54 protein-coding genes, 2 pseudogenes and 1 riboswitch (1 of these 57 cut by a window edge) are annotated in these 56844 nt (G+C 70.0%); of the genes and pseudogenes, 35 read left to right on the forward strand and 21 right to left on the reverse strand.

The window, feature by feature from the left end; all coding sequences use genetic code 11:
* A protein-coding gene (kstD, locus tag EJ357_RS27015) for a 3-oxosteroid 1-dehydrogenase (RefSeq protein WP_126394157.1) crosses the window boundary here: on the forward strand, positions 1–491 show its 3' portion. 1306 nt of this gene lie to the left of the window's left edge; 491 of the gene's 1797 nt are visible here — the last part of the coding sequence; its start codon lies beyond the left edge, outside the window; the stop codon is at positions 489–491.
* Between the two features lie 7 nt (positions 492–498).
* Here kstD and EJ357_RS27020 read toward each other — a convergent pair whose 3' ends face one another.
* Genes EJ357_RS27020 through EJ357_RS27035 form a run of 4 tightly spaced genes read right to left on the reverse strand, consistent with a single transcriptional unit; the run spans position 499 to position 2458 of the window.
* Positions 499–1146, reverse strand: a complete 648-nt coding sequence (locus EJ357_RS27020) for a class I SAM-dependent DNA methyltransferase (protein ID WP_126394158.1) — start codon at positions 1144–1146, stop codon at positions 499–501.
* 28 nt (positions 1147–1174) lie between these two features.
* Complete coding sequence (locus EJ357_RS27025; RefSeq protein ID WP_126394159.1) at positions 1175–1429, reverse strand: hypothetical protein; 255 nt, start codon at positions 1427–1429, stop codon at positions 1175–1177.
* A gap of 25 nt (positions 1430–1454) precedes the next feature.
* On the reverse strand, positions 1455–1769 hold the full coding sequence (locus tag EJ357_RS27030) for an AzlD domain-containing protein (RefSeq protein ID WP_126394160.1): 315 nt from the start codon (positions 1767–1769) through the stop codon (positions 1455–1457).
* On the reverse strand, positions 1766–2458 hold the full coding sequence (locus tag EJ357_RS27035) for an AzlC family ABC transporter permease (protein ID WP_126394161.1): 693 nt from the start codon (positions 2456–2458) through the stop codon (positions 1766–1768). The genes EJ357_RS27030 and EJ357_RS27035 overlap by 4 nt, the downstream gene beginning before the upstream one ends.
* Before the next feature lie 106 nt (positions 2459–2564).
* Between EJ357_RS27035 and EJ357_RS27040 the strand changes: the two genes are divergently transcribed.
* Positions 2565–3113 carry a helix-turn-helix domain-containing protein gene (locus EJ357_RS27040; RefSeq protein WP_126394162.1) on the forward strand — a complete coding sequence of 183 codons (549 nt, stop codon included), beginning with the start codon at positions 2565–2567 and terminating at the stop codon, positions 3111–3113.
* Between the two features lie 106 nt (positions 3114–3219).
* On the opposite strand, the gene EJ357_RS27045 is transcribed toward EJ357_RS27040, so the two are convergent.
* Positions 3220–3423, reverse strand: coding sequence for a cold-shock protein (locus EJ357_RS27045; protein WP_003992177.1), 204 nt, complete (start codon positions 3421–3423; stop codon positions 3220–3222).
* Between the two features lie 321 nt (positions 3424–3744).
* Here EJ357_RS27045 and EJ357_RS27050 point away from each other — a divergent pair, with 321 nt between their 5' ends.
* The 5 genes from EJ357_RS27050 (at position 3745) to EJ357_RS27070 (ending at position 9096) form a co-directional block, all read left to right on the forward strand.
* A complete protein-coding gene (locus EJ357_RS27050; protein ID WP_126394163.1) occupies positions 3745–4593 on the forward strand; it encodes a menaquinone biosynthetic enzyme MqnA/MqnD family protein in 849 nt (282 codons plus the stop codon).
* A 97-nt stretch (positions 4594–4690) separates the two neighbouring features.
* On the forward strand, positions 4691–6400 hold the full coding sequence (locus EJ357_RS27055; protein ID WP_126394164.1) for a serine/threonine-protein kinase: 1710 nt from the start codon (positions 4691–4693) through the stop codon (positions 6398–6400).
* Between the two features lie 45 nt (positions 6401–6445).
* Complete coding sequence (locus tag EJ357_RS27060) at positions 6446–7189, forward strand: prepilin peptidase (RefSeq protein ID WP_175647540.1); 744 nt, start codon at positions 6446–6448, stop codon at positions 7187–7189.
* Positions 7190–7283: 94 nt separating this feature from the next.
* Complete coding sequence (gene mqnC / locus EJ357_RS27065) at positions 7284–8483, forward strand: cyclic dehypoxanthinyl futalosine synthase (protein WP_126394166.1); 1200 nt, start codon at positions 7284–7286, stop codon at positions 8481–8483.
* 7 nt (positions 8484–8490) lie between these two features.
* Positions 8491–9096, forward strand: a complete 606-nt coding sequence (locus EJ357_RS27070; RefSeq protein ID WP_126394167.1) for a hypothetical protein — start codon at positions 8491–8493, stop codon at positions 9094–9096.
* Positions 9097–9184: 88 nt separating this feature from the next.
* Here the strand turns inward: EJ357_RS27070 and EJ357_RS27075 are convergent, their stop codons facing one another.
* Positions 9185–10234, reverse strand: coding sequence for a chitinase (locus EJ357_RS27075; RefSeq protein ID WP_126394168.1), 1050 nt, complete (start codon positions 10232–10234; stop codon positions 9185–9187).
* Between the two features lie 330 nt (positions 10235–10564).
* On the opposite strand from EJ357_RS27075, the gene EJ357_RS27080 reads away from it, so the two are divergent.
* From EJ357_RS27080 to EJ357_RS27090, 4 genes and pseudogenes are all read left to right on the forward strand, one after another.
* Entirely contained in the window at positions 10565–10888 is a 324-nt protein-coding gene (locus EJ357_RS27080; protein WP_407698417.1) for a hypothetical protein, read from the forward strand.
* 19 nt (positions 10889–10907) lie between these two features.
* A pseudogene (locus EJ357_RS27085) lies at positions 10908–11404 on the forward strand (polysaccharide deacetylase family protein); the annotation flags it as partial.
* Positions 11402–11632, forward strand: a pseudogene (locus tag EJ357_RS48470) (acyltransferase family protein); the annotation flags it as partial. The pseudogenes EJ357_RS27085 and EJ357_RS48470, both read left to right, overlap by 3 nt.
* Positions 11633–11742: 110 nt before the next feature.
* Positions 11743–12438 carry a demethylmenaquinone methyltransferase gene (locus EJ357_RS27090; RefSeq protein ID WP_126394170.1) on the forward strand — a complete coding sequence of 232 codons (696 nt, stop codon included), beginning with the start codon at positions 11743–11745 and terminating at the stop codon, positions 12436–12438.
* On the opposite strand, the gene EJ357_RS27095 is transcribed toward EJ357_RS27090, so the two are convergent.
* Together EJ357_RS27095 and EJ357_RS27100 are read right to left on the reverse strand one after the other, a co-directional pair.
* On the reverse strand, positions 12425–12736 hold the full coding sequence (locus EJ357_RS27095; protein WP_126394171.1) for a PASTA domain-containing protein: 312 nt from the start codon (positions 12734–12736) through the stop codon (positions 12425–12427). The genes EJ357_RS27090 and EJ357_RS27095 overlap by 14 nt on opposite strands.
* Positions 12737–12899: 163 nt before the next feature.
* Positions 12900–13406: a GNAT family N-acetyltransferase gene (locus EJ357_RS27100; protein WP_126394172.1), complete on the reverse strand. Its 507-nt coding sequence runs from the start codon at positions 13404–13406 to the stop codon at positions 12900–12902.
* Positions 13407–13504: 98 nt separating this feature from the next.
* Between EJ357_RS27100 and EJ357_RS27105 the strand changes: the two genes are divergently transcribed.
* Positions 13505–14824 (forward strand): geranylgeranyl reductase family protein, encoded by a 1320-nt coding sequence (locus tag EJ357_RS27105; protein ID WP_126394173.1) that lies wholly within the window; start codon positions 13505–13507, stop codon positions 14822–14824.
* A gap of 69 nt (positions 14825–14893) precedes the next feature.
* Here the strand turns inward: EJ357_RS27105 and EJ357_RS27110 are convergent, their stop codons facing one another.
* Together EJ357_RS27110 and def are read right to left on the reverse strand one after the other, a co-directional pair.
* On the reverse strand, positions 14894–15394 hold the full coding sequence (locus tag EJ357_RS27110) for a hypothetical protein (RefSeq protein ID WP_126394174.1): 501 nt from the start codon (positions 15392–15394) through the stop codon (positions 14894–14896).
* 201 nt (positions 15395–15595) lie between these two features.
* A complete protein-coding gene (def, locus tag EJ357_RS27115; protein WP_126394175.1) occupies positions 15596–16222 on the reverse strand; it encodes a peptide deformylase in 627 nt (208 codons plus the stop codon).
* Positions 16223–16312: 90 nt separating this feature from the next.
* Here def and EJ357_RS27120 point away from each other — a divergent pair, with 90 nt between their 5' ends.
* Positions 16313–18157: a hydroxysqualene dehydroxylase gene (locus EJ357_RS27120; protein WP_126394176.1), complete on the forward strand. Its 1845-nt coding sequence runs from the start codon at positions 16313–16315 to the stop codon at positions 18155–18157.
* A 90-nt stretch (positions 18158–18247) separates the two neighbouring features.
* Here the strand turns inward: EJ357_RS27120 and EJ357_RS27125 are convergent, their stop codons facing one another.
* The gene (locus tag EJ357_RS27125) at positions 18248–19075 is read right to left on the reverse strand and encodes a C40 family peptidase (protein ID WP_126394177.1); all 828 of its coding nucleotides are present in this window, start codon (positions 19073–19075) and stop codon (positions 18248–18250) included.
* 713 nt (positions 19076–19788) lie between these two features.
* Between EJ357_RS27125 and EJ357_RS27130 the strand changes: the two genes are divergently transcribed.
* From EJ357_RS27130 to recQ, 15 genes are all read left to right on the forward strand, one after another.
* Entirely contained in the window at positions 19789–20148 is a 360-nt protein-coding gene (locus tag EJ357_RS27130) for an NADH-quinone oxidoreductase subunit A (RefSeq protein ID WP_003992243.1), read from the forward strand.
* A gap of 15 nt (positions 20149–20163) precedes the next feature.
* Complete coding sequence (locus EJ357_RS27135; protein ID WP_003998928.1) at positions 20164–20718, forward strand: NuoB/complex I 20 kDa subunit family protein; 555 nt, start codon at positions 20164–20166, stop codon at positions 20716–20718.
* A complete protein-coding gene (locus tag EJ357_RS27140) occupies positions 20715–21476 on the forward strand; it encodes an NADH-quinone oxidoreductase subunit C (protein ID WP_126394178.1) in 762 nt (253 codons plus the stop codon). Before EJ357_RS27135 ends, EJ357_RS27140 begins: the two co-directional genes overlap by 4 nt.
* Positions 21473–22795, forward strand: coding sequence for an NADH-quinone oxidoreductase subunit D (locus tag EJ357_RS27145; RefSeq protein ID WP_126394179.1), 1323 nt, complete (start codon positions 21473–21475; stop codon positions 22793–22795). The genes EJ357_RS27140 and EJ357_RS27145 overlap by 4 nt, the downstream gene beginning before the upstream one ends.
* Entirely contained in the window at positions 22792–23664 is an 873-nt protein-coding gene (nuoE, locus tag EJ357_RS27150) for an NADH-quinone oxidoreductase subunit NuoE (protein ID WP_126394180.1), read from the forward strand. Before EJ357_RS27145 ends, nuoE begins: the two co-directional genes overlap by 4 nt.
* Complete coding sequence (gene nuoF, locus EJ357_RS27155) at positions 23664–25013, forward strand: NADH-quinone oxidoreductase subunit NuoF (protein WP_126394181.1); 1350 nt, start codon at positions 23664–23666, stop codon at positions 25011–25013. The genes nuoE and nuoF overlap by 1 nt, the downstream gene beginning before the upstream one ends.
* Positions 25010–27514, forward strand: coding sequence for an NADH-quinone oxidoreductase subunit G (locus EJ357_RS27160; RefSeq protein WP_126394182.1), 2505 nt, complete (start codon positions 25010–25012; stop codon positions 27512–27514). Before nuoF ends, EJ357_RS27160 begins: the two co-directional genes overlap by 4 nt.
* Positions 27511–28875 (forward strand): NADH-quinone oxidoreductase subunit NuoH, encoded by a 1365-nt coding sequence (nuoH, locus tag EJ357_RS27165; RefSeq protein WP_126394183.1) that lies wholly within the window; start codon positions 27511–27513, stop codon positions 28873–28875. The genes EJ357_RS27160 and nuoH overlap by 4 nt, the downstream gene beginning before the upstream one ends.
* A complete protein-coding gene (nuoI, locus tag EJ357_RS27170; protein ID WP_126394184.1) occupies positions 28868–29470 on the forward strand; it encodes an NADH-quinone oxidoreductase subunit NuoI in 603 nt (200 codons plus the stop codon). Before nuoH ends, nuoI begins: the two co-directional genes overlap by 8 nt.
* Positions 29467–30309: an NADH-quinone oxidoreductase subunit J gene (locus EJ357_RS27175; protein WP_126394185.1), complete on the forward strand. Its 843-nt coding sequence runs from the start codon at positions 29467–29469 to the stop codon at positions 30307–30309. Before nuoI ends, EJ357_RS27175 begins: the two co-directional genes overlap by 4 nt.
* On the forward strand, positions 30306–30605 hold the full coding sequence (nuoK, locus tag EJ357_RS27180) for an NADH-quinone oxidoreductase subunit NuoK (RefSeq protein ID WP_107904232.1): 300 nt from the start codon (positions 30306–30308) through the stop codon (positions 30603–30605). The genes EJ357_RS27175 and nuoK overlap by 4 nt, the downstream gene beginning before the upstream one ends.
* A gap of 15 nt (positions 30606–30620) precedes the next feature.
* Positions 30621–32534: an NADH-quinone oxidoreductase subunit L gene (gene nuoL, locus EJ357_RS27185; RefSeq protein WP_126394186.1), complete on the forward strand. Its 1914-nt coding sequence runs from the start codon at positions 30621–30623 to the stop codon at positions 32532–32534.
* 5 nt (positions 32535–32539) lie between these two features.
* Positions 32540–34111: an NADH-quinone oxidoreductase subunit M gene (locus EJ357_RS27190; RefSeq protein WP_126394187.1), complete on the forward strand. Its 1572-nt coding sequence runs from the start codon at positions 32540–32542 to the stop codon at positions 34109–34111.
* The gene (nuoN, locus tag EJ357_RS27195; protein ID WP_126394188.1) at positions 34108–35757 is read left to right on the forward strand and encodes an NADH-quinone oxidoreductase subunit NuoN; all 1650 of its coding nucleotides are present in this window, start codon (positions 34108–34110) and stop codon (positions 35755–35757) included. The genes EJ357_RS27190 and nuoN overlap by 4 nt, the downstream gene beginning before the upstream one ends.
* A gap of 162 nt (positions 35758–35919) precedes the next feature.
* Positions 35920–37962 (forward strand): DNA helicase RecQ, encoded by a 2043-nt coding sequence (gene recQ, locus EJ357_RS27200; RefSeq protein WP_126394189.1) that lies wholly within the window; start codon positions 35920–35922, stop codon positions 37960–37962.
* A 174-nt stretch (positions 37963–38136) separates the two neighbouring features.
* On the opposite strand, the gene EJ357_RS27205 is transcribed toward recQ, so the two are convergent.
* The 4 genes from EJ357_RS27205 to fahA form a co-directional block, all read right to left on the reverse strand.
* Positions 38137–39075 (reverse strand): M56 family metallopeptidase, encoded by a 939-nt coding sequence (locus EJ357_RS27205; protein ID WP_126394190.1) that lies wholly within the window; start codon positions 39073–39075, stop codon positions 38137–38139.
* A 254-nt stretch (positions 39076–39329) separates the two neighbouring features.
* On the reverse strand, positions 39330–39707 hold the full coding sequence (locus EJ357_RS27210; RefSeq protein ID WP_126394191.1) for a GntR family transcriptional regulator: 378 nt from the start codon (positions 39705–39707) through the stop codon (positions 39330–39332).
* Positions 39704–40501: a hypothetical protein gene (locus tag EJ357_RS27215; protein ID WP_126394192.1), complete on the reverse strand. Its 798-nt coding sequence runs from the start codon at positions 40499–40501 to the stop codon at positions 39704–39706. The genes EJ357_RS27210 and EJ357_RS27215 overlap by 4 nt, the downstream gene beginning before the upstream one ends.
* A 133-nt stretch (positions 40502–40634) precedes the next feature.
* Positions 40635–41858, reverse strand: coding sequence for a fumarylacetoacetase (fahA, locus tag EJ357_RS27220; protein WP_126394193.1), 1224 nt, complete (start codon positions 41856–41858; stop codon positions 40635–40637).
* A 238-nt stretch (positions 41859–42096) separates the two neighbouring features.
* On the opposite strand from fahA, the gene EJ357_RS27225 reads away from it, so the two are divergent.
* Both EJ357_RS27225 and EJ357_RS27230 read left to right on the forward strand, forming a co-directional pair.
* Positions 42097–42558: a carboxymuconolactone decarboxylase family protein gene (locus EJ357_RS27225; protein ID WP_126394194.1), complete on the forward strand. Its 462-nt coding sequence runs from the start codon at positions 42097–42099 to the stop codon at positions 42556–42558.
* Between the two features lie 168 nt (positions 42559–42726).
* Complete coding sequence (locus tag EJ357_RS27230; RefSeq protein ID WP_126394195.1) at positions 42727–43557, forward strand: HAD family hydrolase; 831 nt, start codon at positions 42727–42729, stop codon at positions 43555–43557.
* Positions 43558–43607: 50 nt separating this feature from the next.
* On the opposite strand, the gene EJ357_RS27235 is transcribed toward EJ357_RS27230, so the two are convergent.
* The 3 genes from EJ357_RS27235 to EJ357_RS27245 all read right to left on the reverse strand — a co-directional run bounded on the left by EJ357_RS27235 (position 43608) and on the right by EJ357_RS27245 (position 47976).
* Positions 43608–44348 carry a transglycosylase SLT domain-containing protein gene (locus EJ357_RS27235; protein WP_126394196.1) on the reverse strand — a complete coding sequence of 247 codons (741 nt, stop codon included), beginning with the start codon at positions 44346–44348 and terminating at the stop codon, positions 43608–43610.
* A 5-nt stretch (positions 44349–44353) separates the two neighbouring features.
* Positions 44354–44523, reverse strand: a riboswitch (cyclic di-AMP (ydaO/yuaA leader).
* Between the two features lie 284 nt (positions 44524–44807).
* Entirely contained in the window at positions 44808–46835 is a 2028-nt protein-coding gene (locus tag EJ357_RS27240) for a CocE/NonD family hydrolase (RefSeq protein WP_126394197.1), read from the reverse strand.
* Between the two features lie 19 nt (positions 46836–46854).
* Positions 46855–47976: a peptide MFS transporter gene (locus EJ357_RS27245; RefSeq protein WP_175647541.1), complete on the reverse strand. Its 1122-nt coding sequence runs from the start codon at positions 47974–47976 to the stop codon at positions 46855–46857.
* Positions 47977–48183: 207 nt separating this feature from the next.
* Between EJ357_RS27245 and EJ357_RS27250 the strand changes: the two genes are divergently transcribed.
* The 5 genes from EJ357_RS27250 (at position 48184) to EJ357_RS27270 (ending at position 53981) form a co-directional block, all read left to right on the forward strand.
* Entirely contained in the window at positions 48184–49194 is a 1011-nt protein-coding gene (locus EJ357_RS27250) for a polyprenyl synthetase family protein (RefSeq protein WP_126394198.1), read from the forward strand.
* 263 nt (positions 49195–49457) lie between these two features.
* Positions 49458–50468, forward strand: a complete 1011-nt coding sequence (locus EJ357_RS27255) for a CHRD domain-containing protein (protein WP_228472619.1) — start codon at positions 49458–49460, stop codon at positions 50466–50468.
* 283 nt (positions 50469–50751) lie between these two features.
* On the forward strand, positions 50752–52023 hold the full coding sequence (locus EJ357_RS27260; RefSeq protein WP_126394200.1) for a LolA family protein: 1272 nt from the start codon (positions 50752–50754) through the stop codon (positions 52021–52023).
* A gap of 52 nt (positions 52024–52075) precedes the next feature.
* Complete coding sequence (locus tag EJ357_RS27265) at positions 52076–53113, forward strand: ABC transporter ATP-binding protein (RefSeq protein WP_126394201.1); 1038 nt, start codon at positions 52076–52078, stop codon at positions 53111–53113.
* Positions 53100–53981, forward strand: coding sequence for an ABC transporter permease (locus EJ357_RS27270; RefSeq protein WP_126394202.1), 882 nt, complete (start codon positions 53100–53102; stop codon positions 53979–53981). Before EJ357_RS27265 ends, EJ357_RS27270 begins: the two co-directional genes overlap by 14 nt.
* A gap of 35 nt (positions 53982–54016) precedes the next feature.
* Here the strand turns inward: EJ357_RS27270 and EJ357_RS27275 are convergent, their stop codons facing one another.
* From EJ357_RS27275 to EJ357_RS27285, 3 genes are all read right to left on the reverse strand, one after another.
* On the reverse strand, positions 54017–54601 hold the full coding sequence (locus EJ357_RS27275; RefSeq protein WP_126394203.1) for a flavodoxin family protein: 585 nt from the start codon (positions 54599–54601) through the stop codon (positions 54017–54019).
* 69 nt (positions 54602–54670) lie between these two features.
* Positions 54671–56068, reverse strand: coding sequence for an amidase (locus tag EJ357_RS27280; protein ID WP_228472620.1), 1398 nt, complete (start codon positions 56066–56068; stop codon positions 54671–54673).
* Between the two features lie 79 nt (positions 56069–56147).
* A complete protein-coding gene (locus EJ357_RS27285) occupies positions 56148–56669 on the reverse strand; it encodes a DUF6668 family protein (RefSeq protein ID WP_126394204.1) in 522 nt (173 codons plus the stop codon).
* Positions 56670–56844 lie beyond the last annotated feature (175 nt).

Here is a 56844-nt window from a genome sequence, read left to right on the forward strand (position 1 = left end):
AGGACGTCCTGCCGACCCTGCCGTTCCCCGACACCTGGTACGACTCGGGTGCCGCGCACAAGGCCTGGACCCTGGACGCGCTCGCGCGCTCCATCGGCGTCCCCGCGGCGGCACTCCGTGCGACCGTGGACCGCTTCAACTCCCAGGCGCTGCGCGGCGTGGACCCCGACTTCCACCGGGGCGACAGCGCCTACGACCACTACTACACGGACCCGTCGGTCCTCCCGAACTCCTGCCTCGCGCCCCTCTGGCTCCCTCCGTATCACGCCTTCCGGATCGTCCCCGGCGACCTCGGCACCAAGGGCGGCCTGCTCACGGATGCGCGGGCGCGGGTGCTGCGGGAGGACGGCTCGGTGATCCGGGGGCTGTACGCCGCCGGGAACGCCAGCGCCGCCGTGATGGGCCACAGTTACGCGGGGGCCGGTTCGACCATCGGCCCGGCGATGACGTTCGGGTACATCGCGGCACGGGACATCGCCGGAAGCCTGTAGGCGAGGGCTACTTGGTCTTTCTGACGATGAGGAACGCCTGCTGGGACACCTCGTCGAGCGCCGGGTCCGGTTCGCGGACCGTCCGGGAGACGAGGGCGAAGCCGGCCGCCGTCAGCAGATCGGCGATGTGTTCCGGGCGGCGCCGCTGGAAGGTGAGCGAGACCGGGTGGCCGAAGGGGCGGTCGTGGTGCCGGTGTTCGTCGCCGGCCTGGAAGGCGACGAGCAGGGGTGCGCCGGGCGCCAGTACGCGAAGGAACTCGGCGAAGAGGGCCGGGAGTCGATCCACGGGGGTGTGGATGGAGGAGTAGAAGGACAGCGCGCCGGCCAGCGCCCCGTCGGGGAGGTCCAGCTCCATCATCGAGCCCTGCTCGAACCGCAGCCCCGGGTTCTCGCGGCGGGCGATCGCGAGCATCGACTCCGACAGGTCGACCCCGAACACCGGCAGCCCCAGTGCGGCCAGGCGGGCCGTCGTCCTACCCGGCCCGCAGCCCAGGTCGGCCACCGGACCGTCCCCCTCGACGAGTTCCGCGAACACGCCCAGCACCGCCCGCTCCAGGGGGCGGTGCGCCAGCTCGTCCTGGAAGAGCTCCGCGTAGTCCTCGGCGATGGCGTCGTAGAAGGTGCGGGTGGTGGCGAGGAAGTCGGCGTCGGTCATGGCCGGGGACCTTAGCGAAGCCGGGTGTCTACTCGCCTGTCTCTTCCTGCTCACCCGATCGCTTCAGGCCGACCCCCATCGCGGCGCCGACGGCCACACCCAGGGACATCCCCATGGCGAGCCCGAGGCCCAGGTTGTCGAAGACGGTCATCCCGAGCACGATGCCGATGCTCGTACCGACGGAGAGCCCGACGGACATGCCCACCGCCCGCGCCTTGTCGGCGGAAAGCCCGCCGTCGTCCCCGTGCTTGTTCTCTTCACCGTTCGTCTCACCGCTCGTCACCTGGCGATTTTCCCATGGGGGCGCCTCATGCCACCCCCACCGCCCGCAGCACCGCGGTGGCTCCCGCCGCCCCCAGCACCACCACCGGGAACGGCGCCCCGCGCCACGCCAGCACGCCGGCCACCAGCACCCCGGCCGGCCGCGCCCACCCCGCGAATCCGCCGGCCTCGGTCAGCGCGCCCGTGGCCAGCAGGGCCACCAGCAGGACGATCGCGCCCGCCGACAGCAACTCCTGGACCCGTGCCGGGAGCTCGACACGCCCGTGGAGCACCGGCCCGACCAGCCGGAAGGCATACGTCCCGACCGCGAGCGCCAGCATCATGGCCACCGTCGCGCTCATGCCGTACGCCTCCCGCCGCCGCGTCCGTACACGGTGAGCCCGGCCAGCGCCACCAGTACCGGCACCCCCGCCGGGACGGCCGGTGTCAGCGCCAGCGCCAGACCTGCGCCGAGCAGCGCGGACCGCCGTACGGCCGGACCCTCGCGCAGGGCGGGCAGGACCAGGGCGACGAGGACGGCGGGGAAGGCCGCGTCCAGGCCGTAGGTGGCGGTGTCGCCCAGCGCGCCGCCCGCCAGCGCCCCGGCCAGCACGCCGAGGTTCCACACGGCGAACAGGCCGATCCCGGAGATCCAGAAGGCGGCGCGACGCCGTGCCGGATCCGGCTGGGCGAGGGCGAAGGCCACCGTCTCGTCGGTCACCAGGTGCGCGCCGAGAAGGCGGGCGATGCGGCCCCGGCCGATGATGTCCGCGACGGCGAGGCCGAAGGCCAGCGTGCGGGTGTTGAGCAGCAGCCCGGTGGTCGCGGCCGCCACCGGACCGCCCCCGGCGAGCAGCACGCCGACCGCGCTGAACTGCGCCGAGCCCGCGTAGACGATCAGCGACATCACCACCGGGACCCACACCGGCAGCCCGCCGGCGACGGCGATCGCGCCGAAGGAGACGCCGACGACCCCGCTGGCGAGCCAGACGAGTGCGCTGTCGCGCACCAGAGGGGTAAGGGGTGCCAGAGGTCCGAGGGATGCCATCATCGGTGTTCGGAGTAGCGAACGCATGTTTGCCAGAATGAACGGGCGGACCAGTGTTCGTCAAGGCGAACGAACGTACCTGTAGAGCGAACGACGGGAAGTGAACCGGATGAGCGAGCCCCTCACGTGGATCGCCGTCGCCCTGCGCCGCGAGCGCACCCGGGCCGGGCTGTCGCTGTCGGAGCTGGCCAAGCGGGCGGGGATCGCGAAGTCCACGCTGTCCCAGCTGGAGGCGGGCAGCGGGAACCCCAGTGTGGAGACGCTGTGGGCGCTGGGGGTCGCACTCGGTGTGCCGTTCAGCGCTCTGGTGGAGCCGCCGGCGCCGGCCGTTCAGGTGATCCGGGCGGGAGAAGGGCCCACGGTCGCGTCCGAACGGGCGGACTTCGTGGCCACCCTGCTCTCGGCCAGCCCGCCCGGAGCCCGCCGGGACATCTACCACCTGCGCGCGGAGCCGGGCACGGCCCGGGAGTCGGAGCCGCACATTCCCGGGAGCGTGGAGCACCTGATCGTCAGCACGGGCCGGGTGAAGGCGGGACCCCGGGGCGACGAGGCGGATCTGGGGCCCGGTGACTACATGTCGTACCGCGGAGATGTGCCGCACTCGTACGAGGCGCTGACGCCCGGGACGACGTTCGTGCTGATCATGCAGCACATCTAGGCCCGGAGGCGGAGAAAAGGCAGGAGCCCCGCTGCCTTGCGGCACGGGGCTCCTTGGGTACTGCTCTCAGTTCCGGATCAAAGCACCAGGCTCCGAGACCGAATGATCAGACGGGGGTGACGTTCTCCGCCTGCGGGCCCTTCGGGCCCTGGGTCACGTCGAAGGAGACCTGCTGGTTCTCCTCCAGCGAACGGAAGCCGCTCGCGTTGATCGCGGAGTAGTGAACGAAGACGTCGGGGCCGCCGCCTTCCTGGGCGATGAAGCCAAAGCCCTTTTCGGCGTTGAACCACTTCACGGTTCCGGTAGCCATAAGCCCTCCTTGGGCCCAAAGGGTTGCCCTGCTCCAGAACCCTGCAAGTGTGAAAACTGAGTTGAAAACTACTGCCGCACATCTGCATACGTCTGAAAACGACTAGAGCCCGCGGTCACATGCTCCGCAGGCTCTGTACTGCAAGGGAAACCAAACTGCAACTTGCGGCGAGCCTAGCACGCGGGCAGCCGAAAGCAATAGAGGCCAAGATCACGTCACTCGGACGTTTGAAAGGCTCGTGTCGGGCTTGACGGGATGTTGTGACCGGGGTGTCACGACCCTGAAGGGTGCACGGTACCCCATAGGGTCTAGCCTCGCGATGTGGACAATTCTCGCACCCGGCCGCGCGTAGGCCACATCCAGTTCCTGAACTGCCTGCCCCTGTACTGGGGGCTCGCGAGAACGGGCACGCTCCTCGACTTCGAGCTGACCAAGGACACCCCCGAGAAGCTCAGCGAGCAGCTGGTGCGGGGCGACCTCGACATCGGGCCGATCACCCTCGTCGAGTTCCTGCGCAACGCCGACGACCTGGTCGCCTTCCCCGACATCGCGGTCGGCTGCGACGGCCCGGTGATGTCCTGCGTGATCGTCTCGCAGGTCCCGCTGGACGAGCTGGACGGCGCCCGGGTCGCTCTCGGTTCGACGTCCCGTACGTCCGTCCGCCTGGCCCAGCTGCTGCTCGCCGAGCGCTACGGCGTCAGCCCCGACTACTACACGTGCCCGCCCGACCTCAGCCTGATGATGCAGGAGGCGGAGGCGGCCGTACTCATCGGGGACGCGGCGCTGCGGGCCAACCTCCTCGACGGCCCGCGCTACGGCCTGGAGGTCCACGACCTCGGCTCGCTCTGGAAGGAGTGGACCGGCCTGCCGTTCGTCTTCGCGGTGTGGGCGGCGCGCCGGGACTATCTGGAGCGCGAGCCGGTCATCACCCGCAAGGTCCACGAGGCGTTCCTCGACTCCCGCAACCTCTCCCTGGACGAGGTCGGCAAGGTCGCCGAGCAGGCGGCCCGCTGGGAGGCGTTCGACGAGCGGATCCTGGAGCGGTACTTCACGACCCTCGACTTCCGCTTCGCCGCCCCGCAGCTCGCGGCGGTCGCCGAGTTCGCCCGCCGGGTGGGTCCGACGACCGGCTTCCCGGCGGATGTGAAGGTGGATCTGCTGCAGCCGTAAGGGGTGGGGGTGCCGGGGGTGCCGCGGGGGGCTTCGGCACTAATCTGCTGCCAGTTCTACGGACGTGATGGGCCGTACGGGGGAGGAGTGGGCGCCGATGCAGCCCCTCGGAGTGGACGAGCCGACCATCGTCGGGCCGTACCGGCTGCTGGGGCGGCTGGGTTCCGGCGGGATGGGGCGGGTGTACGCCGGACGCAGCGCGGGCGGCCGTACGGTCGCCGTCAAGATCGTGCACCCGCACTTCGCGCTGGACGAGGAGTTCCGCGCCCGCTTCCGCCGGGAGGTGGAGGCGGCGCGCCGGGTCGGCGGTGCCTGGACGGCGTCCGTGCTGGACGCGGACCCGGAGGCCGCGGTGCCGTGGGTGGCCACGGAGTACGCGGCGGGACCGTCGTTGTCGGCGGCGGTCGCCGGCTCGGGCGCGCTGCCCGCGCATTCGGTACGTGCGCTGGGGGCGGGGCTCGCCGAGGCGCTGGCGGCGGTGCACGAGCTGGGACTGGTGCACCGGGATGTGAAGCCGTCGAACGTCCTGCTGACCCTGGACGGCCCCCTCCTGATCGACTTCGGCATCGCGCGCGCCATGGACGGCACCGCCTCCCTGACCTCGACCGGTGTCTCGATCGGCTCGCCCGGCTACATGTCGCCCGAGCAGATCATCGGCAAGGGGGTCACGGGGGCGGCGGACGTCTTCTCGCTGGGCGCGGTGCTGGCGTACGCGGCGACCGGGGGGCCGCCGTTCACCGGGGACTCGTCGGCGGCGCTGCTGTACAAGGTCGTCCACGAGGAGCCCGAACTCGGCCCGCTGGACGGTGAGTTGCGGGACCTGGTGGCGGACTGTCTGGCCAAGGAGCCGGGGGCGCGGCCCACGCCGGCGGAGGTGGCCCGGCGTCTGGCACCGGACGGGGCGGCTCGGGCGGTGGCGGGCGGATGGCTGCCGGGGGCGCTGGTGGAGCAGGTCAGCCGCAGTGCCGTGCGGCTGCTGAACCTGGAGGCGGGGGCGACGGGGGAGGACGTCGCCTCGGGGCCGGTGGGGTTCAGCCGGCAGGCGACGGTCGGGGAGTTCGGGCCGCCGCCGGTGATGCCGGGGGGTGCGGCCGTGCCCGTGCCCCATTCCACGCCCACGCCCCCACCTGGTACCGCTTCCGCGTCCGTGGCTCCCGTCGCCGTGCCCGAACCGCGTGACGCCGTACCTCCTCAGGACACCGCCCCGGCATCCGAGCACCGTCCCGGCAAGCTCTCCGTCTCCGTCGCGGCGGCCTCGACGCCGGTGGAGGACGGTCGTGGGCGGCGGCTGAGCTGCACGGTGGCGCTCGCGGTGGCGGGGGCGTTGGCCGCGGTGACCGTGGGGTCGGTGTTCATGTTCGAGCTGCTGCCGGGAGGGGACCAGGACACCAACGCCGATTCATCGGCGGCCTCTTCGCAGGCGCCGGGCAAGGACGCCCCCACCCCGGCCGCGAGCGGCGTCCCCGCCCGCTACGTCGGTACCTGGGAGGGCGAGGCCAGTGCCCTGGACGGCGCGTTGCCGGCCGGCACCTTCCGGCTCACCGTGCACAAGGCCGACATCGGCGAGGAGTTGGGCACCCTTAGGCAGACGGACCTGCTGGGCGGCGTCTGCAACGACGTACTGACCCTGAAGAAGGCGACGGCGAAGGAACTCGTCGTGACGTCCGTGGGGAAGAAGGGCAACCACGGCGGCTGCAATCCGACCCCGCACACCGTCCGGATCACCCCGGCGGGCGACGACCTGGTGTACCGCTCGGAGAGCGACGCGGAGGGGAATCCCGAGGCGCGGCTGTCGAAGGTCGGGTAGCGGGGCCGGGTATCCGGTGGGGTGCGAAGACATGGGGTGGGGGCTGTGGTGACCGTCGTGCTGGTGGCCGTCGCCGCGCTGTGGGGTGCGGTGGCGGGCTCGCTCCTGCCGCGGGCCGCCTACCGGTTCTCCGTGCCGGAGGACGAGGGATGGCGGGAGCGGTGTCCGGGCGGGCATCCGATCGCGGGGTTCGGCGGGGGGTGGATCGGGCGGGCCCGGTGCGGGCCGTGCGGGACCGGTACGCCGTACGGCCCCGGCGCCCCGAGACTCGCCACCGCCGGCGCCCTGGTCTGCGCCGCCCTCGCCGCCGCCACCGGCACCCGGCCCGAGCTGGGCGTCTGGCTGCTGCTGGCGCCGGTCGGGGTGCTGCTCGCGGTCGTCGATCTGCGAGTGCGGCGGCTGCCCGACCCGCTGACCCTCCGGCTCGCCGCCGCCGCGCTGGTGCTGCTCGGCCTGGTCGCCCTCGTCCCCGAGCACGCCGGTGAGTGGCCGACCGCCCTGTGGGGCGCCCTCGCGCTCGGCGCCTTCTACTACGTGCTGTACCTCGTCAACCCCGGCGGCATGGGCTTCGGCGACGTGAAGCTGGCGCTCGCGGCGGGGGCGGTGCTGGGCTGGTACGGCTGGCCGACGGTCATGCTCGGCACGTTCGCCGGGTTCCTTTCGGGGGCGCTGTACGGCTGGGGGCGGGTCGCCCTGCGGCGGGCCGGGCGCAAGTCGGCGATCCCGTTCGGGCCGTTCCTGCTCGGCGGGGCGTTCGTGGGGCTGCTGATCGGGGCTTACGCGGCCTGACGGCGGCGCGGGCTCGGCCTGAGGTCCGCCTTGTAAAAGGCCTGGCGTAGGCTGGTTCGGTCCGTCCACAACCCTTGACGAAAGGGACGCTCCGGTGACCGAGAAGGCCGACCTGCAGTCTGTGCTCGACCGTGCCGCGGCGGGCGGACGCATCACCCCGGAGGAAGCGCTCGACCTCTACCGGGACGCCCCGCTGCACGCGCTGGGCGCCGCCGCCGACGCCGTACGCCGCCGCCGGTACGCGGGCACCGAGCACATCGCGACGTACATCATCGAGCGCAACATCAACTACACGAACGTGTGCGTCACGGCGTGCAAGTTCTGCGCCTTCTACGCGGCCCCCAAGGACAAGGCCAAGGGCTGGACCCGCGACCTGGACGACATCCTGCGGCGCTGCGCCGAGACCGTCGAACTCGGCGGCACCCAGATCATGTTCCAGGGCGGTCACCACCCGGACTACGGCGTCGAGTACTACGAGAAGCACTTCGCCGCCATCAAGAAGGACTTCCCGCAGCTCGTCATCCACAGCCTGGGGGCGAGCGAGGTCGAGCACATGGCCCGGATCTCCGGTGTGTCGGTCGAGGAGGCCATCACCCGGATCCACGAGGCCGGCCTCGACTCCTTCGCGGGCGCCGGCGCCGAGTTGCTGCCCGAGCGGCCGCGCAAGGCCATCGCCCCGCTGAAGGAGAGCGGTGAGCGTTGGCTGGAGATCATGGAGATCGCGCACGGGCTGGGCGTGGAGTCGACGTCGACCATGCTGATGGGCACCGGCGAGACCAACGCCGAGCGCATCGAGCACCTGCGGATGATCCGTGACGTCCAGGACCGCACGGGCGGCTTCCGGGCCTTCATCCCGTACACCTACCAGCCCGAGAACAACCACCTGAAGGGCCGTACGCAGGCCACGATCTTCGAGTACCTGCGGATGATCGCCATCGCGCGGCTGTTCATGGACAACATCCAGCACATCCAGGGGTCCTGGCTGACCACCGGCAAGGAGATCGGCCAGCTCTCGCTCCACTACGGCGCCGACGACCTCGGCTCGATCATGCTGGAGGAGAACGTCGTCTCCAGCGCGGGTGCCAAGCACCGCTCCAACCGGATGGAGATCATCGACCTCATCCGCAAGGCGGGGCGGGTGCCGGCGCAGCGGGCGACGACCTACGAGCACCTCGTCGTCCACGACGACCCGGCGAACGACCCCGTCGACGAGCGGGTCGCGTCCCACATCTCCTCGACGGCGATCGAGGGCGGGACGGCTCATCCCGAGCTGAAGATCCTGGCCTCCAACTGACCTGACCGTGCTGACGATCCACGCGGACTCCCGCGGCCACGCGCTCGTCGTCAAGGGCGCGTGGATCGCCGACGCGGGGGCGCGGGAGGAACTCGTCGCCGCGCATCCGCAGGCGCGGGTGCGGGAGTGGCCCGGCATTCTGACGCCGGGGCTGATCAATCTCCATGGCAATGAGCTGCTGGAGGAGGCGTACCACCCCGATCCGCGCGAGGCCGAGGAACTGGGCACTGAACCGCTGACCGGCGACGCGCTGGCAGCGCTCGCCATGGACGACGCCCGCTGGGGCGCGAGCGCGCGGCGGGCCGTACAGCGGATGCTGGCACACGGAACGGTCCGGGCGGCCTGCGAGGAACTGCGCAACCGCGCGGTGCGGGACGCCGTGCATCGCTCCGGGCTGGCGGTCATGGGCCGAATCGGCCGCCCCGGAGGGACCCCGACGCTCGATCCGTACGACGCCGGGTGTCCGGTGGAGTTCGCGGAACCGAGGGAGCGTCACTCCGCCGCGCGCTTCGCGGTGTTCGACGTACGGGACGAGACGGAACTGGCCGAGCGGGGTGCGGGGACGTGCGTGGCGACGGTGGTGGACGGGCGGATCGTCTACCGGCGACGGTAGGGAAACGCCCCAGTCTTTTAGGGGCGCGGGGAACTGCGCGAGCAACCCCCGACAACCCGCAGCTCGCGTACGGCATTCGCACCCGAGCTCATCCCGAAAACGCCTCCGCGAACGCCCCGTCCTCCTGATCCACCCCACTGCAATTGGTCAACGCGTCATCCGATGACGAATCGTCACCACACCGCTGATCCCGAAACGTCGCCCACATGGAAACCCAACCGATCCCCTTCTCCTCGGCGAACTCCCGTACCTGCGCCGCGTCATCGAGCGAGAACGTCTCGTTGTCGACGTCGTTGACGCCCGGCATCGACGTGAGCGCCATCGCGTTCCACGCCGTCGTATCCGACGTACCGAAGATCTCCCTCAACTGAGCGTGCGTGGCCTTCGCCGAGGTGAGCGCGTAGTCACCCATGTCGCCGGTGTACGACTCGCCGTAGTTCATCGTCATGATGTTGACGCTGGAGACCTGCACGTCGTGCTCGTTGGCGGACTCCAGCAGCGCCACGCCGTCGTCGTCGAGCCCGGACGGCATCACCGGCAGCGTGAAGGCGACCTCGAGGTCACCGCGCTTCTTCTGCAGCAGGGCGATCGCCTCCGAACGCAGGTCCACCGAGTCGGAGTCGGTCAGCTCGTCGCCCTCGATGTCGAAGTCGGCCAGCGAGGCACCCGCCGCGTCCAGCGCCTTCCCGTACGCGTCGGCCAGCTCGGACGCGCTCTCGCACGTCGCCGCCAACTCCTTGCCGGAGGCGCCGCCGAAGGAGACCCGGACGGAGGCGCCGTCCTGGGTGAGCCCCGCGATACGGGACTTCACGGCCGAGTCGGACAGGGCGGTGGTGCCGTTCCACTTGGGCGTGCAGTCGCTGCCGTCCGAGATCACGAAGGCCAGGTTGTACGTCGCCGGAGAGCCGGCGGAGTCGAGGTCGGAGGCCTCGGTGGCGCTGACGTAAGGGGCGTAGGACGTGCTCGACGCGCCTGACGAGGCCGATGCGGAGGGCGAGGCGGAGGATGCCGAGCCGGGCTGCTGCGGGGGCGACGGCGCCGCGTCCGCCGTACCGTCGTCCGAGCTCGCGGAGCACCCCGTGATGGCCAGTGCAAATATGCAGGTGAGCCCGGTCGCCGTGGTTCGGAAACTCCGCATTGCGCATGTACCCGCTTTCGTGATTTCTGTCTCAGGCCGAAGAAACCAATACGTAGGCCGGTCGGCAATGTCTCACACGCGACCCAGGTCCGGTCCTTCAACTCCTTTCATATGGCTGTGAGGTTTGCAGGCGTTCGCGGAAACTCTCAGGGAACGGACAGGTCGAGACGTTTCTCATGGGCGTCTCACATGAAGTACAGAGTCGTTGGCACATAAAGGCTCCCTAATGTCCGGGGAATGCAATCCGAGCCTGCCATCGAAAACCGCGCCGCCCAGTCCGCTGCGCGCGGTCGCCGCCGCAAACGCGGCAACGGGTCCGTAGAGGGGCCCGTGTTCGTTGACAACTCCGGGCGCCGCTCCAAGCTGCTGCGGCGTATCGGGCTCCTGGTCGGCGTCGCCTGTATGGGGTACGCGGTCGTGCTGGGCATGGCCTTCATGGGCGTCGGCACCTCGCTCACCCCCTCCGAACTGCTGCCCTTCGGGGCCGGCGGCCCTGCGGGTGGCCCGAACTCGGGCCCCGGCGGCGCCCAGCCGCAGGGCGGTGTCGCCACCCCGCCCACGAAGCCGACCGGCACTCCGCCCTCGGGCACCGCGACCGGCGAGCCGCCCAGCGCCGCCCCGACCGTGTTCGCCTCCCCGGCCACCGCCAACTGACCGGAACGCACCCACACTCATGACTACGACCACTCCCTCACGCGGCCGCCGCCGCGCCCCGACCCGTATCCAGCGGGCGGCGGGCAGGGCCGCGGCCCTGCAGAAACCGCGCGTCATCCTCGCCGGACTCCTCCTGCTCGCGCTGACCAGCGTCATGCTGCTCGACGGCTATCTGCGCGCCGAAGTCGGCGGAGACCAGCGGGTGCGCACCGGAGCCAGCTCCAGCAAGGTGCCCGACAAGGTCCTCGACGGCGGCCCGATCCTCACCTTCCGGGGCGGCCGGGCGACCACGGTCTCCGTGCCGGACAAGACCATCGCGCTCACCTTCGACGACGGCCCGAACCCCACCTGGACGCCGCAAGTCCTGGCGATCCTGCGGAAGTACGACATCCCCGCCACGTTCTTCGTGGTCGGCTCGATGGTCTCGCGCTACCCGGGGATCGTCGCGGACATGGTCGAGCAGGGGAACGAGGTGGGCATCCACACCTTCACCACGTCGACCTCTCGTACCAGACGATCTTCAACGCCCGGGCCGTGACGATCTACCTCTGGCACGAGATCGCCCTGATCCTCGCCGTCCCGCTGGTCGACCAGTTCTGGAACGTGCCCGCGTTCGAGAAGTACCTGCCCCTGGAGAGCCAGTGGTTCATGTTCGGCATCGGCTGGATCCTGATCGCGGTGTTCGTGCTGCTGTGCGGCTGGGTGGAGGACGTGGCCGGGAAGAAGAAGCCGACGCTTCTTCCGGGAGGCCGTGCGGCGACCCAGGACGCCCGTGCCACGGCCCGGGACGCCCGTGCGGCGACCCAGGGAGGCCATGCTGCGGCCCCGTGAGGGCGTACTGCCACAATGGGCCCGTGACCCGCGCATCCCTGGACAAGCAGCCGCACGAAGTCGCCTCGATGTTCGACAACGTGGCGGAACGGTACGACCTGACCAACGACGTGCTGTCGCTCGGCCAGGACCGCAGATGGCGCAAGGAGGTCGCGAAGGCCGTCGACGCCCGCCCCGCGCAGAAGGTCCTCGACCTCGCCGCGGGGACGGCCACCTCCTCGCTGCCCTTCGCGCGGACCGGCGCGTACGTCGTCCCCTGCGACTTCTCCCTCGGGATGCTCCAGGTCGGCAAGCGCAAGCACACCTGGCTGCCGTTCACGGCGGGCGACGCGACGAGGCTGCCGTTCAAGGACGACACCTTCGACGCCGTGACGATCTCCTTCGGGCTGCGCAACGTCCAGGACTACGACGCCGCCCTGCGCGAGATGTACCGGGTCACGCGGCCCGGCGGCCGGGTCGTGATCTGCGAGTTCTCGCACCCGACCTGGGCGCCCTTCCGCACCGTCTACACCGAGTACCTGATGCGCGCGCTGCCCCCGGTGGCGCGCGCGGTGTCCTCGAACCCCGACGCGTACGTCTACCTCGCCGAGTCCATCCGAGCCTGGCCCGACCAGCCGGCCCTCGCCGAGCACCTGCGCAAGGCCGGCTGGACGAAGGTGGCCTGGCGGAACCTGACGGGCGGGGTCGTGTCCCTGCACCGCGGCTTCAAGCAGAGCTGACCACGGGATACGGGTCTCCGGGCTCGTCGAGTTCGCGCTGCATCCCGCCCGAGGGCGGCCGTGGGATGCGTGGCTCGCGTACGCCTCCGCCGCCCTCACCCTCGCCGAAGTCGAACCAGATGTAGACCATCGAGTCCTGCGGCACCTCGGCACCGGGCTGGGGATATTGGCGTACGACGTAGTCGACGACGGTGAGGTGGAAGTCCGGCCGATCCGGTGCGTTGAGGACCAGGCCGTGCGACTTTGCTGCCTCGCGCGCGTCCATGGCCATCAGTCCGACGAGCCTCGGTACGCGCACCTCAGGCGTTTTGGGTGTTATACGCACAGATGTCACCCCCAGCGGTACTGGAAGGGTAACCGCCCGGGGGTACCGTCCGGAAGCGTCAAGTACCTTTCTGTAACAGTTGGTTACTCAGAGTGGCTGATCTGCGAGGGGAGGATCCGCTTGTCCTGTCCGCCGGTCACAGGTCGAGCCGGTAGCAGTGCCCCTTCTGCTGCCCGTCCGGGGTGGTGAACACCTCGGCGAGCTCCATGCCCAGCCGCCGCGTCACCGCGATCGACCGCATGTTGCGGGCGTCGACCATCGCCACCACGCCCGGCACCCCGGCCGCCCGCACCCGCTCCAGCGTCATCTGCGCGGCCGCCGTGACGTACCCCTGGCCCCAGCACTCCCGCCCGAGCCGCCAGCCGATCTCGATCTCCCCCGTGGGACCCCAGTCCCGCTCCCAGGGCTGGGCGCCGGTGAAGCCGATGACCCGCTCGTTCTCGTCGATCATGGTCCACAGGCAGTACCCCCGTTCGGCGTCGTGCCGGCGCTGGCGGGCGGTGAGCTCCTCGTAGACGGACAGCTCCGCGGCCCTGCCGCCGTGGAACTCCATGACATCCGGGTGGGCGAATATCCGGTGCCAGGCGAAAGCGTCCTCGTCGGTGGGGACACGGAGCCGTACGACAGGGAGAGCTCGGTTCACGGAGGCAGCCCTTCAGCCGGGTGATCAATGCTGCTGAATAGACTGCCCATGTCCAGTGCCGGTCGGCACACAGATTTCGAACTTGGGGAGATCCCGCCGTGACCGACGTGACCGAGCCGCTCTCCTCACCTCTCTCTTCGCCCCTCTCCGAGAACACCGCCGACGTGATCGTCGTGGGCGCGGGGCCGGCCGGCTCCACGACGGCGTACCACCTGGCCAAGTCCGGCCTCGACGTACTCCTGCTGGAGAAGACCGAGTTCCCGAGGGAGAAGGTCTGCGGTGACGGCCTGACCCCGCGCGCGGTGAAACAACTCGTGGCGATGGGCATCGACATCTCCGAGGAAGCCGGCTGGCTCCGCAACAAGGGCCTGAGGATCATCGGCGGCGGCGTCCGCCTCCAGCTGGACTGGCCGGATCTGGCCTCCTTCCCCGACTACGGCCTCGTCCGCAAGCGCGACGACTTCGACGAGCAACTCGCCCGCCAGGCCCAGAAGGCCGGCGCCCGGCTCTACGAGCGCTGCAACGTCGGCGCCCCGATCATCGACGACCGCACCGGCCGCATCACCGGCGTGCACGCCAAGCTCGGCGAGGAGAAGCGCGAGGTCACCTTCCACGCGCCCCTGGTCGTCGCCGCCGACGGCAACTCCACGCGCCTCTCCCTCGCGATGGGCCTGCACCGCCGCGAGGACCGCCCGATGGGCGTGGCCGTACGGACGTACTTCGAAAGCCCCCGCCACGAGGACGACTATCTCGAGTCCTGGCTGGAACTGTGGGACCGCCGCGGCCCCGGCGAGGACCGTCTCCTGCCCGGCTACGGCTGGATCTTCGGCATGGGCGACGGCACGTCGAACGTCGGCCTGGGCGTGCTCAACACCTCGGACTCCTTCAAGGAGCTCGACTGGCGGGAGGTCCTGAAGGCCTGGTGCGCCTCCATGCCGGAGGACTGGGGCTACACCCCGGACAACATGACCGGCCCGATCCGCGGCGCGGCCCTCCCCATGGCCTTCAACCGCCAACCGCACTACACCAAGGGCCTGCTGCTGGTCGGCGACGCCGGCGGCCTGGTGAACCCCTTCAACGGCGAGGGCATCGCCTACGCCATGGAGTCCGGCCAGATCGCCGCCGACGTCATCGTCCAGGCCCACGCCCGCTCGACCCCCGCGGGGCGCGAACTCGCCCTCCAGCGCTACCCGCGCGTCCTGAAGGACACCTACGGCGGCTACTACACGCTGGGCCGCGCCTTCGTGAAGCTCATCGGCAACCCGAAGGTCATGAAGATCGCGGCCCAGCGCGGCCTGACCCACCCGCTCCTGATGAAGTTCACCCTGAAGCTCCTGGCCAACCTCACCGACCCGACGGGCGGCGACGCGATGGACCGGATCATCAACGGGCTGAGCAAGGTGGCGCCGAAGGCGTGACGCCGGGCGTGGGGGGTTGGCCGGTCAGCGGTCGCCGGCCGGTCAGCGGTCGGACGGCGGACTGCCCGGTCAGCCGTCCGACGGCGGATCAGCCGGTCGGCCGTCGGGTGGGGGTTGCCGGTTGTCACGGGACTGCCTGAACGCGGCCCAAGCCGTGAGACAGCCGGCAACCGACGTGATGAATCCGGACACTGCGGTGATCAGCGCGGCGGCCCCTTCGACCCCACCACTCGCAAGTGAACCCGGGTTCGCGATCTCGTTGGCCACCTTGTTCGCGCCGTCCGCGGCGTATGCGGCGAGCACCTTGGCGAAGACGAGCAGGAGAAGCACAAGGGCCAGTGCCGCAAGCACCTGCTCAAGTCGACTCCCCGTGAATCCGCCCCAGAGCAGAACGGCGAAGGGTACGGCGGCGCCGATGAAGAAGAGCCCGGCCCAACCCGCCGTCGAGGCTTCCGTCGCGATGGTGGCCGCGAGAGCGCCCACGCTGACGTACGGGCCGACGATCACCGCCAGCAGGCCGAGGACTCCCGCGGTCTCCCGTAGTGGTAACTCCCTTTGTTTCGCGGTCATTTGGACTGGTTCGCGAACCGCTTGAGCGACAGGGAGAGCGGTGGCGCAGGTCTGTTCGGGTCTCACGCGCACAGCGTATGAGTGGCGCGACGGCGAGGCGGGCGCAAAGCCCGAGGAGCGCTCGACCTCACACTCCGACAGGCCCCGGCTCTCCCGGACGGCTCGAACGGCAACCCGCCGAGGAGCCGGGGCCCCGCACACCTACCCGTTCAGCTCCGCCGTCCTGGCGGCCCGGCGCGCGAACACGCCCTCCCGCCGGTCCGCCACCTGCCGCAGCGCGTCCTTCCGCTCCCGCTTGGAGAGCCGGTCCAGATAGACCTGCCCGTTGCAGTGATCGGTCTCGTGCGCGAGGCAACGGGCGAAATACCCGGTGCCCTCGATCACGAGCGGCTCGCCGTCCCTGTCGAACCCGCGCACCACGGCCCGGTCCGGGCGCGGTACGTCCATCACCGCGCCGGGCACCGACAGGCACCCCTCGCTGTCTTCGAGGAGCCTGCGGTGCGCGGCGTCGAGCGGCTCCAGTACCGGATTGACGATGTGCCCGACGTGCCGCACCCCGTCGTCGTCCGGGCAGTCGTACACGAACAGCCGCAGATCGACGTCGACCTGGTTGGCCGCGAGTCCCGCCCCGTCCGCGATGTACATCGTCAGGAACATGTCGTCGATAAGCGCGGCGAGATCGGGACCGAACTCGGTCACGTCCCGGCACGGCTTGTGCAGGACCTCCTCGCCCGCCTCGGTGATCCTGCGCACCGACCCGCGCCGGGCCTCGGGCGCGAGCGGCGGATACGACTCGACGGGCCTGCCCTGGACGAACACACTCGGCATGACTGTTTCTCCCTGTGGTTGTGAGGATGCTGTAGGTGACCGGGAATCGGGCTTCCGACCTTCGGAGCCCCTCCCTACCCTCCGGGAATCATGACAACAGAACACACCCAGGAGCCCCAGGAGAAGACAGGCCACGCGCCGTCCGGCCACACCCGCAGACGCTTCCTCACGGCCACCGGGGGAGCGGCCCTCGCCGCGGGCGCCTTAGGCACGGCCGGCGCGGCGTCCGCCGCGGCCCTGTCCAACGGCTCCGGCAAACGCGTCGCCGTCCTCGGCGGCGGCGTCTCCGGCCTGAGCGCCGCCCACGAACTCGCCGAACGCGGCTACGCCGTCACCGTCTACGAGTACTACGACGCCCTCGGCGGCAAGGCCCGCTCGATGCCCGTCCCGGGCTCCGCCGCCGGTGACCGAGCCGATCTCCCCGCCGAGCACGGCTTCCGCTTCTTCCCCGGCTTCTACCGGAACCTCCCGGACACCATGCGCCGCATCCCCGTCCCCGGCAACGCGAACGGCGTCCACGACAATCTCGTCAGCGGCACCGAGGCCCTGTTCGCCCGCTCCGGCGGCCGCCCCGACCTGCACTTCCCGCTCCGCCGTGCCACCACCCCGCCCCGCCCCGGCGACCTCACCCTCGGCTGGATCCGCGACCAGATCCTCTCGGTGCTGGACCTCGGCACCCACCTCCCCGCCCACGAGGCCGCCTACTTCGCCGACCGCCTCCTCGTCCACCTCACCAGTTGCGACGCCCGACGCGAGGAGCAGTGGGAGAAGGTCGCGTGGTGGGACTTCATCCGCGCCGAGGAGATGAGCGAGGAGTACCGGACGGTCCTCGGCGTCGGTCAGACCCGCAACCTCGTCGCCACGCGCGCGGAGGTCGCGTCCACCCGAACCGTCGGCCGCGTCATCATCGAGGCCCTGCTCCTGTGGGGCCTGCTCGGTCGCGGCATGGACGGTGACGCCGACATCGACCGCATCCTCGACGCCCCCACCAGCGAGGCCTGGATCGACCCCTGGGAGACACACCTGCGCTCCCTGGGAGTGGAGTTCGTCCTCGGCACCCAGATCCGCCAGGTCCTCTACGACGGCGGTCGCGTGACCGGCGTCCGTGTCTCGGCCCGCGACGGCGGCGACGACCGTACCGTGACCGCCGACCACTACGTCTCCGCGCTGCCGGTCGAGCACGCGCGCGTGACGTGGGGCCCCGCCCTGCGCGCGGCGGACCCGCAGCTCGCGCGCTGCGACGCACTGAGGACCGACTGGATGACCGGCGTGATGTTCTATCTGCGCACGCCCACCCCGGTGGTCCACGGCCACATCAACTGCCTCGACTCACCCTGGTCGGTGACCGGCATCGGCCAGGCCCAGTTCTGGGACGGCCGGGACTTCTCCCGCGACTACGGCGACGGCCGCGCCCACGACTGCCTCTCCGCCATCATCTCGGAGTGGGACAAGCCGGGCATCCTGTACGGCAAGACGGCGAAGGAGTGCACCAAGGAGGAGGTCGTCGCCGAACTCTGGGCCCAGCTGAAGGACGGCCTCAACGACGCCGGCAAGACCACGCTCCGGGACGAGGACCGCCTCGGCTGGTTCATGGACCCGGCGGTGACGGGCCTGGGCGGCCCCGATCCGCGCAACCGCGAGCAGCTCCTCATCCACCCCACGGGCACGCTCTACAACCGCCCCACGGCCCGCACAAAGGTCCCGAACTTCTTCCTCGCGGGCGACTACGTCCGCACCGACGTGGACCTGGCGACGATGGAGGGCGCCAACGAGTCGGCCCGCCTCGCGGTCAACGCGCTCCTGGACGCGGACAATTCGGGCGCCGATCGCTGTGAGATCTGGGAGCTGTACCGGCCCCCGGAGATGGAGCCCCTCAAGCGGGTCGACGAGGTGCGCTACAGGCTGGGCCTGCCCAACACCTTCGACCTCGGGTAGGGCGGAGGGCCTCCTGGGACAGAACGGAAGGGGCCGCTGCCCCCGAGCGGCTGCGGCCCCTTCCGTACGCCTGTGCTGTACGGCCGTACGTCAGAGGACGCGCACCGCACCCGACGCCGGATAGCCGGAAAGGTCCTGGATGACGACGCCCTTGGACGGGTTGGCCGCGTCCAGGTACTGGCCGTTACCGATGTAGACGCCCACGTGGTACGCGGAGCCCTTGCCGCCCCAGTAGAGGATGTCGCCGACCTGGATCTGCGACAGCGGGATGTCGGTGCCGGACATCGACTGGTCCTGCGAGACCCGCGGCAGGTCGACGCCGACCTGCTTGAACGCGGCCTGGACCAGGCTGGAGCAGTCCCACGCGTTGGGGCCGGTGGCACCCAGGACGTACGCGTCGCCCACCTGTGCCTGGAGGAAGGAGATGACGGTCGCGACGCTGCCGCTGGCGGGAGCGGCCACGCTCGTGCTCGCGGAAGCGGACAGGGTGGTCCGCTCGGTGCTGCGCGAAGCGGCGGCCTCGGCGGCGGCCCTGCGGGCCTCCTCCGCCTTCTTCTTCGCCTCGGCCTTCTTCTTGGCCTCGGCGAGGTCCTTCTTGGCCTCCTTGGCGGCCGCGGCGGCGGCCGCGTCACGCTCGGCGTCGAGCTCGTAGTTCGCCGCCGCCAGCTGAGTGGCGTCCGCGGACTGGGCGAGCTGGTCCGCCAGGTCACCCGTGAGGGTGGGCAGTTCGATGGTCTGCGTCACCGGCTCGGCGGCGTTCGCCGTGGCCGACGCACCAGCCGCTGCCATGCTGAGGACGCCACCGGCAACTCCGGCACGCATCGCGATGGACGACGACGCGCTGCGGCGGGGCTTCCGGTGGCTACGTATGTGAGCGGTGTGGGACATGAGAACAACGGGTATCAGGGGCTCCTCCATACCTTCAAGAAACGTGGGCTGCGCCACAGTTGTTCAATCGCCGCCCCAAATCCCCGGCGCGACACCCCTTATTGACGCCGTAACGGACATTGCGGACGCGGCCCATTCGGCCCGTGATCACGTCCTTTCATCATTAAGTCCGGATTGCCCATCGCTTACCACTTGTTGAGACCGGTGGCCAAGCCCGGTTCTCGGGGTCTCGTGTTGGTGTGGCAGAGGTCACGCAACGATTACGGCGGCGTGCGCGTCCTGTGCCCGGATCGCGTCCGGCGTCGCTCGTGAATGCGCGCACGCGTCCACATCCCGCTTCGTCGCTCCCCCTGATGTGTGAACGCGCCCTCTATCAAGGCGGCCCGTCCAGCACCAATTTGCATGCAAGGGAAGTCTCTTGATATTGAGACGCCCCTTCCGAGCTGCGTCGACGAGCGGAAATGTCACCTCTGGTGATCACTCGAACGCTTCTCGTGTGAAGATCACCGCTCATCCGGCTTCATGATCCTTCGTCAGGTGGTGGAGATCACAAAGCTTGTGCAATACCCCGTGTCGCAGATCACAGAGCGGCGGGCATAAGATGCGAGGCAGTTGGGCTTGTGACCTGCTTCACATGTTCTCGATCTTCGCCCGGGACGAGCGGGGCTCGTGGGATCGGTGGGGCGGCTGTGAGCCCAGTGCAACCGCCAGCAGTCAGTGCCGACTGAGAGGAGCGAGGAGCGGTGAACGCTTATGCGCCCATCCTCGTACTGGGAGCCCTCGGGGCAGGCTTTGCGATCTTCTCCGTGGTCATGGCCACGCTGATCGGTCCGAAGCGATACAACCGGGCCAAGCTCGAAGCCTACGAGTGCGGTATCGAGCCGACCCCCACGCCGGCCGGCGGCGGGCGCTTCCCCATCAAGTACTACCTGACGGCGATGCTCTTCATCGTCTTCGACATCGAGATCGTCTTCCTCTATCCCTGGGCCGTCACTTTCGACGCCCTGGGGATTTTCGGGCTCGTGGAGATGCTGCTCTTCGTGCTCACCGTCTTCGTCGCGTACGCGTACGTATGGCGGCGCGGCGGCCTGGAATGGGACTGAGGGGCTTTTAACGACATGGGACTCGAAGAAAAGCTGCCGAGCGGATTCCTGCTGACCACCGTCGAGCAGGCCGCGGGGTGGGTGCGCAAGGCGTCCGTCTTCCCGGCCACTTTCGGCCTCGCCTGCTGCGCCATCGAGATGATGACCACCGGCGCCGGCCGCTACGACCTGGCGCGCTTCGGCATGGAGGTCTTCCGCGGATCCCCGCGCCAGGCCGACCTGATGATCGTCGCCGGCCGGGTCAGCCAGAAGATGGCGCCGGTGCTCCGGCAGGTCTACGACCAGATGCCGAACCCCAAGTGGGTGATCTCCATGGGGGTCTGCGCCTCCTCGGGCGGCATGTTCAACAACTACGCGATCGTGCAGGGCGTCGACCACATCGTCCCGGTCGACATCTATCTCCCGGGCTGCCCGCCACGGCCCGAGATGCTGATGGACGCCATCCTCAAGCTTCACCAGAAGATCCAGACCTCCAAGCTCGGCGTGAACGCCGAGGAGGCCGCCCGCGAGGCTGAGGAAGCGGCGCTCAAGGCCCTGCCCACGATCGAGATGAAGGGGCTGCTGCGGTGAGCGACGCGAACGGCACCAACGGGGCAAACGGGTCGAACGGGGTCAACCCCGAGAAGGACCTCTCCGCCTCCAACCTCCCCGGTCAGCGCGGCCAGGGCGGCGAGGAGATCCGCGTCCAGCGCGGCATGTTCGGCGCCAACAACGGAGGCGACACCTCCGGCTACGGCGGCCTGGTCCGCTCGGTCCGGCTCCCGGGACCGGCGAGCAGGCCGTACGGCGGCTGGTTCGACGAGGTCGCCGACGAACTCGAGGGCGCGCTGGAGGAACAGGGACTCCTGCCCGACAACGCCATCGAGAAGACGGTCGTCGACCGCGGCGAACTCACCTTCCACATCGAGCGTGAACACCTCGTCCGGGTCGCCCGCACCCTGCGGGACGACCCGGCCCTGCGCTTCGAACTGTGCACCGGCGTCAGCGGCGTCCACTACCCGACCGACAAGGGCCGCGAGCTGCACGCCGTCTACCACCTGCGCTCGATCACCCACAACCGGCTGATCCGTCTCGAAGTCAGCGCCCCCGACAGCGACCCGCACATCCCGTCGCTCGTCGCCGTGTACCCGACGAACGACTGGCACGAGCGCGAGACGTACGACTTCTTCGGCATCGTCTTCGACGGTCACCCCGCCCTGACGCGGATCATGATGCCGGACGACTGGCAGGGCCACCCGCAGCGCAAGGACTACCCCCTCGGCGGCATCCCCGTCGAGTACAAGGGCGCCCAGATCCCGGCTCCGGACCAGCGGAGGTCGTACTCGTGAGCACGCAGTCAGCAGCCGCCCGTGAGACCACCGAGGGCACCGTATATACGGTCACCGGTGGCGACTGGGACGAGGTCGTCCAGGCCGCGGCCCGCGCCGACGACGAGCGCATCGTCCTCAACATGGGTCCCCAGCACCCCTCCACCCACGGGGTGCTCCGCCTGATCCTGGAGATCGACGGCGAGACCGTCACCGAGGCCCGCTGCGGCATCGGCTATCTCCACACCGGCATCGAGAAGAACCTCGAGTACCGGACCTGGACGCAGGGCACCACGTTCGTGACGCGCATGGACTACCTGACGTCCTTCTTCAACGAGACCGCCTACTGTCTCGCCGTCGAGAAGCTCCTCGGCATCGAGGACCAGATCAGCGAGCGCGCCAAGATCATCCGGGTGCTCCTGATGGAGCTGAACCGGCTCTCCTCCCACCTGGTGTGCATCGCCACCGGCGGCATGGAGCTCGGCGCCACCACGATCATGATCTACGGATTCCGTGATCGTGAAATGATTCTCGACATCTACGAGCTGGTCACGGGCCTGCGCATGAACCACGCGTACATCCGGCCCGGCGGACTCGCCCAGGACCTGCCGCCCGGCGCGGTGGACCAGATCCGCGAGTTCGTGAAGAAGATGAAGAAGAACCTCCCGGAGTACGACAAGCTCGCCACCGGGAACCCCATCTTCAAGGCCCGCATGCAGGACATCGGCTATCTCGACCTGGCCGGCTGCATGGCCCTCGGCGCCACCGGCCCGATCCTGCGCTCCACCGGCCTCCCGCACGACCTGCGCAAGTCGCAGCCGTACTGCGACTACGAGACCTACGACTTCGAGATCCCGACCGCCGACACCTGCGACTCCTACGGGCGCTTCCTGATCCGCCTGGAAGAGATGCGTCAGTCGCTCGGAATCGTCGAGCAGTGCCTGGACCGGCTCCAGCCCGGCCCGGTCATGGTCGCCGACAAGAAGATCGCCTGGCCCGCCCAGCTCGCCCTGGGCCCCGACGGGCTCGGCAACTCCCTCGACCACATCAAGAAGATCATGGGCACCTCCATGGAGGCCCTGATCCACCACTTCAAGCTGGTCACCGAGGGCTTCCGCGTCCCGCCGGGACAGGCGTACGCGGCCGTCGAGTCACCCAAGGGCGAACTCGGCGTGCATGCCGTCTCCGACGGCGGCACCCGCCCCTTCCGGGTCCACTTCCGTGACCCGTCCTTCACCAACCTGCAGGCCATGGCGGCGATGTGCGAGGGCGGCCAGGTCGCCGACGTCATCGTCGCCGTCGCGTCCATCGACCCCGTGATGGGAGGCGTCGACCGGTGACCACCAGTTCTTCCGAGCGGGGCGTCAGCCTGGGCATGCCCGAACTGCCCGCGCCCGGCTATCCGGACGACGTTCGAGAGCGGCTCGAGAGGGACGCGCGCGACGTCATCGCCCGATACCCGGACTCCCGGTCCGCCCTTCTGCCGTTGCTGCACCTCGTGCAGTCGGAGGAGGGCCATGTCACGCGCACCGGGATGCGGTTCTGCGCGGACATGCTGCACCTGACCACGGCCGAGGTCACCGCGGTCGCCACCTTCTACACCATGTACCGGCGGAAGCCCTCCGGTGACTACCAGGTGGGCGTCTGCACCAACACCCTGTGTGCGGTGATGGGCGGTGACGCGATCTTCGAGGAGCTCCAGGAGCACCTGGGCGTCGGCAACGGCGAGACCACCGACGACGGCAAGGTCACCCTGGAGCACATCGAGTGCAACGCGGCCTGCGACTTCGCGCCGGTCGTGATGGTCAACTGGGAGTTCTTCGACAACCAGACCCCGACGAGCGCCAAGCGCCTCGTCGACGACCTGCGCGAGGGCAGGCCCGTCGAGCCGACGCGCGGGGCCCGGCTGTGCACCTTCAAGGAGACCGCGCGGATTCTGGCCGGATTCCCCGACGAGCGGCCCGGGGCCGTCGAGGAGAGCGGCAGTGCGGGACCGGCGTCGCTGGTGGGCCTCCGCCTGGCCAGGGGAGAGACCGCACCCGCGCGCGTGGTCCATCCGCGGGAGGGCGGCCCGCACGAGGAGCCGCAGGACAGCACGGTGCACGAGCCGTCGCCGGCCGAACACCTCAGTTCTCATGACGCGCCGCAGGACACATCGGCATCCGACCCAGCCCACCCGGCAGGGCCTGCCGCCGAGGAGGGGGAGTGATGACCTTGGCACCCGAGCTGAAAGACACCAGCCCCGAGAAGCTGCTCGCACCCGTGCTGTCGGCCTTCTGGGACGAGGACAGGTCCTGGACGCTGGACGTCTACCGAAGGCACGAAGGATACGAGGGACTTCGCAAGGCGCTCGCCATGTCGCCGGACGACCTGATCGCGTACGTCAAGGACTCAGGTCTGCGCGGGCGCGGCGGCGCGGGATTCCCGACGGGAATGAAATGGCAGTTCATTCCCCAGGGTGATGGAAAACCGCACTATCTAGTTGTCAACGCCGACGAATCGGAGCCCGGAACCTGCAAGGACATTCCGCTCCTCTTCGCGAACCCGCACAGCCTCATCGAGGGCATCGTCATCGCGTGTTATGCCATCAGGTCTTCGCATGCCTTCATCTATCTGCGTGGTGAAGTCGTCCCTGTTCTGCGGCGGTTGCACGAGGCCGTGCGCGAGGCCTACGCGGCCGGCTTCCTCGGCGAGAACATCCTGGGCAGTGGCCTGAACCTGGAACTCACCGTGCACGCGGGCGCGGGCGCGTACATCTGCGGTGAGGAGACCGCACTGCTCGACTCGCTCGAAGGCCGCCGTGGTCAACCGCGGCTTCGTCCCCCCTTCCCTGCGGTGGCAGGTCTCTACGCCTGCCCGACTGTTGTGAACAACGTCGAGTCGATCGCGTCGGTTCCCGCGATTCTGCATCGGGGCAAGGAATGGTTCCGGTCGATGGGCAGCGAGAAGTCCCCCGGCTTCACGCTCTACTCGCTCAGCGGCCATGTCGCCAGCCCCGGCCAGTACGAGGCACCGCTCGGCATCACACTCCGCCAGCTCCTCGAGATGAGCGGCGGCATGCGCCCCGGCCATCGCCTGAAGTTCTGGACGCCCGGCGGCTCCTCGACGCCGATGTTCACCGACGAGCACCTCGACGTCCCCCTCGACTACGAAGGAGTGGGCGCCGCCGGTTCCATGCTCGGCACGAAGGCGCTCCAGTGCTTCGACGAGACGACCTGCGTCGTACGCGCCGTCACCCGCTGGACCGAGTTCTACGCCCACGAGTCCTGCGGCAAGTGCACCCCCTGCCGCGAAGGCACGTACTGGCTCGTGCAGTTGCTGCGCGACATCGAGGCCGGCAAGGGCGTGATGAGCGACCTCGACAAGCTGAACGACATCGCCGACAACATCAACGGCAAGTCCTTCTGCGCCCTCGGCGACGGCGCCGCCTCGCCGATCTTCTCCTCGCTGAAGTACTTCCGCGAGGAGTACGAGCAGCACATCACGGGCCGCGGCTGCCCCTTCGACCCGGCCAAGTCGACGGCCTGGGCCGACCACCGCACGGAGGTACACGCATGACTGTGACCACCAGCGCCCCCTTGGGAGGGGGAGAGGCGGCGGTCCCGCCGGAAGATCTCGTGACGCTGACGATCGACGGCATCGAGATCAGCGTGCCCAAGGGCACCCTGGTCATCCGGGCCGCCGAGCAGCTCGGCATCGAGATCCCGCGCTTTTGCGACCACCCCCTTCTCGACCCGGCCGGTGCCTGCCGCCAGTGCATCGTCGAGGTCGAGGGCCAGCGCAAGCCGATGGCGTCCTGCACGATCACCTGCACCGACGGCATGGTCGTGAAGACCCACCTCACCTCGCCGGTCGCCGAGAAGGCCCAGCAGGGTGTGATGGAGCTCCTGCTCATCAACCACCCGCTGGACTGCCCGGTCTGCGACAAGGGCGGCGAGTGCCCGCTGCAGAACCAGGCCATGTCGCACGGGCACGCCGAGTCCCGCTTCGAGGGCCGCAAGCGGACGTACGAGAAGCCCGTCCCGATCTCCACGCAGGTACTGCTCGACCGCGAGCGGTGTGTGCTGTGCGCCCGCTGCACCCGGTTCTCCAACCAGGTCGCGGGCGACCCGATGATCGAGCTGGTCGAGCGTGGCGCGCTGCAGCAGGTCGGCACCGGTGAGGGCGACCCGTTCGAGTCGTACTTCTCCGGCAACACCATCCAGATCTGCCCGGTCGGCGCGCTCACCTCGGCGGCGTACCGGTTCCGCTCCCGCCCCTTCGACCTCGTCTCCTCGCCGTCGGTGTGCGAGCACTGCTCCGGCGGCTGCGCGACCCGTACGGATCACCGGCGCGGCAAGGTCATGCGGCGGCTCGCGGCCAACGACCCCGAGGTCAACGAGGAGTGGATCTGCGACAAGGGGCGGTTCGCGTTCCGGTACGCCCAGCAGCGCGACCGGCTTCAGACACCGCTCGTGCGCAACGCCGAGGGCGACCTCGAACCGGCCTCGTGGCCGGAGGCGCTGCAGATCGCGGCCCAGGGGCTGCTCGCCTCGCGCGGCCGGACCGGCGTTCTGACCGGCGGCCGGCTCACCGTCGAGGACTCCTACGCGTACAGCAAGTTCGCGCGCGTGGCGCTCGACACCAACGACATCGACTTCCGCGCGCGCGTGCACAGCGGTGAGGAAGCCGATTTCCTGGCGGCCCGGATCGCCGGTCGCGGCCGTGACCTCGACGGTACGGGCGTGTCGTACACCTCTCTGGAGAAGGCGCCGGCCGTCCTGCTGGCCGGATTCGAGGCCGAGGAGGAGGCGCCCGGCATCTTCCTGCGGCTGCGCAAGGCCTGGCGGGGGCACGGGCAGAAGGTCTTCTCGCTCGCCACGCACACGACGCGCGGCCTGGAGAAGGCCGGCGGCACGCTGCTGCCCGCCGCTCCCGGGACCGAGACCGAGTGGCTGGACGCGCTGGCGAGCGGGGTCGGCCTGGAGGACGACGGGGCGAAGGCCGCCGAGGCGCTGCGCACCGAGGGCGCGGTGATCGTCGTCGGTGAGCGGCTGGCCGCTGTGGCGGGCGGGCTCACCGCCGCAGTGCGGGCGGCGTCCGCGACCGGCGCCGAGCTGGTGTGGATCCCGCGCAGGGCGGGGGAGCGCGGTGCCGTCGAGGCCGGTGCGCTGCCGTCGCTGCTGCCGGGCGGACGTCCCGCGACCGACCCGCGCGCGCGTGAGGAGGTCGCCGCCGTATGGGGCCTGTCCGAACTCCCGCTCCGCTACGGCCGGGACACCGGCCAGATCGTCGAGGCCGCCGCGACCGGCGAACTCCAGGCCCTGCTGGTCGCGGGCGTCGAGGTCGCCGACCTGCCCGATCCGGCACGCGCGCGTGAGGCGCTCGCCGAGGTCGGCTTCGTGGTGTCGCTCGAGTTGCGGCCCGGTGAGGTGACCGAACTCGCCGACGTCGTGCTTCCCGTCGCAGCGGTCGCGGAGAAGGCCGGCACCTTCCTCAACTGGGAGGGCCGGGCGCGCTTCTTCGAGGCCGCGCTCAAGCCCGACCAGATGACCCGCCACCTGGCCCCGACCGACGCGCGCGTGCTGCAGATGCTGGCCGACGCCATGGACGTACACCTGGGTCTGCCGGATCTGCGCACCACGCGCGCGGAGATCGACCGGCTCGGCCCCTGGGACGGACCTCGGGCCACCGGACCCCTGGAGAGCGGGGCCCAGTTGCCGCGACCGGCCGCTGGTGAGGCAGTCCTCGCCGGGCACCGGCTGCTGCTCGACCAGGGCCTCCTCCAGCAGGGCGACGAGGCGCTCGCCGGGACGCGACACGCGGCCCACGCGCGCGTGTCGGCCGCCACGGCCGCCGAGGCCGGCATCAAGAACGGCGACGTACTGGCCGTGACCGGCCCTGCCGGAGTCGTCGAACTCCCACTTCAGATCACCGAGATGCCCGACCGCGTGGTCTGGCTCCCGCTGAACTCCACCGGTGGCGGCGTCGCCTCCGACACCGGGGCGCTGCCCGGCGCACTCGTCCGCATCGGCCCGGCGACCCTCGCGACCGAGGCCCCCGAGGAGGTGGAGGCATGAGCCCGTACCTCGCCGCTGAAGACCTGTCGATGTTCGGCACCGACCCCTGGTGGCTGGTCGTCATCAAGGCGGTGTTCTGCTTCGCCTTCCTGATGGTGACCGTGCTGTTCTCCATCGTCTGGGAGCGCAAGGTCGTCGCCTGGATGCAGCTGCGCATCGGCCCCAACCGGCACGGCCCCTGGGGCATGCTCCAGTCGCTCGCCGACGGCATCAAGCTGATGCTGAAGGAAGACGTCATCGTCAAACGCGCGGACAAGGTGGTCTACGTCCTCGCGCCGATCGTCGCGGCCATCCCGGCCTTCATGGCGATCGCGGTGATCCCCTTCGGCCCGGCCGGCAACGAGATCTCGATCTTCGGCCAGCGCACCACGATGCAGCTCACCGACCTGCCGATCGCGATGCTCTACATCCTCGCGGTCGCCTCGGTGGGCATCTACGGCATCGTGCTGGCGGGTTGGAGTTCCGGATCCACCTACCCGCTGCTCGGCGGCCTTCGCTCCTGCGCGCAGATGATCTCGTACGAGATCGCCATGGGCGCCGCCTTCGCCTCGGTGTTCCTCTACTCCGGGTCGATGTCGACGTCGGCGATCGTCGAGGCGCAGCAGGACCGGTGGTACATCGTCCTGCTGCCGGTCTCCTTCGTGATCTACATCATCACGATGGTCGGCGAGACCAACCGCGCCCCCTTCGACATGCCGGAGTCCGAGGGCGACCTCGTCGGCGGCTTCAACACCGAGTACTCGTCGATCAAGTTCGCGATGTTCATGCTCGCCGAGTACGTGAACATGGTGACGGTCTCCGCGGTGTCGGTGACGCTCTTCCTGGGCGGCTGGCGGGCCCCGTATCCGGTCAGCGCCTTCTGGGAGGGCGCGAACCACGGCTGGTGGCCGCTGCTCTGGTTCGTGATCAAGGTTCAGCTGCTGCTCTTCTTCTTCATCTGGCTGCGCGGCACGCTGCCTCGCGTCCGCTACGACCAGCTGATGAAGCTCGGCTGGAAGGTCCTCATCCCGGTCTCCGTCGTCTGGCTGATGCTCGTCGCGACCGTGCGGACTCTTCGCAACGAGAACTACGAATTCGCCGATATCGCCCTCTACGTCGGCGGCGGCATCCTCGCGCTGCTGCTCCTCTCCTTCGTCGTGGACATGTTCCGCGAGCGGACGAAGGCGGCCGGGGAGCCCGCCGAGGAACCCGCCGGCTTCGACGCGATGGCGGGCGGATTCCCCGTACCGCCACTGCCCGGACAGGAGCTTCCGCCGGTGCCGCGACGCCGTTCGCGCCGGGAGCGCGAGCTGATTGTCAGTGGTGGGCCCGATACTCAGAGTGATGGATCTCTGGATGGAAAGGAGGCGTCCGATGGCTGAGGAGCCCAAGGAGACCAAGCCCGGTTTCCAGAACCCCGTGGCCGGCTTCGGCGTGACCTTCAAGGCCATGTTCAAGAAGCGGCTGACCGAGCAGTACCCGGAGCAGCAGAAGACCACCGCTCCGCGCTTCCACGGACGGCACCAGCTCAACCGCCATCCGGACGGCCTGGAGAAGTGCGTCGGCTGTGAGCTGTGCGCCTGGGCCTGCCCCGCCGACGCCATCTATGTGGAGGGTGCCGACAACACCGACGAGGAGCGCTACTCGCCGGGCGAGCGGTACGGCCGCGTCTACCAGATCAACTACGCCCGCTGCATCCTGTGCGGGCTGTGCATCGAGGCGTGCCCCACGCGCGCGCTCACGATGACCAACGAGTTCGAGCTCGCCGACTCCAGCCGCGCCAACCTCATCTACACCAAGGAGCAGCTGCTCGCCGGTCTTGAGGACGGCATGGTCGACACGCCCCACGCCATCTACCCGGGGACCGACGAGCAGGACTACTACCGGGGTCTGGTGACGGAGGCCGCGCCCGGCACCGAGCGCCAGGTCGCCACGTCCAAGGGAGAGAAGCCCGAGGATCAGGAGGTGGAAGCATGAGCGCGCAGCTCGCCGCCTACTCCACCTCCACCGGCGAGGCGTTCCAGTTCTGGATCCTCGGCACCGTCGCCGTGATCGGCGCCCTGTGCACCGTCTTCATGAAGAAGGCCGTGCACAGCGCGCTCTGTCTCGCCGGGACCATGATCATTCTGGCTGTCTTCTACCTCGCCAACGGCGCCTACTTCCTGGGCGTCGTGCAGATCATCGTCTACACCGGCGCGATCATGATGCTGTTCCTGTTCGTGGTGATGCTGGTCGGCGTCACGGCCGCGGACTCCCTGAGGGAAACCATCAAGGGCCAGCGGTGGCTGGCCCTCCTCTGTGGGCTCGGCTTCGGCATCCTGCTCGTCGCGGGCATCGGGAACGCCTCGTTGAAGGAGTTCAACGGCCTCGGCCAGGCGAACGCGAACGGCAATGTGGAGGGCCTCGCGACCCTCATCTTCACCAAGTACGTCTTCGCCTTCGAGATCACCGGCGCCCTGCTCATCACGGCCACCGTCGGCGCGATGCTGCTCACCCACCGCGAGCGCACCGAGCGCGCCAAGACCCAGCGCGAGCTGTCCGAACAGCGCGTCCGCGAAGGCAAGCACGTCCCGCCGCTGCCGGCGCCCGGCGTGTACGCCCGGCACAACGCGGTCGACATCGCCGGCCTGCTGCCCGACGGCACCCCGTCCGACCTCACGGTCAGCAAGACCCTGCGCGAGCGCGGCCAGATCCGGGACGTGTCCGCCGAGGCGCTCAACGATCTCAGGGCCCTGGAACAGCGCGCGGAGGAACGGCTGGAGCGGACCGCCATCGAGCCGTCGACCTTCAAGCGGCCGGAGGAGGCGTCGAAGTGAACCCGGTCAACTACATCTATCTCGCGGCCCTGTTGTTCACGATCGGCGCCACCGGCGTGCTGATCAGGCGCAACGCGATCGTCGTCTTCATGTGCATCGAGCTCATGCTCAACGCCTGCAACCTGACGCTCGTCGCCTTCTCCCGGATGCACGGCAATCTCGACGGCCAGATCATCGCCTTCTTCACGATGGTCGTCGCCGCCGCCGAGGTCGTCGTCGGGCTGGCGATCATCGTGTCGCTGTTCCGTTCCCGCCACTCGGCCTCGGTCGACGACGCCAGCCTGATGAAGCTCTAAGGGGTCGGAAGAATCGTGGAGAACCTGATTGCGCTGCTGATCGCGGCGCCCCTGCTCGGAGCGGCCCTACTGCTGTGCGGCGGCCGGCGCCTCGACGCCGTGGGCCAGTGGGTCGGCACGCTTCTGTCGTTCGTCTCCTTCGTGTTCGGTGTGATCCTCTTCGCCGACCTGCTGGGCAAGGACGCCGAACACCGCACGCTCACCCAGCACCTGTACAGCTGGATCCCGGTCGAGGGCTTCCAGGCGGACGTCGCCTTCCGCCTCGACCAGCTGTCGGTGACGTTCGTGCTGCTGATCACCGGCGTCGGCTCGCTGATCCACCTGTACTCGGTCGGGTACATGGAGCACGACGAGCGGCGCCGCCGCTTCTTCGGCTATCTGAACCTGTTCCTCGCGGCGATGCTGCTGCTCGTCCTCGCCGACAACTACCTGCTGCTGTACGTCGGCTGGGAAGGCGTCGGCCTCGCTTCCTACCTGCTCATCGGCTTCTGGCAGCACAAGCCCAGCGCCGCCACCGCCGCGAAGAAGGCCTTCCTGGTCAACCGCGTCGGCGACATGGGCCTGTCGATCGCGATCATGCTGATGTTCCTGTGGTTCGGCACCTTCGCCTTCGGTCCGGTGCTCGGCACCGGCGAGGAGGCCGGGCTCGTCGCCGACACGAGCGAGGGCAGGCTCACCGCCATCGGCCTGATGCTGTTGCTCGCCGCGTGCGGCAAGTCGGCCCAGGTGCCGCTGCAGTCCTGGCTCGGGGACGCGATGGAGGGCCCGACCCCGGTCTCGGCCCTCATCCACGCGGCGACGATGGTGACCGCGGGCGTCTACTTGATCGTCCGCTCCGGAGCGATCTTCAACGCGGCGCCCGACGCCCAGTTGGTCGTCACGATCGTCGGTGCCGTCACGCTCCTCTTCGGTGCGATCGTCGGTTGTGCGAAGGACGACATCAAGAAGGCGCTGGCGGGCTCGACCATGTCGCAGATCGGCTACATGATCCTCGCCGCGGGCCTCGGCCCCATCGGCTACGCCTTCGCGATCATGCACCTGGTGACGCACGGCTTCTTCAAGGCCGGGCTGTTCCTCGGCGCCGGATCGGTCATGCACGGCATGAACGACGAGGTCGACATGCGCAAGTACGGCAGCCTGCGCAAGTACATGCCGGTCACCTTCGTCACCTTCGGCCTCGGCTATCTCGCGATCATCGGCTTCCCGGGTCTGTCCGGCTTCTTCTCCAAGGACAAGATCATCGAGGCGGCGTTCGCCAAGGGCGGCACCGAGGGCTGGATCCTGGGTGGTTGCGCGCTGCTGGGCGCGGCCATCACCGCGTACTACATGACGCGCGTGATGCTGATGACGTTCTTCGGTGAGAAGCGCTGGCAGCCCGACGAGAAGGGCAACGAGCCGCATCCGCACGAGTCGCCCAAGGTCATGACGATCCCGATGATCGTGCTGGCCGTCGGGTCGGTGGCCGCCGGTGGGTTCTTCAGCATCGGTGAACGCTTCGTGCACTGGCTGGAGCCCATCACCGGGTTCGAGCACGGCCACCCGCCGATCAGCGCGGGCGTGGTCACCGGCGCGACCGTCGCGTGCATGGTCATCGGCGTCGCCGTCGCCTACGGCCAGTACGGCCGCCGCCCGGTCCCGGTCGTCGCCCCGCGCGGGTCGCTGCTCACCCGGGCCGCCCGGCGTGACCTGCTCCAGGACGACTTCAACCACGTCGTCCTCGTACGCGGCGGCGAGCACCTCACGCGCTCCCTGGTGTACGTCGACCACACCCTGGTCGACGGCGTCGTCAACGGCACGGCGGCCTCGATGGGCGGCCTGTCCGGACGGATGCGCAAGCTGCAGAACGGCTTCGCGCGGTCGTACGCGGTCTCGATGTTCGGCGGTGCGGCGATCCTCATCGCCGCGACCCTGCTGATGAGGGCGGTCTGATACCGATGTCCTTTCCTCTGCTGACAGCGACGGCGGCGCTCCCGGCGATCGGGGCGATCGCCACGGCCGCCGTACCGGCCGCACAGCGCACCGCCGCCAAGTGGCTCGCGCTGCTCTTCTCGCTCGCCACGCTCGCCCTCGCGATCACCGTCCTGGTCCGCTTCGACCCGGACGGCGACCGCTACCAGCTCACCGAATCCCACGCCTGGATCGCGGACTTCGGGGTCCGGTACGAACTCGGCGTGGACGGCATCGCGGTCGCCCTGATCGCGCTGACGGCGCTGCTGATCCCGTTCATCGTCCTCGCGGGCTGGCACGACGCCGACCCGCTGGAGACCGGCAGCAGCCGCTGGCGGCCGACGCAGGGCTTCTTCGCCCTGATCCTGGCCGTCGAGGCGATGGTGATCCTCTCCTTCGAGGCCACCGACGTCTTCCTCTTCTACATCCTCTTCGAAGCCATGCTCATCCCGATGTACTTCCTCATCGGCGGCTTCGGGGACCGTGCCCACGAGCACGGCGAGAAGGTGGCGGCGACGCAACGGTCCTACGCGGCCGTGAAGTTCCTGCTCTACAACCTGGTCGGCGGACTGATCATGCTGGCCGCGGTGATCGGCCTCTACGTGGTCGCCGGGAACTTCTCGCTCACGGAGATCGCCGAGGCCCGCGCCAGCGGTCAGCTGGACATGGCGACCAACACCGAACGCTGGCTGTTCCTGGGCTTCTTCTTCGCCTTCGCGGTGAAGGCGCCGCTGTGGCCGCTGCACACCTGGCTGCCCAACGCGATGGGGGAGGCCACCGCTCCGGTCGCCGTCCTCATCACCGCGGTCGTCGACAAGGTGGGCACCTTCGCGATGCTCCGCTTCTGCCTCCAGCTCTTCCCGGAGGCCAGCAAGTGGGCGACGCCCGCGATCCTCGTCCTGGCGCTGATCAGCATCATCTACGGCGCACTGCTCGCTGTCGGGCAACGCGACATCAAGCGGCTGGTGGCGTACGCGTCGATCTCGCACTTCGGCTTCATCATCATGGGCATCTTCGCGATGACCAGCCAGGGCCAGTCCGGCGCGACGCTGTACATGGTCAACCACGGGATCTCGACGGCCGCGCTGATGCTGGTGGCCGGCTTCCTGATCTCGCGGCGCGGCTCGCGGCTCATCGCCGACTACGGCGGTGTGCAGAAGGTCGCGCCCGTGCTCGCCGGCACCTTCCTGGTCGGCGGCCTGGCGACCCTGTCGCTGCCGGGACTGGCACCCTTCGTGAGTGAGTTCCTGGTGCTGGTCGGCACGTTCACCCGCTACCCGGCGGTCGGCATCATCGCCACCTTCGGCATCGTGCTCGCCGCGCTCTACACCCTCGTCCTCTACCAGAGGACGATGACGGGCCCGGTGAAGCCGGAGGTCTCGGCGATGCCCGACCTCAGGGTGCGTGAACTCGTGGTCGTCGCCCCGCTGGTCGTACTGCTGATCTTCCTGGGCGTCTACCCGAAGCCCCTCACGGACATCGTCAACCCGGCGGTCGAGCAGACCATGTCCGACGTACAGAAGAAGGACCCCCAGCCCGAGGTGGAGGCGGCCAAGTGAGCGCATCAGCCGTCCACAGCCTGTGGACAACCGCGGCCGACCCGATCTCGAAGATCGACGCGCCGAAGATCGAGTACGGACAGTTGTCGCCCACCCTGATCGTCGTCGGCGCGGCGATCGTCGGGGTGCTGATCGAGGCGGTCCTGCCGCGCAGGTCCCGCTACTACGCGCAGGTGTTCGTCTCCGTCGTGGCGCTCGTCGCGGCCTTCGCGGCGGTCGTCGCGCTGGCGGCCGGCGGGTACGCGACGACCAAGTCGGGCATCGCCGCGATGGGTGCGATCGCCGTCGACGGACCCGCCCTCTTCCTGCAGGGCACGATCCTGCTGGCGGGCCTGGTCGGCCTGTTCACCTTCGCCGAGCGGCGACTCGACCCGGCGGCGCACGGCAACCGGGTCGACTCCTTCGCCGCGCAGGCCGCGGCCGTGCCGGGCAGCGACAGCGAGAAGGCCGCCGTGAAGGCCGGGTTCACCACGACCGAGGTGTTCCCGCTGCTGATGTTCGCGGTCGCCGGCATGCTGATCTTCCCGGCGGCCAACGACCTGCTGACACTGTTCATCGCCCTGGAAGTCTTCTCGCTCCCGCTGTACCTGATGTGCGCGCTGGCCCGCCGCAAGCGGCTCATGTCGCAGGAGGCCGCGGTCAAGTACTTCCTGCTGGGTGCCTTCGCCTCCGCGTTCACGCTGTTCGGCATCGCGCTGCTGTACGGGTACGCGGGCTCCGTGTCGTACGCGACGATCGCGCAGGTCGTCGACGGCACGGTCCCGGACGTCACCCCGGCGCTCGCGGACACGATGGGCAACGACGCGCTGCTGCTCATCGGCGCCGCGATGATCGTCATGGGGCTGCTGTTCAAGGTGGGCGCGGTGCCGTTCCACATGTGGACGCCGGACGTGTACCAGGGTGCGCCGACGCCGTTGACCGGGTTCATGGCGGCGGCGACCAAGGTGGCCGCGTTCGGTGCGCTGCTGCGCATTCTGTACGTCGTCCTGCCCGGGCTGCGCTGGGACTGGCGGCCGGTCCTGTGGGGTGTGGCGATCGTCACCATGCTCGGCGGTGCGATCGTCGCGATCACGCAGACGGACATCAAGCGGCTGTTGGCGTACTCGTCCATCGCGCACGCGGGCTTCATCCTCGCGGGTGTCATCGCGGCCACGCCGTCCGGTGTGTCGTCGGTCCTCTTCTACCTGGGCGCGTACTCGTTCGTGACGATCGGCGCGTTCGCGGTGGTGACGCTGGTGCGCGACGCCGGCGGTGAGGCGACGCACCTGTCCAAGTGGGCCGGCCTCGGCCGTCGTTCACCGCTGGTCGCGGCTGTGTTCGCGGTGTTCCTGCTGGCCTTCGCCGGCATTCCGCTGACCTCCGGCTTCGCCGGCAAGTTCGCCGTGTTCAAGGCGGCGGCGGAGGGCGGGGCGGGCCCGCTGGTCGTGGTCGGTGTGATCTCGTCCGCGATCGCGGCGTTCTTCTACATCCGGGTCATCGTCCTGATGTTCTTCAGCGAGCCGAACCCGGAGGGGCCGACAGTCGCGGTGCCGTCGCCGCTGACGATGACGGCGATCGGGGTCGGCGTCGCGGTCACGCTGGTGCTGGGCGTGGCTCCGCAGTACTTCCTGGACCTGGCGAGCCAGGCGGGAGTGTTCGTGCGCTGACGCGGCGCCTGTGAGCACGGCAGCGGCTCGGCTCCCTTCCGAGGGAGCCGAGCCTCTCTGCTGTGGCGGGCGGGGGAGGAGCCTGTGGATAACTCCGGTGATGTCCGTGGCGGCCCCTATCGTGGATGCAGTGGTCGAGGGACGACGTACGGGGGCATGGCGATGGGTGCGACGGGTGGGATCAGGGAGATGCCAAGGGTGACCGAGGCGGCAGGCGGGACAGAGAGCGAGGCGCTCGCCACGCTGCACCGGGTCTTCGGGTACGACGCCTTCCGGGGTGAGCAGGAAGCGGTCATCGAGCATGTGGCGGGCGGCGGGGACGCCGTCGTGCTCATGCCGACCGGCGGCGGCAAGTCGTTGTGCTACCAGATCCCGTCCCTGGTCAGACCGGGTACCGGCATCGTCGTCTCGCCGCTCATCGCGCTGATGCAGGACCAGGTGGACGCGCTGCGGGCGCTCGGTGTGCGGGCCGGGTTCGTCAACTCCACTCTGGACTTCGACGAGCGGCGGGTGGTGGAGGCGGAGTTTCTGGCGGGCGAGCTGGACCTGCTCTACCTCGCGCCGGAGCGACTGCGGCTCGACTCGACGCTGGACCTGCTGTCGCGCGGCAAGATCGCCGTCTTCGCGATCGACGAGGCGCACTGTGTGTCCCAGTGGGGCCACGACTTCCGCCCCGACTATCTGACCCTCTCCCTGCTCGGCGAGCGCTGGCCGGACGTCCCGCGGATCGCGCTCACCGCGACGGCCACGCGGGCGACGCACGAGGAGATCACCCAGCGGCTGAACATGCCGACGGCCCGGCATTTCGTGGCGAGCTTCGACCGGCCCAACATCCAGTACCGGATCGTGCCGAAGGCGGACCCGAAGAAGCAGTTGCTGAGCTTCCTGCGGGAGGAGCACGCGGGTGACGCGGGCATCGTCTACTGCCTGTCGCGCAAGTCGGTGGAGTCGACGGCAGAGTTCCTGACCCGCAACGGCATCGAGGCGGTGCCGTACCACGCCGGCCTGGACGCGGGCACGCGCGCGGCGCACCAGTCCAGGTTCCTGCGGGAGGAAGGCCTGGTGGTGGTGGCGACCATCGCCTTCGGGATGGGCATCGACAAGCCCGACGTACGCTTCGTCGCCCACCTCGACCTGCCCAAGTCGGTCGAGGGCTACTACCAGGAGACGGGCCGCGCCGGTCGTGACGGACTGCCCTCCACGGCGTGGATGGCCTACGGCCTCAACGACGTCATACAGCAGCGCAAGCTGATCCAGTCGGGCGAGGGCGACGAGGCGTTCCGGCGCCGTGCCGCCGCGCACCTGGACGCGATGCTGGCGCTGTGCGAGACGGCTCGGTGCCGACGAGGTCAGCTGCTCGCCTACTTCGGTCAGGACCCGGATCCGGTGGGCTGCGGCAACTGCGACACCTGCCTCACCCCGCCGGAGACCTGGGACGGCACGATCGCGGCGCAGAAGGTGCTGTCGACGGTGGTGCGGCTGCAGCGGGAGCGAGGACAGAAGTTCGGCGCGTTGCAGATCGTCGACATCCTGCTGGGCAAGCGCACGGGCAAGGTGATCCAGTTCGACCATGACCAGCTGTCGGTGTTCGGCATCGGCGAGGAGCTGGCCGAGGGCGAATGGCGGGGCGTCATCCGGCAGTTGCTGGCGCAGGGGCTGCTCGCGGTCGAGGGGGAGTACGGGACGCTCGTGCTGACCGAGGCCAGTGGGACCGTGCTGCGGCGGGAGCGGGAGGTTCCGCTGCGCAAGGAGCCGAAGAAGCCGGCGACCTCGCGGTCGGCGTCGGGGTCTGGTTCCGCGGGCTCCGGGCGGGGGGAGCGCAAGGCGAAGGCCGCGGTGGCCGAGTTGGCGCAGGAGCTGGTACCGGCCTTCGAGGCGCTGCGGGCCTGGCGTGCCGAGCAGGCCCGGGAGCAGGGCGTCCCGGCGTATGTGATCTTCCATGACGCGACGCTGCGGGAGATCGTCACGGTGTGGCCGGGGTCCGTGCGGGAGCTCGGGGGCGTCAGCGGGGTCGGGGAGAAGAAGCTGGCGACGTATGGCGAGGGGGTGCTCGAGGTGTTGCGTTCGGTGCGGGGAGAGACCGGCGTGGGCGCGGCGGCCGAGGCGGACCCGGGGATGGATCCGGGGGTGGATTCGCGGTCGGATCTCGGGGCGGACGACTGGCCTGAGATGGAAGCGGAGCCGGAGCCGGAGGACTGGGCGTAGACGTAGCGGGCCGGACCGACGCCGCGAAACCTGCGGGCAGCCGTGCTGTTGAGGCGGCAAGGGGGGCGCAGGCTACGCCCGGTCAGCGCGGGGCTGCGTCCGGCCTACGCACCTTCGCCGGTACTCCTGCCCTCGATCCCTCGATACCTCGATCCCTGATCTCTCGATCCGGCCTCAGCCCAGTGCCGTGAGCCCCGGTGCGAACGTGATCAGGAGCGGGAGCAGCGGCACCAGGGCCGCCAGCGTCGTGGTGAGGGCGCGGTGGCGGTGGCTCAGGCGGGGCGGGGGCTGCAGGAGGCGGTTGACGCGTTCGCCCAGGAGACGGTTGGTGGAGGAGCAGGAGAGAACGCCCCGGTGCTGGTTGAGCTCGATCAGGGCCAGCGCCGTCGTCAGGTGACCGCAGCGACGGGACGCCGTGTCGTCGGCGGCCAGCTCGACCAGGCGGTGGGTCTGGTCGCAGAAGTGGGCGAACAACGGGATGCGGGGGAATCCGGTGGCCAGCGCGGTGGAGAGGTGCAGCAGCCAGTCGTGGCGGGCTTGGGCGTGGCCACGCTCGTGGGTGAGGACGGCGTCGAGCTGGTGGTCGGTCAGGCGGTGCAGGGCGCCCGTGGTGACGATCAGCTGGGGTGGGTTGCCGGGCATCCACCAGGCGTCGGGGTACTCGTCCTCCAGCACCAGCAGCGGGCCGCGCGCGGAGCCCAGGCTCGCCGGCAGCTCAGGGGCGCGTTCCCGCAGGTGGGCCCTGGCCTGGCCGCGTCGCCGCCGCGCCTCGACGAGCTCGCGGGCCAGCATCGCGGTCGTCCAGGCGGCACCGCAGGCCAGCAGCACGCTGAGCGCGGCCGCCCAGGCGGGCGCGGCCGAGAGGTCGTACGCCTCGGTCACCGACGGCGGCGCCGGAGCGAAGAGCTGGGCGCGTACCGTGCCGAACACGGCGGCGGTGCCCAGGGCCAGGGCCGTCAGGCAGGACAGCAGGACGGTGGCGACCAGGCACTGCCACACCCAGAGGGCGACCACGGGTTCCCGTTCGGGCCATGCGGCTCGGGTCAGCGCACGCGGAACGGGCACGGCTGCTGTCAGAGCGACGGTGCTCAACAGGAGCAGGCAGAAGGTCATGCCGGAGGCTCCGGATCCTGGTCAGGGGAGGTGCGTGGGCGGACGTGCGGGGCGGTGGGCGAGGAACACACCACCGCCAGCCAGTATGACGGTGACGATCGCCGGAGTCAGCGGTGAAGAGTCGCCGAACTCGCTTTGGGGCACGGTGCGTAGGCCGGCAGGGCGGCCTACGCCACTGCCTTCTACGCTCGCGGTGCCTCCCGGATCGCCGTCGCGCCCTACCCCCGTAGTGCCTCCCGGATCGCCGTCGCCCCCTACCCCCGTAGTGCCTCCCCGATCGCCGCCTCCACCTCTGTGTCGTTCGCGCCCAGTGCGCGAGCCTCCGCTGCCAACCTCCGTGCCGGTGCGGCCAGTTCGTCCCGATGCGGACGGTGGATGCCTGCGGGGAGAGGGGCGACGCGGCTGCCCGCGCCTCGTCGGGTGCGGATCAGGGATGCTGCTTCCGGTTCGCGGTACGCCCGTGCCACGGTTCCCGTTGCCGGCCCCAGGTCTGGGGTCAACTGCCATACCGTCGGCAGGAGTTCGCCCTCCGCGAGGCGGCCCGTGGAGATCGGGGCGGCGAGCTGGGCTCGGATCTGTTCGTACGGCGGGACCGGGCTGTTCGTGTCGACGCGCTGGGCCGCCCTGCTCACCGGTGGCTGTCCCTGCCGGTGCCGGCCCGACGGTCCTTCCACGCCGTCGCCCGGGGCGAGACGATCGTGAACAGGCACCACGGTGCCGTGATCAGGGCGAGCAGTCCGAGCGGCCACACCGTCCAGTTCCCCACGACTCCGGCCACGCCGTCGCACGTCGTGCTCATCAGCGCGCCCGACACCGTCGAGGCCACGCCGAACAGGGAGGACGAGACCACCAACCCCCACGCCGCGACGATCGCCAACGTCCGGTCGCGGCGGGACTGTTCATCGCCGGGGCGGGTCGCGATGCGCCGCAGGGACCAGCCGCAGGCGGCTGTGGAGAGGGCGAGGGAGGCCAGGACGGGAAGGCCGTAGTAGAGGCCGGGCCAAGGCGTGTACGAATGCGTCACGCCTCCGCAGGCCACCGTGAGCGCGCGCCCCGCACGGCCCAGGTCGTCCGGCGACGCCACCGCGGCTGCCGCGGTCAGCAGGACGATCAGTGCGGCCGCGAGGCCGAGCAGGAGCAGGGTCATGCGAGGCGGGACGTAGTGCCGGACCCGGCGTGGGGTGAGGCCGGCCGTGCGTACGGTGCCCCGGCGCGGCGCGGTCAGCGCGTCGCCGAGAAGCACTCCGGCGACCGCGCACAGGCCGAACGCGAGGATGGCGTAGAGGGGGCCCTCTCCGTTGTTCAGGGGCGGCAGCCAGAAGGCGGCCGACACTCCGACGGCCAGGCCCGCCCAGCGGGCGTAGCGGTCGACAGGCGCGCGGGACGCGGGCGCCGACGTGGATGGACGCGAACCGGCTTCGAGCATGGGAAACACAGACCCCCGTGGAGATGGCTCGTACGCAGAGATGGCTCATACGCAGAGGTGGAACTTACGCAGCCTTGTACTCACCGCTTGTGTCACGCGGTGAGTACAAGATGCGGCCTCTCCGGGTTTTGTGTCAACTGCTTGCTACAACCTGCCCGGTGACCTCGCCCAGTCCCACGCGCACCCCACCCGGCCCCGCGGCCCAGGCGGACAGGGTCACCACGTCGCCGTCCTCCAGGAACGTCCGCTTGCCGTCCGGGAGTTCAAGAGGATCGCGGCCGTTCCAGGTCAGCTCCAGCAGCGACCCGCGCTCGCGCTCCGTCGGGCCGCTCACCGTGCCGGAGCCGTACAGGTCGCCGGTGCGCAGCGAGGCGCCGTTCACGGTCATGTGGGCGAGTTGCTGGGCGGCGGTCCAGTACATGGTGGAGAAGGGAGGCTCGGAGACGACGTGGCCGTTGATGGCCACCGAGATACGCAGGTCGTAGCCGTCGGGTTCCGCCGAGGGGTCGGAGTCGTCCAGGTACGGCAGCAGGGGGTGCGTCCGCTCCGGCGGTGCCACCCGGGCCTCCTCCAGCGCGTCCAGCGGGGTGATCCAGGCCGACACCGACGTGGCGAAGGACTTGCCGAGGAACGGGCCGAGGGGGACGTACTCCCAGGCCTGGATGTCTCGTGCCGACCAGTCGTTCAACAGGCAGAGCCCGAAGACGTGCTCACGGAAGTCGCCCAGGGCCACCGGCTTGCCCATCTGGGACGGGACGCCGACCACGAAGCCGACCTCGGCCTCGATGTCCAGGCGGACCGACGGGCCGAAGACGGGGGCCGGGTCGGTGGGTGCCTTGCGCTGGCCGGAGGGGCGTACGACCTCCGTGCCGGAGACCACCACCGTGCCCGAGCGGCCGTGGTAGCCGATCGGCAGGTGCTTCCAGTTGGGGGTCAGGGAGTCCGCCGCGTCGGGGCGGAAGATCTGGCCGACGTTCCGGGCGTGGTTCTCGGAGGCGTAGAAGTCGACGTAGTCGGCGACCTCGAAGGGGAGGTGCAGGGTCACCGAGGACAGCGGATGGAGGAGGTCCGCGATGGCCTCCTGGTGGGCGGGGACCGTCACCCACGCCGTCAACGCGCGCCGTACGTCCGACCAGGTGGTGCGGCCGGCGGCGAGCAGCGGGTTCAGGGAGTCCTGGGCGAGCAGCGGGGCGTACGGCGAGCCGAGCGCGTAGGCCGCCTTGCCCGCGTCGAGGACGTGGTCGCCGAGCCGGACGCCGACCCTGCGCGCGGAGTCCGAGCCGGGGAGGGAGAAGACGCCGTACGGGAGGTTGTGCGTGCCGAAGGGGTCGCCCTCGGGGAGATCGAAGGGGGGCATGGGGTGCTGCCTCACTCTCATCCGCTCCGTGTGCCATTGCCATGTAGTCGGGCCACACGTTACGTGTGAGTCGGCTGTCTTGTGCAGTGCGGAGCTCGCGTCTCCGAGGAGGGCGAATCACCAGGTCGCCGCGCTCAGGGAACTGCTCGGGAGAAATCTTCGGCAGGTCGGTCACACATGCCTTGGCCGCTTCGTCAGTGCAGTGAAGACGCAAGCACTCACCCAGGAGGCGGGAACCATGCAGGCACGGATGACCAACCCGGCGTACGTCCTCTCCGGCGCGATGAAGGGGATCGGCACGCTGTACCAGGCGATCGGCGAGGGGGGCCTGTCCCAGGAGCTGGCCGAGATCGTCGGGCTGCGCGCCAGTCAGATCAACGGGTGCGGCGCCTGTGTGCACGGCCACACGGCCAATCTGCGCAAGGCGGGGGCGAGCGACGAGCGGATCGACGCCGTCTCCGCCTGGCGCGAGGCGCCCTGGTTCACCGACGCCGAGCGTGCCGCGCTGCAGCTGACCGAGGCGATGACGAGGCTCGCGGACCGTTCGCACGAGTCGGTGCCGGACGCGCTGTGGGACGAAGTCGCCGACCACTTCGACGAGAAGGAACTGTCGGCGCTGATCCTCACCATCGGCGTCACCAACATGTTCAACCGAATCAACACCACCATCAAGGAGCCCGCGGGCACCACGTGGGGGTGAAATCGCCACAAGCGGAGGGCAGTTGTCATCCGGAAGCGGAATAAGGGAAAGGACCGGAGGCAGAAGCGGAACCACAACCGCAACCGGAACAGGTGTCAACACATGTGAACACAGCAGCCGTCCGGTTCACGTCGAGTCGATGGGGCCTCCTGTCCGTATTCTCTGATCATGGCCGCACCTATCGCATATTCACTCATCGCCACTGACCTGGACGGGACGCTGCTCCGAGGCGACGACACGCTCTCGGACCGGTCCATCGACGCGCTCGCGCTGGTGGCGGCGGCCGGTGCGCAGCACCTCGTCGTGACGGGCCGGCCGGCGCCCAGAGTGCGGCCGCTCCTCGACATCCTGGGCAGCACGGGGCTCGCGGTGTGCGGGCAGGGCGCGCAGCTGTACGACGCCGGCGCGGACCGTCTGCTGTGGTCGGTCACCCTGGACCGGGAGTTGGCGGAGACCGCGCTCGGCAAGATCGAGGCCGAGGTGGGGCAGGTGTACGCGGCCGTCGACCAGGACGGCGTCGACGGCCTCACGCTCATCGAGCCCGGGTATCTGATGCCCCACCCGACCCTGCCTGCCGTACGCGTCCAGCATCGCGACGACCTGTGGTGCGAGCCGATCAGCAAAGTGCTGCTGCGCCATCCCAGCCTGTCGGACGACGAGTTGGCGGCGACGGCGCGGTCGGTGGTCGGGTCCCTCGCCACCGTCACGATGTCGGGGCCCGGGACCGTCGAACTCCAGCCATGCGGCATCACCAAGGCGACCGGTCTGGCGCTCGCGGCGGAGCATCTGGGCCTGGGAGCGCACGAGACCATCGCCTTCGGGGACATGCCCAACGACATCCCCATGTTCGACTGGGCCGCCCGCGGGGTCGCGATGGCCAACGCGCACCCCGAACTCAAGGCGGTCGCCGACGAGATCACCCTGTCGAACGAGGACGACGGCATCGCCGTCGTCCTCGAGAGACTGTTCACGGGCATCTTGGCCGATTTCGTCCCGTAGGACTCCGTAGGACTCCGTAGGACTCGCTCCTCGACCAATGTGCCTTTTGTCTAGTAAGGGCCGTTCACGTTGTCGATCGAGCCGTACCGCGCGGCCGCGTAGTTGCACGCGGCCACGATGTTCGCGACCGGGTCGAACGGGTCGTACACCGTCCCCGGCACGTGGTACGCGGCGAAGGTCGGGTCGATGACCTGCAGGAGGCCCTTGGACGGCGTGCCCGCGGCGGCGTTGGAGTCCCAGTTGTTGATGGCCGACGGGTTGCCGGAGGACTCGCGCAGGATGTTGCGGTGAATGCCCTCGTACGATCCGGGAATTCCGTTTTGCGACATGATGTCCAGCGCGTTGCGGATCCAGCCGTCGAGGTTGTTCGGGAAGTTCTTCACGGAGGCCTGGGTGGCCTGGGCGACGGAGGACTTCTTGGCGGGCGCGGACGCCTTGTCGGCCGTGTTGCTCGCCGTGCTCGCCTTCTTCGTCGCCCGGACCTTCAGGTCGAGGCCCGGGTGGATCAGCCGGGGGTTGTCGCCGATGGCCTTGCGGTTGTCCTTGTAGAGCTGCCGCCAGCCGCCCTGGGCGTCGTACCGGTCCGCGATGCCGTAGAGCGAGTCGCCCTTCTTCGTGGTGTAGGTGACCGATCCGACCTTCGCCGGGGCGGAGGCCTGGGCCGGCTCCGCGGCGCCGGCCGTCGTCGCGCTCAGGAGCGGCAGGGCGAGGGCGACGGTGCCGGTTCCGGCGACGACGACGTTGCGGGTGAGCGGGTTGGTGCGGGGACGGCGGTGCTTGCCTCGGGCCATGGCGCTGTTCCTCTCCAACGCCTGCGAGGTGAGCTGTCGGGTTCGGGCGGGGAGGTGCCCGGTCGTGCCGTCGTGTGGCGGCGCGACTTCACCCCGAGCCGCGCCGGTGCGCCATCAAGGCGTCCGGTGCGGCGACTTACCTGGGTCCCCCGCTCCTGCCGTGCGTTTGTGAGTGCGTGGGTGGGTGACTCGGGCGGCGGCAGGATTAGGCGTCCGCCCGACGAGCGGGAACGTATGCGAGAGCACATGCCCGGAACAAGTGCCATGGTCACCGTCATGCCGGTTGACCATGGTCTGACTCGTATGGGGTGCTTGATCCTTTGCGGTTGCCAATCCTCAACTTGCGTTTGGCGCAAGGAGGGACGCGGGGTGGCGGGCCGGGCGCCTGGCCGCGGCCGCGTGACTCAACTCACTGGCATCCACAAGAGCGGCAAATCGGGCAATGGCTCCAACTCGCGCTTAACCGGCTGTCCGTGGAGTCCGTTTCTCCCATGTCCGGTGGAAAAGTACCTCTTGGCCTTCCAGGCAGATCACCTCGTCGGAGGTGACGAAGTCCTTCCCGTCGCAGCTGATCTCCGAGCGTGTGCGCACCGTCGCCTCCCAGGCGAGCTCCGGGCGGTGCAGGCGGATCGACCAGTCCGAGCGGGTGCGGGCCGAGAGGGGGTCCGCCTCGTTGATCGTGTACGTCTCCAGCGCGTCCTCGGTGAACTCCAGACCGTCGGGGTACACGCGCGTGCCGCCGTACCGGGGGTCGACCTCCAGGCGCCACTCGCCCTTGGCCACGTCCCGTACGACGAGCCGCTCGGGGCGCGGCTCGTCCAGCGTGATGGGAGTGTTCACGCCGAGCGGCTCCGCCTGCTCCGGTTCCTCGAAGGCGATCGCTGTCTCCTCCAACGCACGTGCGCGTACCGGGAGTTCCAGGAAGCTCCCCGCCGGCTCCACGGTGAAGCCCGCCGCCGAGTCGGGCTGGGGCCAGATCCACGGCCAGTACGCCGAGGAGACGGCGAGGCGGATGCGGTGGCCGGGCGGGAACACCTGGCCGATGCCGTTCAGCTCGAACGTCACGTCCTCGGTGGCACCGGGCTCCCACGGCACCGCACGGCCCGGACCGTGGCGCGCCGACAGGTTCAGCACGCCCCGGGTGACCAGCGTCGAGGAGCCGTCGGGCGCCACGTCGCAGAGCCGGGCGACGACCTGCCCGCGCGGCACCTCCGACGTCAGCCGCAGCCGCACCTTCGGCCGCCCCAACACCCAGGTCTCCTCGCCCACTTCGAAGTCGAAGCACGCCGATCGCCCGTCCTCCTCGCGCTGGTCGGGCGGCAGGTCGGCGTCGTTGCCGAAGGGGAAGAAGCGGCCGGCGTCGAGGCCGGTGTGCATGGGGGAGCGGACGAGGACGGGGGCGCCCTGGAAGGCGTACGTCATGGCGCGCACGTGCGGAGAGGGCCAGGCCGGCTCGCCGACCCAGCGGCCGGGCAGCTCGGCGTACACCGTGGCCGGGCGGTGCGAGTCGCTGACGTACGCGCGCAGCAGCGGCTCGGACATGACGCCGTTGTCCTCGCCCTTCAGCCAGTGGTCCCACCAGCGCAGGGTCTCCTGGAGGAAGCCGATCGCCGGGCCCGGAGGCAGGCCGCGGTCGGGGTACTGGTGGGACCAGGGGCCGATCAGGCCGCGGACGCGGTCGGCGGGCAGGTGCTCGACGAGGCGCAGGACCGTGTCGCGGTACGGGTCGTGCCAGCCGCCCACCGCCAGGACGGCGGCACCGATCGCGCCGTAGTCCTCGCAGACGCTGCTGTGGCGCCAGTAGTCGTCGCGGGTCTGGTGGTTCAGCCAGGTGTGGATGAACGGGTCCACGGACTCCAGGCGCTCCAGCCACATGCCGCGCCATGCCTCGCCGACGTACTGCGGGTCCGGCGGCCGGCAGACGAAGGCGAGCATCGTCGCCGCCCAGGCGTGCATGTCTACCGCGAGGACGGAACCTCCCAGGTAGTGCACGTCGTTGTCATAGCGATCGTCCGTGGAGCAGACCGTGACGATCGCCTTGAGCGGCTCGGGCGCGAGGGCCGCGATCTGGAGGGAGTTGAAGCCGCCCCAGGAGATGCCGAACATGCCGACCCTGCCGTTGCACCAGGGCTGGGCCGCCAGCCAGTTGACGACCTCGACGCCGTCGGCCAGTTCCGTTGCCGAGTACTCGTCCGTGGGCATGCCCTCGCTGTTGCCGTGCCCCCGGATGTCCACGCGCACGGATGCGTAGCCGTGGCCGGCGTACCAGGGGTGGCGCTGGTGGTCGCGGGGCGCGGTCCAGTCGGTCAGGCGGTACGGCAGGTACTCCAGGAGCGCCGGTACGGGCTCGTCGGTCAGCGGGCGCCACACGCGCGCGTAGAGGAGGGTCCCTCCCTCACTGCCGAAAGCGTGGGAGGTGCCCCCAGGGAGCGGGATCCAGAGGTCCTCGTGAGTCGTCTCGTAGGGGAAGGACGTACGGATGTGCATGAGCGGGTTCCCCGTCGTGTCAGTGGACCGGGTGCATCGTGCGGCGCAGCCAGGGTGCCGCTGCCATGACGGCCGGCCCGGCGAAGGCGGCCGGGGCGAGCTTGGTCGTGGCCGACATGCCGGAGGTCTGCAGAAGGACGTCGCCGAGGACGACCCCGATGGCGATCTTGTTGGAGGCGTGCGGCCGGCGGTGCCCCATACGGACCCACAGCGCGGCGACGACGGGGGCGAGGGCGACCTCGAAGGCGCCGAGGGCGGAGGCGTACCAGCTTGCCTGGAAGTCGAAGCCGAGGATCGCCGTCTCGGCGTTCGTCGAGGCCGGCGGCATCATCGTCGAGTACGCCTGGAAGAGGATGAGGAAGCGGTCCATGGTGAGCCGGCCGGCGGCGGCGAGGAGGACGCCGAACGCCGCTGCGGCGACCAGGCCCGCGACGATCAGACGGATCGCCCGGCGCATGGGGTCGGGGGCCGGCGCGAATTCGGCGGTGTGCTTCCGTCCGGCCAGGTGCCGGCGGCCCGCGACGTACTGGATCAGGCCGAACGTCATGCCGACCGCGGCCGCCGAGAAACCCCAGTGCCAGCCCTTGTGGTCGCCGAGCCGGCCGGTGATCAGCGGGCCCGCGAAGGCGCCGATGCCGATCGCCATGCAGGAGAGCGCGAATCCGGCGTCCCGGCGGTCGTCGTCGGTGCGGTGGAGCTTGCCGACCATGGTGGCCGCGTTGGGCTTGAGCAGTCCCGTGCCCGCGCTGATCAGGCCGAGGCCCACCCAGGTCGTGCCTGCCGCAGGCACCGCCATGGCGTAGTGGCCGCAGGCGATCAGGACGCCGCCCCACAGGACCGCGCGGTACGAGCCGAGGACGCGGTCGGCGAGCCGGCCGCCGGCGACGGAGACCAGGTGGACGAGGGTGCCGTAGGCGGCGGAGACGGACGCGACGGTGCCGGCCGACATGCCCATACCGCCGGACGAGACCGCGTCGGCGAAGTACAGCACGAGGATGGCCTGCATGCCGAGGAACGAGAAGCGTTCCCACACCTCGAGGCCGGACCGGGTGAGCAGGCCCCTGGGCCGGCCGAAGAAGGCGTGGTCGTCGCGGGGCGGTGGCCCGCTGCCGGGTTCGATCTCGACGTCGGTTCGGGACACGGGCCGCTACTTCCCTATAGGTCGATAGATATCCGGCCTTATCAGGTGATCAAAAACATACCGGTCGTGATCCGATACCGCCCGTGGTGGACGGGTGGGCGGCATCGGTGATCGAAACGTGACCGGATACGCTGACTTGAGTGATGGCAGCGACCTATCGACAAACCGTGTAACCGCCACAAGACACCAGCAGACAGGAGACCCCTCGTGACCGTCGTCGGGCCGTTCGGGCTGAGCGTGCGGGACCAGGCTCTGGAAGCCGATGTCCAGGCCGGATTGGCGGCTGTCGAGGAGGGATTGCTCGAAGCCACCAAGAGTGAGGTCCCCTTCATCACCGAGGCCGCCCAGCATCTGGTGCGAGCGGGTGGAAAGCGGTTCCGGCCGTTGCTTGTGATGCTCGCTGCCCAGTTCGGGGACCCGTATGCGCCGGGTGTCGTGCCGTCGGCCGTGGTGGTGGAGCTGACCCATCTGGCGACGCTGTACCACGACGACGTGATGGACGAGGCGGCCGTGCGGCGGGGCGTCGAGAGCGCGAACACCCGCTGGGGGAACTCGGTCGCCGTACTGACCGGTGACTTCCTGTTCGCGCGGGCCTCGCACATCCTCGCCGACCTCGGGCCCGAGGCGGTGCGTGTGCAGGCCGAGGCGTTCGAGCGGCTGGTGACCGGGCAGATCCTGGAGACGGCGGGGCCGCAGGACGGCCGGGACCCTGTCGAGCACTACCTGGATGTGCTGAGCGGGAAGACCGGGTCGCTGGTGGCGGTGTCGTGCCGGTTCGGGGCGATGATGTCGGGCGCCGACGAGACGATGGTCGATGTGCTGACCCAGTACGGGGAGCGGCTGGGGGTCGCCTTCCAGCTGGCGGATGACGTGCTGGACATCGCGAGCGACTCCCATGAGTCCGGGAAGACGCCGGGGACGGATCTCCGGGAGGGGATCCCCACGCTGCCGGTGCTGCGGTTGCGGGAGCGGGCCGAGCGGCTGGGGCTGGCGGAGGACATCGCGCTGTGCGAGCTGCTGGACTCCGATCTGAGTGACGACGCGCGGCATGCGGAGGCGCTGGCTCAGCTTCGGGTCCATCCGGCGTTGGAGCAGGCTCGGCGGGACACGGTGCGGTATGCGGAGGATGCGCGGGCCGCGCTGGCTCCGTTGCCGGATCTTGATGCCAAGGCCGCGCTGATGGAGTTGTGCGACGCCGTGGTGCATCGGGCCGGTTAGGTTTCGCCCCCGCCGCCCCTGCCCGTCCCGTCCTCCAGGGGCTCCGCCCCTCCGACCCCGGAACTGCCCTGGGGGCTGCCGCCCCCAGACCCCGCTTCGGCCCCCCGAAAGGGCCTCGTCCTCAAACGCCGGACGGGCTGATAGTGCGTGATGCACGTCACATTGCTGGACTGAGTCCAAACTAAGATCGGCTCCGTATTCATGCCCAGAAGCTGACGCAGGGGGCGTCAGCCGCATTACGGGGAGAAAAAAGAATCATGGGCATGAACGCGACGTTCTCGAAGCGCCGTAAGAGCCTGATCGTCACCGCTGTCGCGGTGGCCGCCGCCGGTGGTGTCGCCGCCGCGGTGATTCCCGCCTTCGCCGCCGGAGGCGGCCGTGCTGACCACACGGGCCACGCCGGCGGCGACGCGCAGGGGATCGTGAGCCAGAGCGGGACCGCCGGTGGCGGGACCGGCGGAACTGTCCTCGCCGCCAGTCTTCGCGGGGCGAACGAGGTGCCCGTCCCGGGTGGGCCCGCCGTCGGCGACAAGGACGGTGCCGCCCTGCAGTTCGTGAAGGTCAAGGGCGACAAGGTGTCCGTCGCCGTCACCTGGCGCGGCACCGGCAAGCCGACCGCCCTCCACATCCACCAGGGCGCCAAGGGCACCAACGGCGGCATCAAGGTCGACTTCGGCGGCCTCCTCGGCAAGGGCAAGGGGCACAGCGTCACGGGCACCGTCACCGTGAAGGACGCCGCCCTCCTCAACGCCCTCAAGACCGACCCGAGTTCGTTCTACGCCAACCTCCACACGGCCGAGTTCCCGGGCGGCGCCGTCCGCGGCCAGCTCCACAAGGTCACCGTCGCCAAGTTCGACTTCCGCGACGCGCTCGACAACTTCCAGGCGTCCGTCGTCAAGGGCGAGCAGATCTACGAGTGCAAGCCGGCCGAGGGTGGCGGGTACGCCTTCGCCCAGCGCGACGTCAGTGCCGTACTCGGCGGTCGTATCGACCACTCCTTCGTCGCGCCCAACTCCGGTACTCCGCAGTGGATCGCGCGGGACGGCAGCGCGGTGACGGGATCCGTCATCTCCAGGACCCCGAACGGCGACAAGAACATCCCCGAGCTCGACCTGAAGGCCACTCAGTCCGGCAAGCACCACGGCCTTCTCGCCGACACCGCCGAGATCCTGCGGCTGAACACCGTCGGCGGCGTCGCTCCGGCCGGCTCCTGCACGCCCGGCGCCATCGTCGGCGTGCCGTACCAGGCCGACTACGTGTTCATCAACGGCTGATCCGCACGGCAGCACGCGACGTACAGCGGCGTCTTCCCCGCCAACCCCTACGGGTCGGGGGAGGCGCCGCCTCCATGTGTCATACCGCAGGTGTACGCGGAGTTGGCTCCGGAGGCTGACGAATCCCCCTGGCGGATTTGGTCAGATGGAAACCACGGAAATCACCACTCCTCACCGATTCGGGTGAGAATGGCGGCACAGGGGTGGACGCGTGCGGGGTCGAGGGACCGCGGGCGAGGAAACGAGACGGACGGCCGCCGCCGACCACGGAGGTAGGGCACACATGGCACCGTACGCATCCGACGACAGTACGACCGCCGGGGACGGCGACGACCTGCGCGCGGCGCGACGGCGCAAGGCCGCGCGGTACGTCGTCCCGGTCACGGTCGTGGGAGTCGCCGCGGCGACCATCGGGCTCGTCCCGGCGATCGCCGACTCCGGCGACCCGGACCTGCCGGAGATCACCGCGCAGCAACTCATCGAGAAGATCGCCCAGTCGGACGTGCAGCAGCTGTCCGGCACCTTCAAGATCACCACCGATCTGGGCCTGCCCGACCTCGGCGGCCTGGAGTCGAGCCTCACCTCCGGCGCCATGGGGTCGGGTGACGGGTCGTCCGCCGATCCCACGGCCAAGCTCACCGAGCTCGCGTCCGGCACGCACACGCTGCGCGTCGCCGCCGACGGCCCGGACCGGCAGAAGCTCTCCCTGCTGGAGAACGCCGCCGAGTACAGCCTCATCCACAACGGCAAGGACATCTGGGGCTACGACAGCAAGTCGAACGAGGTGTTCCACGGCACCGCCGAGGAGGCCCGGGGCGAGAAGGGCAAGGGCAGGACCGAAGAGGTACCGGCCACTCCCAAGGACCTCACCGAGGAAGCCCTCAAGGCGGTCGACGACACCACGTCCGTCACCGTCGACGGCACCGCCCAGGTCGCGGGCCGGGACGCGTACCGGCTGCTGATCAAGCCGAAGCAGTCCGGGACCACGGTCGGCGCGATCACCGTGGCCGTGGACGCCAAGACCGGCATGCCGCTGAAGTTCACGCTGACCCCGTCGAGCGGCGGCGCGGCCGTGATCGACGCGGGCTTCACCCAGGTCGACTTCGCCAAGCCGGCCGCCTCCACCTTCGACTTCACCCCGCCGAAGGGCGCGAAGGTCACCGAGGAGGGCGAGCTGGACGGCGCGGCTTCGGAGCACGGCGCCGCGAGGTCCGAGGACGAGCTTCGCAAGGAGTTCGAGAAGGAGTTCGGCGGCCCGAAGTCCGAGGGCGAGCGGGGCAAGGCGCCCGAGGGCGGCCCCGAGGTCATCGGCGAGGGCTGGAACTCCGTGGCGGTCTTCGACACCGGCGGCGAGGGCGTTCCCTCCGGCGCCGAGGTCGGCGGCGACATGGGCGGCTTCCTCGACTCGCTGGGCGACAAGGTCACCGGCAAGTTCGGCTCGGGCACGGTCTTCAAGACCCGCCTGATCAACGCCCTGATCACGGACGACGGCAAGGTCTACGTGGGCGCGGTCGACAAGGCCGCGCTCGTGAAGGCGGCCGAGTCGGCGAAGTGACCCGTCACCGACCGCCGCACCCGCACCACTAGTCGAGGAGCCTGAGGAGCCTATGGAGGAACTGCCCGCCGCGGAGGGCGACGAGGCCGATCAGACCGACCGGGCAGACAGGGCCGACCGGGCCGCGCAGGTGGCCCCGGCCGGCCAGGTCGGCGACGTCGGCACGGTGATCGTCACCCGCGCGCTCACCAAGCGCTACCGCGGCGGGCAGCTCGCCGTGGACGGTCTCGATCTGACCGTCCCGGCGGGCAGCGTCTTCGGCTTCCTCGGGCCCAACGGCTCGGGCAAGACCACCACCATCCGCATGCTGATGGGCCTCATCGAGCCCACCTCCGGTACCGCGCGCGTGCTCGGGCAACCCATGCCCCGGGCCGCGCGCGCCGTACTGCCGCACGTCGGCGCGCTCATCGAGGGACCCGCCCTGTACGGCTTCCTCTCCGGCCGCGACAACCTCATCCGTTACGACGCCGCCGACCCGACCGCCGATCCGCGCACCCGGCGCACCCGCGTCGCGGCCGCGCTGGACCGGGTGGGCCTGACGGCCGCCGCGAGCAAGAAGGCGAAGGCGTACTCGCTCGGTATGAAGCAGCGGCTGGGGCTCGCGGCCGCGCTGCTCCAGCCGCGCAGGCTCCTCGTCCTCGACGAGCCGACCAATGGCCTCGACCCGCAGGGCATGCGCGAGATCCGTGCCCTGATCAGGGAGCTGGCGTCCGACGGCACGACCGTCTTCCTCTCCTCCCACCTCCTCGACGAGATCGAGCAGGTCTGCACGCACGCGGCGGTGATGGCACAGGGCCGGCTGATCACCCAGGGCGCGGTGGCGGAACTGGCGGCCGGGACACGCGGCCGGCTGTTCGTGGCCACACCCGACACCGGGGACGCCGCCCGGGTGCTGAAGGAGCAGGGCGCGGGTGACGTCGTCATCACCGAGGACCGGGTGACCGCCGAACCGCCGGATCGGGATCTCGCCGACGTCAACGCGGCGTTGGTGACCGCGGGCGTGCGCGTCCGCGGCTTCGGTGTCGAACGGGCCTCCCTGGAGGACGCGTTCGTGGCGCTCACGGGGGAGGGGTTCGATGTCGCGGGCTGAAGCAATCGGCAAGCCCAGTCCGTTGTGGACCTTCGGTCTCCTGCGCAGCGAGCTGATCACCACCTTCCGGCGCTGGCGCACGCTCGCGCTGCTCGGCGTCCTGGCCGCCGTGCCGATCCTGGTCGGGATCGCCGTGAAGATCGAGACCGGCGACGGCTCCTCGATGGGAGGCGGTGGTCCGCAGGGCGGCGGTGGCGGCCCGGCGTTCATCTCCCAGATCACCAACAACGGCCTGTTCCTGGTCTTCACCGCCCTGGCCGCGACACTCCCGTTCTTCCTGCCGATGGCGATCGGCGTGATCGCGGGTGACGCGATTGCGGGCGAGGCGAACGCGGGGACCCTCCGCTATCTCCTCGTCGCCCCCGCCGGCCGCACCCGGCTGCTGCTCACCAAGTACGCGACCACGATGGCCTTCTGCCTGGTGGCCACCCTCGTGGTCGCGGTCTCGGCACTCACGGTCGGGGCACTGCTCTTCCCGCTCGGTGACCTGACGACCATCTCGGGCACCCGGATCAGTTTCGCGGAGGGTCTGGGCAGAGCCCTGCTGATCGCCTTGGTCGTCGCCGTGTCACTCATAGGCGTGGCGGCACTCGGCCTGTTCGTCTCGACGCTGACCAACAGCGGCATCGCGGCGATGGCGACGACGGTCGGCCTGCTGATCACGGTCCAGATCCTCGACCAGATACCCCAGCTCCACGCGATACACCCGTACTTCTTCTCCCACTACTGGCTGTCCTTCGCCGACCTCATGCGCGAACCCGTGTACTGGGACGACCTGGTCAAGAACCTCGGTGTCCAGGCCCTGTACGCGGCGGTGTTCGGTTCGGCGGCGTGGGCGAGGTTCATGGCGAAGGACATCACCGCGTAGCAGGCATGGCGTCCCGTACGGGAAGGGCGCGGGAGTCATTCCGTCTCGTACGGGAAGCGGGCGAGCGGGGCCTCGCGCGCGAAGAAGGTCTTCGCCTGGGCAAGGGCCTCCGTGTCGCGGAGTACGTCGCCCGGCTTGCTGCCGTTGCCGAGCAGGACCCCGCCGAAACGCATCCCCATGTACGCGGCGGAGTTGCTGAGCGTGCCGACCAGCGGGTCGGCGACCTCCTGCTCGTCGTGCGCGAGCGCGGTGACGCCCCACAGGGTGCGCCCCGCCATGGTCGCCTTGAAGTCGAGGCCGGGGGTGCGCAGCCAGCCCGACCAGTAGTCGAGGTAGCGCTTGACGTGGGCGGACACCGAGTACCAGTACAGCGGGGAGGCGATCACGACGTCCGTCGCGGCGAGTGTCGCGTCGAGCAGCAGCGCCACGTTGCCCTGCGCCGGGCGCACGTGGTCGCTGTCGTGCCGCAGGTCCTCGAAGTCGGGCAGCCGATGCGCGGCCAGGTCGATCCACTGCTGCTCGACACCCTCGGGCAACTGCTCGGCGGCCCTGCGGGCCAGCAGTTCGGTGTTGCCGTCAGAGCGGCTGCTGCCGAGGACGAACAGGAAACGGCGGGTCATGGGTCCCCCAAACGGCCGGCCACGACGATGGGCCGGATGGTCGGCGTACGGCAATTAATCGCCCCTGCATTATATGCGTACGCATTTAGTTGTCCAGGGCCCGATATGCCTCTCGGCCACCCCCGCCACCCTGAGCAGCAGTGATTCCGCTCCACGTGCCGCCACGAGCTGGAGTCCGACCGGGCAGCCGTCGGGGTCGAGTCCCGCGGGAATGCTGATCGCCGGATGTCCGCTCAGATTGAACGCCCAGGTCAGCGCGGTGGAGTAACGCTCACCGGGTCCTTCGTGGCCGTGCGGTGAGGTGGGCGCGGTCGGGGTCAGCAGCAGCTCCGCGTCGGCGAAGAGGGCGTCCAGGCGGCTGTCGTTCGCGGCCCGGATGCGGCGGGCGGGGGCGGGGTCGGCGCCCGGGGTGCGGAGCGCGAGCCAGGCGGGGGCCGGGTCGTCGAGGTGGAGGGGTGTGACAGGGCGCGTGAGCCGTAGCGCGCCCGACTCGGCAAGCTGTACGGCTGCGGAGTGGGCGATGGCGACGATGGCCGGGTCGGGGGAGTCGAAGCCGAGGTCGGGGGACCAGACGGCGGTTGGGGGGTCGTATGCGCCGGGTGGCCCGGCGTCGTTGTCCGGCCGGCCGTGGTGGTCGTACGTGCCGTACGGCCCGACGTCGCCGTCCGAGCCGATGCTGCCGCCCGGCCCCATGCTGCCGACCGACCCGACAGTGCCGTCCAGCCCGATGGTCCCGTCCGCCCCGTTCCCCAGCGCGGTTCCCCGGTGCGCCGCGGACATGGCACCCCAGTACGCCGCCACATCCCCCACACACCGCGCCAGGACCCCCGGCGTCATGAGGCCCGTGCGGTCGGTCGACGGCAACCGCCCGTTGGTCACCTTCAGGCCGACGACCCCGCACCACGCCGCCGGGATCCGTACCGACCCGGCCCCGTCGCTCCCGGTCGCGAGCGGTACCAGCCCTGCCGCCACCGCCGCCGCCGAACCGGCGGAGGAACCGCCCGGCGTACGGTCGTGCCGCCATGGGTTGACCGTACGGCCGTACCGGCCAAGTCCCCAGGTCTGCCAGGGAGTTCCCGGCCCCGGAACGGACGTCGCCCCCACCGCCACACACCCCGCCGCGAGCAGCGGGCCCGCGGTGCGCAGCCCGTGTCGCCCCTTGACCCCGATCGGCACACCGGCCAACGGCAGCAGCGCACCCTCACCCGCGCCAACTCGCGCGTCGATCTCGCCGGCCCGCTCGAGTGCCTCCTCGCCCCACACCTCGATGAAGGCGCACAGGACGGGATCGGCACGCCGGATCCGTTCGAGGGCCGCCGCGACGACGTCGACGGCACTGAGGGTGCGCGAGCGTACGGCGGAGGCGATCTGCTCGGCCGACAAGGCGCCAAGAGGGGCCGGGGCGACCGGGCGGCCCGGATCAAGGCCGGAGTCCACCTCGGGGCTGTCGTCGGGCGTGGTCGTCATGGGGTGATTCTCCGTTCAGTGACGGCACCCCGCACCTGCCGTCGGCCCCTGACCGACCCGTCCGGCCAACCTCAGAGCCTCAGCGAGACCGCCCCGTCAGCCGCGCCAGTGCCGCCGCCTCCCGAGGCGGCTTCCCGCTCGGTTCGCCGAGCCGCCAGGCCGGCACCCAGGGCACCCGGTACACGTCGACGACCGACTCGATCACCTTGACGCGCTCGGCGAGCGGCCTCGGAAGCCGTCCCGGCGCATCCGCGACCAGGACCACGGCATCGAGATCGAGCCCGTGCGGAGCCTCTCCGCGCCGGAAGACCTCAAGGGTGTTCAGGGCGGCGGCCAGACCGGTCGCATGGGTGCGGGCGACGAGCAGTACCGACTGCGGATCGCCGGGTCCGGGCCAGTTGCGCCCGCAGTCGCGACCGCCGTAGACCGTGGCGAGCGTGGAGACACCCGCCCCACCGTGTGTGCCGACCCAGGAGAAACGCCGGGGTGCGCCGGCGGCGGGGGAGGGGGGCGGATCTTCCGGGAGGGCCACCGGCCCGCGGATCCAGATCTCCGGACCGCGTTCCGGTTGCCCCTGCTGCACGTGCATGTCAGTCCGCATGCCCGCACTCCTCCCTCGTCACGCCACCGATCTTCGCGTCAGGCTTGAGAACGCTGTGACGTGGCACAAGCTCCTGGAACGAGTCTGTGACGCCACGGTGACGTCCGCGCCGCGCGTGTCCGGAGAGACTCGACAGTACGTGTATGACGTGTACGACGTGTCCGGAGTACGGGTT

The organism is Streptomyces cyaneochromogenes (genome assembly GCF_003963535.1).
GTDB lineage: Bacteria > Actinomycetota > Actinomycetes > Streptomycetales > Streptomycetaceae > Streptomyces > Streptomyces shaanxiensis.

Coding starts and splice junctions, on each gene's coding strand:
- EJ357_RS27265 (WP_126394201.1), top strand. CDS start 52,076: ATGGAGGAACTGCCCGCCGCGGAGGGCGACGAGGCCGATCAGACCGAC.
- EJ357_RS27040 (WP_126394162.1), top strand. CDS start 2,565: ATGAGCGAGCCCCTCACGTGGATCGCCGTCGCCCTGCGCCGCGAGCGC.
- EJ357_RS27125 (WP_126394177.1), bottom strand. CDS start 19,075: ATGGAGGAGCCCCTGATACCCGTTGTTCTCATGTCCCACACCGCTCAC.
- EJ357_RS27030 (WP_126394160.1), bottom strand. CDS start 1,769: ATGAGCGCGACGGTGGCCATGATGCTGGCGCTCGCGGTCGGGACGTAT.
- EJ357_RS27270 (WP_126394202.1), top strand. CDS start 53,100: ATGTCGCGGGCTGAAGCAATCGGCAAGCCCAGTCCGTTGTGGACCTTC.
- nuoI (WP_126394184.1), top strand. CDS start 28,868: ATGGCTGAGGAGCCCAAGGAGACCAAGCCCGGTTTCCAGAACCCCGTG.
- nuoF (WP_126394181.1), top strand. CDS start 23,664: ATGACCTTGGCACCCGAGCTGAAAGACACCAGCCCCGAGAAGCTGCTC.
- EJ357_RS27255 (WP_228472619.1), top strand. CDS start 49,458: ATGAACGCGACGTTCTCGAAGCGCCGTAAGAGCCTGATCGTCACCGCT.
- EJ357_RS27160 (WP_126394182.1), top strand. CDS start 25,010: ATGACTGTGACCACCAGCGCCCCCTTGGGAGGGGGAGAGGCGGCGGTC.
- EJ357_RS27230 (WP_126394195.1), top strand. CDS start 42,727: ATGGCCGCACCTATCGCATATTCACTCATCGCCACTGACCTGGACGGG.
- def (WP_126394175.1), bottom strand. CDS start 16,222: ATGCCGAGTGTGTTCGTCCAGGGCAGGCCCGTCGAGTCGTATCCGCCG.
- EJ357_RS27045 (WP_003992177.1), bottom strand. CDS start 3,423: ATGGCTACCGGAACCGTGAAGTGGTTCAACGCCGAAAAGGGCTTTGGC.
- EJ357_RS27075 (WP_126394168.1), bottom strand. CDS start 10,234: ATGCGGAGTTTCCGAACCACGGCGACCGGGCTCACCTGCATATTTGCA.
- EJ357_RS27280 (WP_228472620.1), bottom strand. CDS start 56,068: ATGACGACCACGCCCGACGACAGCCCCGAGGTGGACTCCGGCCTTGAT.
- EJ357_RS27020 (WP_126394158.1), bottom strand. CDS start 1,146: ATGACCGACGCCGACTTCCTCGCCACCACCCGCACCTTCTACGACGCC.
- EJ357_RS27135 (WP_003998928.1), top strand. CDS start 20,164: ATGGGACTCGAAGAAAAGCTGCCGAGCGGATTCCTGCTGACCACCGTC.
- nuoH (WP_126394183.1), top strand. CDS start 27,511: ATGAGCCCGTACCTCGCCGCTGAAGACCTGTCGATGTTCGGCACCGAC.
- EJ357_RS27205 (WP_126394190.1), bottom strand. CDS start 39,075: ATGACCTTCTGCCTGCTCCTGTTGAGCACCGTCGCTCTGACAGCAGCC.
- EJ357_RS27225 (WP_126394194.1), top strand. CDS start 42,097: ATGCAGGCACGGATGACCAACCCGGCGTACGTCCTCTCCGGCGCGATG.
- EJ357_RS27275 (WP_126394203.1), bottom strand. CDS start 54,601: ATGACCCGCCGTTTCCTGTTCGTCCTCGGCAGCAGCCGCTCTGACGGC.
- EJ357_RS27215 (WP_126394192.1), bottom strand. CDS start 40,501: ATGCTCGAAGCCGGTTCGCGTCCATCCACGTCGGCGCCCGCGTCCCGC.
- EJ357_RS27175 (WP_126394185.1), top strand. CDS start 29,467: ATGAGCGCGCAGCTCGCCGCCTACTCCACCTCCACCGGCGAGGCGTTC.
- EJ357_RS27120 (WP_126394176.1), top strand. CDS start 16,313: ATGACAACAGAACACACCCAGGAGCCCCAGGAGAAGACAGGCCACGCG.
- EJ357_RS27285 (WP_126394204.1), bottom strand. CDS start 56,669: ATGCGGACTGACATGCACGTGCAGCAGGGGCAACCGGAACGCGGTCCG.
- EJ357_RS27055 (WP_126394164.1), top strand. CDS start 4,691: ATGCAGCCCCTCGGAGTGGACGAGCCGACCATCGTCGGGCCGTACCGG.
- EJ357_RS27190 (WP_126394187.1), top strand. CDS start 32,540: ATGTCCTTTCCTCTGCTGACAGCGACGGCGGCGCTCCCGGCGATCGGG.
- EJ357_RS27240 (WP_126394197.1), bottom strand. CDS start 46,835: ATGCACATCCGTACGTCCTTCCCCTACGAGACGACTCACGAGGACCTC.
- fahA (WP_126394193.1), bottom strand. CDS start 41,858: ATGCCCCCCTTCGATCTCCCCGAGGGCGACCCCTTCGGCACGCACAAC.
- EJ357_RS27235 (WP_126394196.1), bottom strand. CDS start 44,348: ATGGCCCGAGGCAAGCACCGCCGTCCCCGCACCAACCCGCTCACCCGC.
- EJ357_RS27110 (WP_126394174.1), bottom strand. CDS start 15,394: ATGACCGCGAAACAAAGGGAGTTACCACTACGGGAGACCGCGGGAGTC.
- EJ357_RS27260 (WP_126394200.1), top strand. CDS start 50,752: ATGGCACCGTACGCATCCGACGACAGTACGACCGCCGGGGACGGCGAC.
- EJ357_RS27035 (WP_126394161.1), bottom strand. CDS start 2,458: ATGATGGCATCCCTCGGACCTCTGGCACCCCTTACCCCTCTGGTGCGC.
- recQ (WP_126394189.1), top strand. CDS start 35,920: ATGGGTGCGACGGGTGGGATCAGGGAGATGCCAAGGGTGACCGAGGCG.